The sequence below is a fragment of the Burkholderia sp. IO2 genome (genome assembly GCF_029522185.1).
Lineage (GTDB): Bacteria > Pseudomonadota > Gammaproteobacteria > Burkholderiales > Burkholderiaceae > Burkholderia > Burkholderia cenocepacia.
Genome location: NZ_JAKWFH010000035.1, coordinates 1 through 55,692, shown reverse-complemented (window position 1 = coordinate 55,692; position 55,692 = coordinate 1). Strand labels below are relative to the sequence as shown.

53 protein-coding genes (1 of these 53 only partly in view) are annotated in these 55,692 nt (G+C 68.2%); 36 read left to right on the top strand and 17 right to left on the bottom strand.

Features of this window, described 5'->3' with window-relative positions:
* The 10 genes from MMB92_RS22215 to MMB92_RS22170 all read left to right on the top strand — a co-directional run.
* Positions 1-14, top strand: the 3' end of a protein-coding gene (locus MMB92_RS22215; RefSeq protein ID WP_196432695.1) for a lysine 2,3-aminomutase. The gene continues 1,387 nt to the left of window position 1, outside the view; the window shows 14 of its 1,401 coding nt (coding positions 1,388-1,401); its start codon lies off the left edge, out of view; it ends in the stop codon at positions 12-14.
* Positions 11-1,156: an FAD-binding oxidoreductase gene (locus MMB92_RS22210; protein ID WP_059721486.1), complete on the top strand. Its 1,146-nt coding sequence runs from the start codon at positions 11-13 to the stop codon at positions 1,154-1,156. The genes MMB92_RS22215 and MMB92_RS22210 overlap by 4 nt, the downstream gene beginning before the upstream one ends.
* Positions 1,153-2,508 carry a SidA/IucD/PvdA family monooxygenase gene (locus tag MMB92_RS22205; protein ID WP_006493536.1) on the top strand — a complete coding sequence of 452 codons (1,356 nt, stop codon included), beginning with the start codon at positions 1,153-1,155 and terminating at the stop codon, positions 2,506-2,508. Before MMB92_RS22210 ends, MMB92_RS22205 begins: the two co-directional genes overlap by 4 nt.
* A gap of 15 nt (positions 2,509-2,523) precedes the next feature.
* Positions 2,524-3,789, top strand: coding sequence for an ATP-grasp domain-containing protein (locus tag MMB92_RS22200; protein ID WP_277562924.1), 1,266 nt, complete (start codon positions 2,524-2,526; stop codon positions 3,787-3,789).
* Positions 3,790-3,802: 13 nt separating this feature from the next.
* Positions 3,803-5,398, top strand: coding sequence for a methionine--tRNA ligase (locus tag MMB92_RS22195; RefSeq protein ID WP_006497873.1), 1,596 nt, complete (start codon positions 3,803-3,805; stop codon positions 5,396-5,398).
* Positions 5,395-6,576: a CoA transferase gene (locus MMB92_RS22190; RefSeq protein ID WP_006497874.1), complete on the top strand. Its 1,182-nt coding sequence runs from the start codon at positions 5,395-5,397 to the stop codon at positions 6,574-6,576. Before MMB92_RS22195 ends, MMB92_RS22190 begins: the two co-directional genes overlap by 4 nt.
* Positions 6,563-6,913, top strand: coding sequence for a cupin domain-containing protein (locus MMB92_RS22185; protein WP_006489684.1), 351 nt, complete (start codon positions 6,563-6,565; stop codon positions 6,911-6,913). The genes MMB92_RS22190 and MMB92_RS22185 overlap by 14 nt, the downstream gene beginning before the upstream one ends.
* Complete coding sequence (locus tag MMB92_RS22180) at positions 6,903-8,060, top strand: FAD-dependent oxidoreductase (RefSeq protein WP_062911543.1); 1,158 nt, start codon at positions 6,903-6,905, stop codon at positions 8,058-8,060. Before MMB92_RS22185 ends, MMB92_RS22180 begins: the two co-directional genes overlap by 11 nt.
* Complete coding sequence (locus tag MMB92_RS22175) at positions 8,012-8,935, top strand: AEC family transporter (RefSeq protein ID WP_006491300.1); 924 nt, start codon at positions 8,012-8,014, stop codon at positions 8,933-8,935. The genes MMB92_RS22180 and MMB92_RS22175 overlap by 49 nt, the downstream gene beginning before the upstream one ends.
* Before the next feature lie 70 nt (positions 8,936-9,005).
* Positions 9,006-9,917 carry an amidohydrolase family protein gene (locus MMB92_RS22170; RefSeq protein WP_048988472.1) on the top strand — a complete coding sequence of 304 codons (912 nt, stop codon included), beginning with the start codon at positions 9,006-9,008 and terminating at the stop codon, positions 9,915-9,917.
* Positions 9,918-10,108: 191 nt separating this feature from the next.
* Here the strand turns inward: MMB92_RS22170 and dhaL are convergent, their stop codons facing one another.
* Positions 10,109-11,809: a dihydroxyacetone kinase subunit DhaL gene (gene dhaL, locus MMB92_RS22165; RefSeq protein WP_059721484.1), complete on the bottom strand. Its 1,701-nt coding sequence runs from the start codon at positions 11,807-11,809 to the stop codon at positions 10,109-10,111.
* Between the two features lie 258 nt (positions 11,810-12,067).
* Positions 12,068-13,195 carry a sigma 54-interacting transcriptional regulator gene (locus tag MMB92_RS22160; protein WP_080403523.1) on the bottom strand — a complete coding sequence of 376 codons (1,128 nt, stop codon included), beginning with the start codon at positions 13,193-13,195 and terminating at the stop codon, positions 12,068-12,070.
* Between MMB92_RS22160 and MMB92_RS22155 the strand changes: the two genes are divergently transcribed.
* The 3 genes from MMB92_RS22155 (at position 13,194) to sfnG (ending at position 15,374) form a co-directional block, all read left to right on the top strand.
* Positions 13,194-13,487: a hypothetical protein gene (locus MMB92_RS22155; protein WP_077020532.1), complete on the top strand. Its 294-nt coding sequence runs from the start codon at positions 13,194-13,196 to the stop codon at positions 13,485-13,487. The two genes, MMB92_RS22160 and MMB92_RS22155, sit on opposite strands and share 2 nt — an antisense overlap.
* Before the next feature lie 185 nt (positions 13,488-13,672).
* Positions 13,673-14,233, top strand: a complete 561-nt coding sequence (gene msuE, locus MMB92_RS22150) for an FMN reductase (RefSeq protein WP_006490935.1) — start codon at positions 13,673-13,675, stop codon at positions 14,231-14,233.
* A gap of 37 nt (positions 14,234-14,270) precedes the next feature.
* Positions 14,271-15,374 carry a dimethylsulfone monooxygenase SfnG gene (sfnG, locus tag MMB92_RS22145; RefSeq protein WP_060213321.1) on the top strand — a complete coding sequence of 368 codons (1,104 nt, stop codon included), beginning with the start codon at positions 14,271-14,273 and terminating at the stop codon, positions 15,372-15,374.
* A gap of 68 nt (positions 15,375-15,442) precedes the next feature.
* On the opposite strand, the gene MMB92_RS22140 is transcribed toward sfnG, so the two are convergent.
* Positions 15,443-16,090, bottom strand: a complete 648-nt coding sequence (locus tag MMB92_RS22140) for a LysE family translocator (RefSeq protein ID WP_034203878.1) — start codon at positions 16,088-16,090, stop codon at positions 15,443-15,445.
* A gap of 111 nt (positions 16,091-16,201) precedes the next feature.
* Between MMB92_RS22140 and MMB92_RS22135 the strand changes: the two genes are divergently transcribed.
* A complete protein-coding gene (locus MMB92_RS22135; RefSeq protein ID WP_006490930.1) occupies positions 16,202-17,050 on the top strand; it encodes a LysR substrate-binding domain-containing protein in 849 nt (282 codons plus the stop codon).
* 20 nt (positions 17,051-17,070) lie between these two features.
* Here the strand turns inward: MMB92_RS22135 and MMB92_RS22130 are convergent, their stop codons facing one another.
* Complete coding sequence (locus MMB92_RS22130) at positions 17,071-17,961, bottom strand: LysR substrate-binding domain-containing protein (RefSeq protein ID WP_277562923.1); 891 nt, start codon at positions 17,959-17,961, stop codon at positions 17,071-17,073.
* Positions 17,962-18,114: 153 nt separating this feature from the next.
* Between MMB92_RS22130 and MMB92_RS22125 the strand changes: the two genes are divergently transcribed.
* Positions 18,115-21,162 (top strand): FAD-binding and (Fe-S)-binding domain-containing protein, encoded by a 3,048-nt coding sequence (locus MMB92_RS22125; protein WP_058903806.1) that lies wholly within the window; start codon positions 18,115-18,117, stop codon positions 21,160-21,162.
* An 86-nt stretch (positions 21,163-21,248) separates the two neighbouring features.
* Here the strand turns inward: MMB92_RS22125 and MMB92_RS22120 are convergent, their stop codons facing one another.
* The 3 genes from MMB92_RS22120 to MMB92_RS22110 form a co-directional block, all read right to left on the bottom strand.
* Positions 21,249-21,551, bottom strand: coding sequence for a hypothetical protein (locus MMB92_RS22120; protein ID WP_006490931.1), 303 nt, complete (start codon positions 21,549-21,551; stop codon positions 21,249-21,251).
* 87 nt (positions 21,552-21,638) lie between these two features.
* The gene (locus tag MMB92_RS22115) at positions 21,639-22,793 is read right to left on the bottom strand and encodes a branched-chain amino acid ABC transporter substrate-binding protein (RefSeq protein WP_059721482.1); all 1,155 of its coding nucleotides are present in this window, start codon (positions 22,791-22,793) and stop codon (positions 21,639-21,641) included.
* Between the two features lie 650 nt (positions 22,794-23,443).
* Positions 23,444-24,343 carry a DMT family transporter gene (locus MMB92_RS22110; RefSeq protein WP_277562922.1) on the bottom strand — a complete coding sequence of 300 codons (900 nt, stop codon included), beginning with the start codon at positions 24,341-24,343 and terminating at the stop codon, positions 23,444-23,446.
* Positions 24,344-24,400: 57 nt separating this feature from the next.
* Between MMB92_RS22110 and MMB92_RS22105 the strand changes: the two genes are divergently transcribed.
* The 3 genes from MMB92_RS22105 (at position 24,401) to MMB92_RS22095 (ending at position 26,768) form a co-directional block, all read left to right on the top strand.
* Positions 24,401-25,378: a LysR substrate-binding domain-containing protein gene (locus tag MMB92_RS22105; protein WP_034178557.1), complete on the top strand. Its 978-nt coding sequence runs from the start codon at positions 24,401-24,403 to the stop codon at positions 25,376-25,378.
* A 197-nt stretch (positions 25,379-25,575) separates the two neighbouring features.
* Positions 25,576-26,244 (top strand): hypothetical protein, encoded by a 669-nt coding sequence (locus MMB92_RS22100; protein ID WP_034203881.1) that lies wholly within the window; start codon positions 25,576-25,578, stop codon positions 26,242-26,244.
* A 56-nt stretch (positions 26,245-26,300) separates the two neighbouring features.
* Positions 26,301-26,768: a sodium:proline symporter gene (locus tag MMB92_RS22095; RefSeq protein WP_277562921.1), complete on the top strand. Its 468-nt coding sequence runs from the start codon at positions 26,301-26,303 to the stop codon at positions 26,766-26,768.
* A 117-nt stretch (positions 26,769-26,885) separates the two neighbouring features.
* Here the strand turns inward: MMB92_RS22095 and MMB92_RS22090 are convergent, their stop codons facing one another.
* The 5 genes from MMB92_RS22090 to MMB92_RS22070 form a co-directional block, all read right to left on the bottom strand.
* Positions 26,886-27,530 carry a glutathione S-transferase gene (locus MMB92_RS22090; RefSeq protein WP_006490953.1) on the bottom strand — a complete coding sequence of 215 codons (645 nt, stop codon included), beginning with the start codon at positions 27,528-27,530 and terminating at the stop codon, positions 26,886-26,888.
* A gap of 102 nt (positions 27,531-27,632) precedes the next feature.
* A complete protein-coding gene (locus tag MMB92_RS22085; protein WP_125333352.1) occupies positions 27,633-28,805 on the bottom strand; it encodes a porin in 1,173 nt (390 codons plus the stop codon).
* 192 nt (positions 28,806-28,997) lie between these two features.
* Positions 28,998-29,510 (bottom strand): DUF4262 domain-containing protein, encoded by a 513-nt coding sequence (locus MMB92_RS22080; RefSeq protein ID WP_143262247.1) that lies wholly within the window; start codon positions 29,508-29,510, stop codon positions 28,998-29,000.
* Positions 29,511-29,632: 122 nt separating this feature from the next.
* Positions 29,633-31,486 carry an ABC transporter ATP-binding protein gene (locus MMB92_RS22075; protein WP_034203892.1) on the bottom strand — a complete coding sequence of 618 codons (1,854 nt, stop codon included), beginning with the start codon at positions 31,484-31,486 and terminating at the stop codon, positions 29,633-29,635.
* A 93-nt stretch (positions 31,487-31,579) separates the two neighbouring features.
* The gene (locus MMB92_RS22070; protein ID WP_258258694.1) at positions 31,580-32,599 is read right to left on the bottom strand and encodes a lysophospholipase; all 1,020 of its coding nucleotides are present in this window, start codon (positions 32,597-32,599) and stop codon (positions 31,580-31,582) included.
* 148 nt (positions 32,600-32,747) lie between these two features.
* Between MMB92_RS22070 and MMB92_RS22065 the strand changes: the two genes are divergently transcribed.
* From MMB92_RS22065 to MMB92_RS22035, 7 genes are all read left to right on the top strand, one after another.
* Complete coding sequence (locus tag MMB92_RS22065; RefSeq protein WP_006490952.1) at positions 32,748-33,344, top strand: TetR/AcrR family transcriptional regulator; 597 nt, start codon at positions 32,748-32,750, stop codon at positions 33,342-33,344.
* A gap of 126 nt (positions 33,345-33,470) precedes the next feature.
* A complete protein-coding gene (locus MMB92_RS22060) occupies positions 33,471-34,037 on the top strand; it encodes a TetR/AcrR family transcriptional regulator (RefSeq protein WP_125333351.1) in 567 nt (188 codons plus the stop codon).
* A 224-nt stretch (positions 34,038-34,261) separates the two neighbouring features.
* Positions 34,262-34,687 carry an organic hydroperoxide resistance protein gene (locus MMB92_RS22055; RefSeq protein ID WP_006481042.1) on the top strand — a complete coding sequence of 142 codons (426 nt, stop codon included), beginning with the start codon at positions 34,262-34,264 and terminating at the stop codon, positions 34,685-34,687.
* A gap of 57 nt (positions 34,688-34,744) precedes the next feature.
* A complete protein-coding gene (locus tag MMB92_RS22050; protein ID WP_212203213.1) occupies positions 34,745-35,779 on the top strand; it encodes an alpha/beta hydrolase in 1,035 nt (344 codons plus the stop codon).
* Positions 35,780-36,034: 255 nt separating this feature from the next.
* Positions 36,035-36,406, top strand: coding sequence for a CidA/LrgA family protein (locus tag MMB92_RS22045; protein ID WP_006497900.1), 372 nt, complete (start codon positions 36,035-36,037; stop codon positions 36,404-36,406).
* On the top strand, positions 36,403-37,137 hold the full coding sequence (locus MMB92_RS22040; protein WP_006490940.1) for an LrgB family protein: 735 nt from the start codon (positions 36,403-36,405) through the stop codon (positions 37,135-37,137). The genes MMB92_RS22045 and MMB92_RS22040 overlap by 4 nt, the downstream gene beginning before the upstream one ends.
* Positions 37,138-37,366: 229 nt before the next feature.
* Positions 37,367-37,672, top strand: coding sequence for a hypothetical protein (locus MMB92_RS22035; protein ID WP_034203895.1), 306 nt, complete (start codon positions 37,367-37,369; stop codon positions 37,670-37,672).
* A 104-nt stretch (positions 37,673-37,776) separates the two neighbouring features.
* On the opposite strand, the gene wrbA is transcribed toward MMB92_RS22035, so the two are convergent.
* Positions 37,777-38,379 carry an NAD(P)H:quinone oxidoreductase gene (wrbA, locus tag MMB92_RS22030; RefSeq protein ID WP_006490964.1) on the bottom strand — a complete coding sequence of 201 codons (603 nt, stop codon included), beginning with the start codon at positions 38,377-38,379 and terminating at the stop codon, positions 37,777-37,779.
* Between the two features lie 61 nt (positions 38,380-38,440).
* Positions 38,441-39,166, bottom strand: coding sequence for a pirin family protein (locus tag MMB92_RS22025; protein WP_125333350.1), 726 nt, complete (start codon positions 39,164-39,166; stop codon positions 38,441-38,443).
* Between the two features lie 126 nt (positions 39,167-39,292).
* Here MMB92_RS22025 and MMB92_RS22020 point away from each other — a divergent pair, with 126 nt between their 5' ends.
* The 7 genes from MMB92_RS22020 to MMB92_RS21990 all read left to right on the top strand — a co-directional run bounded on the left by MMB92_RS22020 (position 39,293) and on the right by MMB92_RS21990 (position 47,248).
* Entirely contained in the window at positions 39,293-40,210 is a 918-nt protein-coding gene (locus tag MMB92_RS22020; protein WP_006497902.1) for a LysR family transcriptional regulator, read from the top strand.
* Between the two features lie 90 nt (positions 40,211-40,300).
* Positions 40,301-41,425, top strand: a complete 1,125-nt coding sequence (locus tag MMB92_RS22015) for a Fic family protein (RefSeq protein WP_043205861.1) — start codon at positions 40,301-40,303, stop codon at positions 41,423-41,425.
* A gap of 232 nt (positions 41,426-41,657) precedes the next feature.
* Positions 41,658-41,855: a DUF3311 domain-containing protein gene (locus MMB92_RS22010; protein ID WP_006490947.1), complete on the top strand. Its 198-nt coding sequence runs from the start codon at positions 41,658-41,660 to the stop codon at positions 41,853-41,855.
* Between the two features lie 82 nt (positions 41,856-41,937).
* On the top strand, positions 41,938-43,332 hold the full coding sequence (locus MMB92_RS22005) for a sodium:solute symporter family protein (RefSeq protein ID WP_212066770.1): 1,395 nt from the start codon (positions 41,938-41,940) through the stop codon (positions 43,330-43,332).
* A gap of 21 nt (positions 43,333-43,353) precedes the next feature.
* Positions 43,354-45,021, top strand: coding sequence for an amidohydrolase (locus tag MMB92_RS22000; protein WP_212066768.1), 1,668 nt, complete (start codon positions 43,354-43,356; stop codon positions 45,019-45,021).
* On the top strand, positions 45,018-46,046 hold the full coding sequence (locus MMB92_RS21995; protein ID WP_277562920.1) for a GTP-binding protein: 1,029 nt from the start codon (positions 45,018-45,020) through the stop codon (positions 46,044-46,046). The genes MMB92_RS22000 and MMB92_RS21995 overlap by 4 nt, the downstream gene beginning before the upstream one ends.
* A gap of 131 nt (positions 46,047-46,177) precedes the next feature.
* Positions 46,178-47,248 (top strand): lysozyme inhibitor LprI family protein, encoded by a 1,071-nt coding sequence (locus MMB92_RS21990; RefSeq protein ID WP_062911531.1) that lies wholly within the window; start codon positions 46,178-46,180, stop codon positions 47,246-47,248.
* Positions 47,249-47,263: 15 nt separating this feature from the next.
* Here MMB92_RS21990 and MMB92_RS21985 read toward each other — a convergent pair whose 3' ends face one another.
* On the bottom strand, positions 47,264-48,355 hold the full coding sequence (locus MMB92_RS21985; RefSeq protein ID WP_277562919.1) for a LacI family DNA-binding transcriptional regulator: 1,092 nt from the start codon (positions 48,353-48,355) through the stop codon (positions 47,264-47,266).
* 241 nt (positions 48,356-48,596) lie between these two features.
* Between MMB92_RS21985 and rbsK the strand changes: the two genes are divergently transcribed.
* From rbsK to MMB92_RS21970, 3 genes are read left to right on the top strand one after another with little or no spacing between them, the layout of a single operon-like run.
* Positions 48,597-49,523, top strand: coding sequence for a ribokinase (rbsK, locus tag MMB92_RS21980; RefSeq protein ID WP_048988509.1), 927 nt, complete (start codon positions 48,597-48,599; stop codon positions 49,521-49,523).
* Between the two features lie 60 nt (positions 49,524-49,583).
* On the top strand, positions 49,584-50,903 hold the full coding sequence (locus tag MMB92_RS21975; RefSeq protein ID WP_077057125.1) for an MFS transporter: 1,320 nt from the start codon (positions 49,584-49,586) through the stop codon (positions 50,901-50,903).
* A 43-nt stretch (positions 50,904-50,946) separates the two neighbouring features.
* Positions 50,947-51,894 carry a dihydrodipicolinate synthase family protein gene (locus MMB92_RS21970; protein ID WP_006497910.1) on the top strand — a complete coding sequence of 316 codons (948 nt, stop codon included), beginning with the start codon at positions 50,947-50,949 and terminating at the stop codon, positions 51,892-51,894.
* A 185-nt stretch (positions 51,895-52,079) separates the two neighbouring features.
* Here MMB92_RS21970 and MMB92_RS21965 read toward each other — a convergent pair whose 3' ends face one another.
* The gene (locus MMB92_RS21965) at positions 52,080-52,370 is read right to left on the bottom strand and encodes a hypothetical protein (protein ID WP_226245005.1); all 291 of its coding nucleotides are present in this window, start codon (positions 52,368-52,370) and stop codon (positions 52,080-52,082) included.
* Between MMB92_RS21965 and MMB92_RS21960 the strand changes: the two genes are divergently transcribed.
* Entirely contained in the window at positions 52,312-52,959 is a 648-nt protein-coding gene (locus MMB92_RS21960) for a hypothetical protein (protein WP_034204093.1), read from the top strand. The genes MMB92_RS21965 and MMB92_RS21960 overlap by 59 nt on opposite strands.
* A gap of 126 nt (positions 52,960-53,085) precedes the next feature.
* Here the strand turns inward: MMB92_RS21960 and fliD are convergent, their stop codons facing one another.
* Positions 53,086-54,600, bottom strand: a complete 1,515-nt coding sequence (fliD, locus tag MMB92_RS21955) for a flagellar filament capping protein FliD (RefSeq protein WP_048988512.1) — start codon at positions 54,598-54,600, stop codon at positions 53,086-53,088.
* Positions 54,601-55,692 lie beyond the last annotated feature (1,092 nt).

The following is a 55,692-nucleotide window of genomic DNA, read 5'->3' as shown; positions in this document are numbered from 1 at the left end:
TGGAGCACGCATGAGGACGCCCGGCACACGAACCGCCGACGTCGCGATCGTCGGCGGCGGCTACACGGGGCTGTCCGCCGCGATCCACCTGGCGGAGCAGGGCGCGACGGTCGACGTTTGCGACGCTGATCCGCCGGGCGACGTGCCGAGCGCATTCAACTTCGGCTCGGTCGCGAGCGTCGCGCCGGCACTGCCGCGCGGCCCGGTTTCGGCCGCGCACGCGCAGGCCGCCGAGCGCGCGGCGGCGCAGGCCATCGCCTACCTGAAGCGCTTCGTCGACAGCCGCAACCTCGCCTGCGGCTGGGCGCATCCCGGCCACATCACGCTCGCGTGCGACGACGCGTCGGCGGCGCAACTGGCGCACCGGTTCGCGTGCCATGCGGCGCAGCAGGAGGCGTGCGTCGCGTGGCTCGACGCGCGGGCGGTCACGCAGGAAACCGGCGCGGCGCACGCGATCGCCGGGTTGCTGAACCTGCGCTTCGCGCTGATCCGGCCGCGCGCGCTCCGCGATGCGATGCGGGTGCGGGCCGCGACGCTCGGCGTGCGGATCCGGCGCGGCGCGCGCGTGCATGCCGTGCGGCCCGCGCCCGGTGCGGCCGTGCTCGATCTCGGTGACGCGACGGTCGACGCCGGCGCCGTGCTGGTGTGCGCGGAGGACGCATGGTCGCTGCTGCCGGCCGACGTGCGCCCGCCGCTCGAACGCTACGGCACGCACCTGCTGGCGACCCGCATCCTCGACGACGCGACGCAGCGCCGCATTTCGCGGCAGCCGCGCGTGTACGGCACGCTGTCCGCCGACAAGGACTATTTCCGGCTGGACGAGCGCGGGCGGCTGCTGTTCGGCAGCCGGCTCGGCCTGTCGGCCGATGTGCCGCCCGCGGGCGTCGAGGCCGCGTTGCGCGCGCGGCTGGCCGCGTATTTCCCGGCGCTCGAACACGCGCACGTCGAGCACGTATGGTCCGCGCCGCTCGGCTTCACCGCGTCCGGCGTGCCGCACGTCGGCATGGCCGGGCGGCTGGGCTGGTGCGGCGGCTATTGCGGCAGCGGGATCGCCACGGCCGTTCACGGCGGCGCGGCGCTGGCCGCGCGCGTGCTCGGCCACGCCGACGACGTTGCCTTTCACGATTCGATCACCGGTGCCGGGGAGGCGCGATGAACCCTTTCGAAATCCAGACGCTCGACGGCGCGAAGCCGCGGGCATTCGCCGGCGAAGAAGTCGACGTGCTCGGCATCGGCGTCGGTCCGTTCAACCTGAGCCTGGCGGCGCTGCTGGCGCCGCTGAACGGCCTGCGTTCGCTGTTCGTCGAGCGCCGGCCCGAGTTCCGCTGGCATCCCGGGTTGATGCTCGCGGATTCGTCGCTGACGACCAGCTTCCTGAAGGATCTCGTGACGCTGGCCGATCCGTGCAGCCGCTACTCGTTCATTGCGTTCCTGCAACGCACCGAACGACTGTATTCGTTCGCGAACGCGCGCTTTCCGACCGTGCGCCGCCGCGAGTTCGAGCAGTACATGCGGTGGGTGTGCGCGTCGCTCGACAACCTGCGGTTCGACTGCGAAGTCGAAAGCGTCGTGCGCGACGGGCGCGCGCTGCGCGTCACGACCTCGCACGGCGTCGTGCGCACCGCGAACCTCGTGGTCGGCGTCGGCCTGCGCCCGACCGTGCCTGCCTGCGCGCGGCCGCACCTGGGCGCCGACGTGCTGCATTCGTCGCAGTTCTGCACCGTGCGGCCGGCGCTCGCCGGCCGGCGCGTCGCGATCGTCGGCGGCGGCCAGAGCGGCGCCGAGCTCGCGCTGCATCTGCTCGGCCTGACGGGCGACGCCGCGCCCGCGCACATCGCCTGGCTGACGCGGCGCGAGAACTTCCTGCCGATGGACGACTCGCCGTTCGTCAACGAATGGTTCGTGCCGCAATACAACGAACATTTCTCGCGGCTGTCGCCGCAGCGCAAGCGCGACGCGCTGGAGACGCAGCGCCTCGCGAGCGACGGCGTCACGTTGCCGCTGCTGACGGCAATCTACCAGCGGCTCTACGAGATCACGCACATCGAGGGGCGTCCCGGCCATTGCGCGCTGATGCCGGGCCGCAGCATGGCGAACCTGCACCGCGCGGACGGCGGTTTCGTGCTGAGCGTCGACGACGGCACCGGCGTGCATGCGCCGCTGCATGCGGACGTCGTGCTGCTCGCGACGGGCAGCGAATTCCAGATGCCCGGCGCGCTCGAATCGCTGCGCTTCGAGATGCACACGCGCGACGGCGCACCGGAACTCGACGACGACTACGCGGTGCGCTGGAACCGGCCGAGCGCCGCGCGAATTTTCTTCCAGAACGCCGCGCGCACGACGCGCGGCATCGCCGACCCGAACCTGAGCCTTGCCGCGTGGCGCAGCGGCCGGATCGCCAACGCGATCGCGGGCGCGTCCATCTACGAAGTCGGCACGCCGCCGGGATTCGTCGACTGGCCGCACGGCGAAGCGCCGCAGGCCGCCACCCAACAACTCGTGAACTGACAGGAGCACACCGCCATGACCCATGCACCGGCCATGCTGTATCTCGACACACGCGCGCTTCCGGGCGAGCGGATCGCCGAAATCGACGCGGCGCGCAGTCTCGGGCTCGACCTCTACGTGGCGACGCCGACGCCCGACGCATTCCGCTCGTTCGGCTGCGCGGGCATCATTCCGACGCGCCTCGGCGATTACGACGCGGCCGAACGGACGATTCTCGACTACCTGCGCGAACATCGCGTCGAGTTGTCCGGCGTCGTCGCGTGGAAGGATCTCGAAGTCGTGCTCGCGAGCCGGCTGTCGCATCGGCTCGGCTTGCGCGGCACGGCGCCGGATGCCGCGCTCAACGTGCGCGACAAGGCCGCGACCCGCCGCGTGCTCGACGCGGTGCCGAATGCGAACTCGCGCTATGCGGTGGTCAGCAGCGAAGCCGAATTCACCGCCGCGCTGAAGCGGATCGGCGCGCCCGCGCTGCTCAAGCCGGCCGGCAACTCGGGCAGCCGCGGCATCTTTCCGGTCGATGCGCTCGCCGATCCCGTCGAGGTCTATCGTGCGTTTCGTGCGTACAACTCGCCGGAGAAGGGCGAGATGTTCAGCCTGTACGGCGATCACGCGCTGCTCGAGGAACAGCTGACGGGCAGCGAGCATTCGGTGTCCGGCGTCGTCGCGCAAGGCCGCGTCGCGATCAACGCGATCATCGACAAGACCTTCGACCGGTCGATCCCGATCCAGTACGAGAACGTGACGCCGTCGCTGCTGCCGGCCGACACGCAGGCGGCGATCCGCGACATGGTGCGTGCGGGTGTCGCGGCGACCGGCATCGACTGGTGCGGCTTCCACGCCGACGTGATGGTGACGCGCGACGGCCCGAAGATTCTCGAGATCGGCGGGCGGCTCGGCGGCGAGTTCATCAACTCGCACCTGATCCCGTACAGCGTCGCGGGCTTCTCGCCGTACCGCACCGTGCTCGATCTCGCGCGCGGCGCGATCGACGGCCCGCTCGACGACCGGCTCGGCACCGCGTCGACGCGCGCGGGCCAGCGCATCGTGATGCCGCCGGGGCTCGGGCGCATCGCCCGCGTCGAGGGCTTCGAGCGGCTGTGGCGGCGGCCGGAACTGCGCTTTCTGCAGGTCGTCGCCGGCAAGGGCGCGCAGATGGCGTTGCCGAAGGACGTGTTCAAGGCGTACGAGATCGCGTACCTGATCGCGCAGTGCGAGCTCGATCGCGACATCGTGGCGCTGCTGCGCGAGCTCGCGGCCGACGTGACCGTCACGCTGGACTGACCCGGAGGCCATCATGCCGATCGACACGATCCGCGACCCGCGCCACTACCTGCTCGTCCCCGCGATGCCGGCGCCGAACGGGCGCCTGCACCTCGGTCATATCGCGGGCCCGTACCTGCGGCTCGACATGCTTGCGCGCCATCTGCGCAGCCGCGGCGAGGTCGCACGCATCGCATGCGCGAGCGACCCGTACGATTCCTACATCCCGCTGCGCGCCGGGCAGGCCGGCATCGACGCGGCGGCGCTCGCGCGGCAGAGCTGCGCGGGCATCGTCGACGATCTCGCCGCGATGAACATCGACGTCGATCTGTTCGTCGATCCGCTCGGCGATGCGCATCACGACGCGTACCTCGCCGCGCACGACGGGCTCGTCGCACGGCTGGCCGCGCAGCGGCGCGTGTCGACGGTGCGCGAACGCATGCCGTATTCGGCCGCGCGCGACGGTTACGTGACCGGCAGTTTTCTGCTGGGCCATTGCCCGCAGTGCGCGCGCGACGTGTCGGGATTCTTCTGCGAGGACTGCGGCGCGCATTTCCAGCCGGAAGACGTGCGCGAACCGTCGGCACGCTGGGGCGAGACGCTCGCGATGCGCGAGCAGGACAACCTGTTCTTCGACATCGCGGACCCGGCCGCGCTGGTCGCGCAACTGGTGGGCACCGAGACCGCGCCGGTGTTCGTCGATATCGCGCGCCGCCATCTGGCGCGCGACGGCGCGCGTTTCCGCCTGACGAGCCATGCCGGCTGGGGGTTGCCGTATGTGCTGGACGGCGAGCCGCGCACGCTGTTCGGGCACGGGCTGCTGTTCGGCGCGATCCGCTTCGTCGGCGATCTCTACGCGCGCAGGCACGGGCTGCGCGCCAACCCGTTCGATCGCGATTCGGACGTGATCACCGTCAACGGCTTCGGGATCGACAACTGCGTGTCGCATCTGGTCGGCATCCAGGCGATGGCGATGGCCGACGGCGTGTCGAAGCCGTTCGATCGTTTCGTGATCAATCATTTCTACACGCTGGAAGGGCGCAAGTTCTCGACGAGCCTGCGTTGGGCGATCTGGGTCGAGGATCTCGCGGCGCGCACGCGCGTGCCGGCCGATGCGGTGCGCGGCTTCGTCGCGTCGACCAATCCGGTTGCCGGACGCACGGACTTCGATCGCGATGCGTTCTGCCGGTTCGTGAACGGGCCGTACGCGACGGTACGCCGGCATGTGGCCGAGGCAATCGGCGGGCCGCTCGCCGCGCGCGTGCCGACCGACGAGACGGTGCGGGCAGCGGAGGCGGCGTGGCGCGACGCGCAGCGCGCGATGGATTTCGCGACGTTCGACCCGACGGCGATGGCCGGCATCGTCGAGCGCTGGAGCGCGCGCTTCGACGGCGCGCGCGCGGCCGGCGACCTGTACGGCTGGACCAAGGGTTTCGCGCTGCTCGCGTGGCCGTTGATGCCGGCGCTCGCGCAGACCGCGTGGCGGGCGCTCGGCTTGCGCGGCGAGCCGAACGCGGGCGACTTCGCACGGTTGTCGTCGCCGGTCGTCACGCCGCTGGCGAACTTCGACCCGGTTACGCCGGGAGATCTGGCGGCGGTCCTGCCGCCCGGCATGCGGGAGGTCGCATGATGGAAGGCGCACTCGAAGGATTGCTGATCGTCGACCTGACGCGCGTGCTGGCCGGCCCGTTCTGCACGATGCTGCTGGCCGATCACGGTGCGCGCGTGATCAAGGTCGAACGGCCGTCGACCGGCGATGATGCACGCGCGTACGGCCCGTGGTACGGCGGCAAGTCCGCGTATTTCGCGTCGCTCAACCGCGGCAAGGAGAGCATCGCGCTCGACCTGAAGGATCCGTCCGATCGTCGCGTGCTCGACGCGCTGCTCGAGAAGGCCGACGTCGTCACCGAGAATTTCCGGCCCGGTACGATGGCGCGCATCGGCTACGACTGGGACACGCTGCACGCGCGTTTCCCGCGCCTGATCTACGGCAGCGCGTCGGGGTTCGGCCATACCGGGCCATTTCGCGATCACCGTGCATACGACATGATCGTCCAGGGGCTCGGCGGGATCATGAGCGTGACGGGCGAGCCCGGGCGCATGCCCGTGCGGGTCGGGCCGTCGATCGGCGATCTGGCGGCCGGCCTGTTCCTGACGACCGGGCTGCTGATGGCGCTCGTGCGGCGCGGGCGCACCGGGCAGGGCTCGAAGGTCGACATCGGCATGTTCGACTGCCAGCTCGCGCTGATGGAATATTTCATCGGCCGTTACTTCGCGACCGGCGAGGTCACGGGGCCGGTCGGCAGCTATCGGCCGGCGATCGCGCCGCCGTTCGGCGTCTACCGCGCGGCGGACGGCCCGCTCATCATCGCGGCCGGCAACGACAAGCTGTTCCGGCTGCTGTGCGACGCGCTCGGCGTGCCGGCGCTCGCGGCCGATCCGCGCTTCGCGGGCGGCGAGGCGCGCAAGGATCACGAGGCCGAACTCGAACGCACGCTCAACGGGCTGCTGGCGGCGCACGGCGTCGCGGCCTGGTGCGAGCGGTTCGCGCGCGCGGGCCTGCCTGCCGGCCCGATCAACCGGGTCGACCAGGCCGTCGTCCATCCGCAGACGGCCGCGCGCAACATGCTGATCGACGTCGACGATCCCGACGTCGGTCCGTACCGGCTGGTCGGGACGCCGATCAAGATTTCGGGCTGCCCCGACCCGGCCACGCGCCGGGCCGCGCCGGCGCTCGATCGCGACCGCGACGCGATTCTCGCGGAACTGGGCCTCGTCGGCGAGGAGGTGCACGATGAACGCGCGTAAGTTTCCGCACGTCGGCGCGCTGCCGCCGGAGTCCCATGTGCCGGGCGTCGTGTTGCGCCAGGCCGATTTCGCCGGGCTCGGCGACGGCGAGATTCCGTTTCGCGGCGGCCTGTTTACGGTCGAGCCGAACTGCACGTCGCGGCTGGACGTTCACGCGGTCCGCGAATGCTGGATGATCGCGCAGGGCAGCGGCCGGCTGACCTACGACGGCGAACCCGTGCGCGTGCGGGCCGGCGACGTGCTGTATTTCGAATCGCACCGCTCGCACCAGGTGCAGAACGACGGCGCGACGCCGCTCGTGATCAGCACCGTCTGGTGGCAGGCCGATGCGGTTTGATCTCGCGATCATCGGCGCAGGCGTGACGGGGGCGACGATCGCGCACGTCGCGGCTCGGCATGCGGGCGCGCTGCGCATCGCCGTGTTCGATGCGCGGCCGGCCGTGCAGACGGCCACGGCGCTGTCGGCCGGCGTCGTCACGCCGTTCTGCGGCAGCGGCGCGCGGCGCGCGCGATCGCTGGTCGCGCACGCGTACTACGGTGCGTGGGCACGGGCCGGATGCTGCGTGCGCGCCGCGCCGTTCACCTTCGTTGCGGACGCACCCGATGCGGGCGGTCCGTTGCTCGCGCCGCCGGTGACCGACGATCCGCCGGACCCCGGCGCCACACCACTCGTTGCGCTGCCGGCCGGCGCGCGCCTGTGGCGCGGCGGCCGCGCGTGGCTGGTCGACGTGCCGCGGCTGGTCGCGCACTACCTGACGGGCGCGCGCACCGTCGAGCGCTTCGATGCGCCGGTCACGCACGTGACGCGCGATGCCGGCGGCTGGACCGTCGTCGCCCCCGGCGTGACGCTGCGCGCCGACCGGCTCATCCGTGCCAGCGGCCCGTGGCCGGCCATCGACGGCGAAGCCGGCGTCGACGCGGGAACCGACATCGTCACGAAGAAGATCGTCGCGTTCGATGTCGACGGCCGCGGCTTGCCGCCCCCGGCGGATGCGCCGGTCGTCTACCTGCCCGACGCGCAGGCCTTTCTCGCCCCGGTGCATGCGCGGCGCGGCTGGCTGCTGAGCATCACGTCGCACGCGTGGGGCTGCGCCGCCGGCGCACGCGTCGCGCCGAGCGCCGACGAGCGCGCGCTCGCGCACGCGTTGCTCGATCGTCATTTCCCCGGCTTGCGCGATGCCCATCTCGCCGCGCGTACGGCGGTCGACGGGTACACGGCCGACCGCAATCCGCGGGTCGCGCCGATCGGTCGCGACGGCTGCGCGGTGGCCGGCGCGTCGGGCTCCGGCGTGCGCTTCGCGCCGGCCCTCGCGTACGAGGCGCTCGCCGCCGTCGGGTTGCCGTTCGAACCCGATGCCGCGACGACCGCACCCGAGCCACCGCTTTGCCACCGGGCAGACAAATCCGCTGCTTCCCTCACCGAATCCGTCCAACCATGCATACCGAACTCGCCTGGGTCGCCGTCGCACCCGCCTTCGCCCTGATCTGCATCGGCATCGCCGTGCGCCGCCTCGCGCTGGTCGATGCGGCGTTCTGGCCGTCCGCCGAAAAGCTCACCCACTACGTGCTGTTTCCCGCCTTCCTCGTGCATTCGATCGGTCTGGCCGGCCCGCTCGACGCGTCGTCGAAGTCGACGATCGTGCTGCTGACGGGGCTCACGCTCGCGGTGCTGGCCGCTGTCGTGCTCGGCTGCCGATGGTGCGCGGTGCCGCACGCATCGTTCACGTCGATCGTCCAGGGCTCGATCCGCTTCAACAGCTACATCTTCCTGTCGGTCGCGTCGGGGCTGCTGAGCCGCGCGGATTACGGGATCGCGGCGGTCGTCGTCGCGTACATGGTCGCGATCTCGAATACGCTCGTGCTGTTGTCGTTCGAACATGGCCAGGCCGGCGGCCGCGGGCTCGTGCGGATCGTCGGCAAGGTGGCGGCGAATCCGCTGATTGTCGCGAGCGCGTTCGGGATCGTGCTGAACCTGACCGGCTGGCGTCTGCCCGCCGCCGTGGACCAGACCGTCGACGTGCTCGGCGGCGCCGCGCTGCCGTTGAGCCTGATCTGCGTGGGCGCCGCGCTGCGGCTGCCGCTGCCGCGCAAGGAGGCGGCACTGGTGCGCGCGGGGCTCGTGACCACCGCGATCCGGCTGGTCGGCTTTCCGCTGCTCGCGCTGACCGCGACCAAGGCATTCGCCGTGACGCCGTTGTCCGGGAACCTGATCCTGCTCTATTCGGTGCTGCCGTGCGCGAGCAACTCGTACGTGCTGTCCACGCAGTACGGCGGCAACCATCGGCTGATGGCGTTCGTCGTCGCGCTGTCGACGGTGCTGTCGTTCGTCCCGATATTCCTCGTCGCGCGCACGATGTAGGCTGATGCGCCGCCTCGCGGCCGGCGGGGCCGCGCCGTTCACCCTCAATCGAAAAAAACAGGAGACACCCATGATTTCGAGGCGGTCGTTCAACCGCGCACTCGCCGGCATCGCGATGGCCGAGGTGCTGGGCGGATGCGCCGGCGCGACGCCGGATCGGCGGACGGTTACCGGCGTCGACGCGCACGCGCACGTGTTCCTGAAGTCGCTGCCGCTCGTGCCGGGCCATCGCTACACGATCGCGTACGACGCGTCGCTCGACCAGTACCTCGCGATGCTCGACCGGCACGGCATGTCGAATGGCGTGCTGATCCAGCCGAGCTTTCTGGGCACCGACAACCGCTATCTGCTTGCCGCGCTGCGCGCGCAACCCGCGCGTTTGCGCGGCATCGTCGTGATCGATCCCGCGCGCGATGCGGAGCAGGTTGCCGCATGGACGCCGCTCGGCGTGCGCGGCATCCGGCTGAACCTGATCGGCGAACGCGATCCGGATTTCGCGGACGCGGCGTGGCGCACGCTGTTTCCGCTGCTGCGCGCGCATGGCTGGCAAGTCGAGCTGCATGCGGAGGCCGCCCGGTTGCCGGCGCTGATGCCGCCGCTGCTCGACGCGGGCGTCGACGTCTCGCTCGACCATTTCGGCCGGCCCGATCCGCGGCTCGGGATCGACGATCCCGGCTTCCGCTATCTGTTGACGACGGCGACGAGCAAGCGCGTGTGGGTCAAGGTGTCGGGCGCCTACCGGAACGACCGCGCCGATCGCTGGCAGGCGTCCGGGCTGGCGGCGATGCGCGCGCTGCGCGATGCGTTCGGTACGCAGCGGCTCGTGTGGGGTAGCGACTGGCCGCATGTCGGATACGAGAAGGCCGTCGACGATGCGCTCGCGTACCGGTATCTGGCGACGCTGCTGCCGGACGAGGCCGGACGCAGACAGGTACTGGTCGATACGCCGGCGGCGCTGTACCGGTTCGACGGGAACGGGTGAGCGGGTAGGCGGCACGCATGTGCATGGCGAAAGCGCGGCCATCCGCCGTGCGCGACGCGACCATGAACCTGACGACGGCTTCCGCCATGCCGGTCCGGCCGCCGATGGGCCGCGCGGCCCGCGTGCCGTTCTCTCTCGTGTCGGGGCGGAAGAACGCGCGCACGCCAGGCTGACGCGCGCGCCGCCACCGTTCAGCGCACGTGCGGCAGCAACGCCCGCAACCAGTACGACACGGCCACCGCCCCGCCATCCGGCGTGCCGATCGCGCGCTCGCCGAGATAGCTGGCCCGTCCCGCGCGCGGCGTCATGCGCGCCGTATCCTCCGCGCCTCGCTCGGCCGCTTCCACGGCCGCCGTCCAGGCACTCGCGGGATCGCGATCGCCGTCGAGCGCACGGCTGAATGCATCGACGGCCGGCACCAGCGCATCGAGCATCGTCCGGTCGCCTGCCTGCGCGCCGCCGAGTTCGCCGATCGCATCGACCGCCGCGCGGAATGCCGCGGCCCAGTCGCGCGGCGACGGCTCGGCGAGATCGGCCAGCCGGCGCGACGCGCGCAGCAGCGCGGTCGCATAGAACGGCCCGGAGCTGCCGGCGATCGCGCGGCGCAACGCGGCGCCGAGCGCCGCGAGCGCACCGGACGGCGTGCCGTACGCGGTGTCGGGTAGTTCGAGAATCGCGTGCGCGGCGCGCCGCATGCTCGCGCCGAGATCGCCGTCACCGGCTGCCGCATCGAGATCCGTCAGCATCTGCTCGTGATCGATCAGCGTCTGCGCCACGGCGTGCAGCGCCGGTTGCAGGCGCGCGGCCCATGCGCGGCCGGCCGCATCGAGCGGCGGCGGCGGCGCGTCCTGCGACGCGGCCGCGGCCACGCGAATCCGCGTGTTCACGAGGCCGCCGCCCGGCCAGGCGCGCGCCTGCGTCGGCGCGTCGAGCAGCGCTGCGCGTTCGTCGTTCAGCCGCAGCACCGAGATCGAGCAGCCCGGCATGTTCAGCGCGGACAGGAACGTGCCGGCCCACGCGCGCGCGACGACGATGCCGCGCCGGCTCAGGTTGTCGAACGCGGCGCGCAGCACGATCGCGAGTTCCATGTCCGGCGTCGCGCCGAGACCGTTGACGAACAGCGCGACGCGTTCGTCGCGGTCGAGCACGAGATCGGCGACGATGCTCGACAGCAGCGTATCGGCCAGCGCATCGGCCGGCAGCGGCGCGCGGCGCTCGACGCCTTTCTCGCCGTGGATGCCGAGGCCCAGCTCGATCTCGTGATCGGCGAGGCTGAAGCCCGATTTGTCGGCGCCCGGGATCGTGCAGCCGTCGAGCGCGACGCCCATCGTGCCGAGCTCGGCCGCCGCGTCGCGCGCGATGCTCGCGACGCGGGCCAGCGGCAGCCCGCGCGCGGCGGCGGCGCCCGCGAGCTTGTGGATCAGCACGGTGCCGGCGATCCCGCGTCGCTGGCCGCGCTCGACGCGGCCGCGCAGCGACACGTCGTCGGCGACGATGACGGTTTCGACCGGAATGCCTTCCGCACGCGCAAGCTCGGCGGCGAGCCCGAAATTGAGCCGGTCGCCGGTGTAGTTCTTCACGATCAGCAGCGCGCCGTTCGGGCCGGCGCTCGCGCGGATCGCGGCGAGCACGGCGTCGGTCGACGGCGACGTGAACACTTCGCCGCACACGGCCGCGCTCAGCATCCCTTCGCCGACATAGCCGCCGTGCGCGGGTTCGTGGCCGCTGCCGCCGCCGGACAGGACCGCGACCGGCCGCTGCGACGGCTCGGGCAGCGGCTGGCGGACGAGCACGTGCTCGTCGCCGAGGATCGCGAGATGCGGCGATTGTCGCGCGATGCCTTCCAGCATTTCTCGCACGACGTCGGACGGGCGGTTCACAAGCTTTTTCATGGCGAAGGATTCCGGACGGGTGAACGGGGCTCGGCCGGGCGCGCACGGGCGCCGGACGGCTTTCGTGTTGCGGAGCATCGTGCGCGAGCCGTTGCCTGTCGCAGCCGATCGCATGACCGACGACCGGTGCGGGGCGGGCAACGAAGCGTACGCTTCGCGCCACGATACATCAGGTTCGGACGTTGCGGCGCGGATCGCGGCGCGATGGCGTCATGGCGCCGGGGCGGAACGGCGGCGTGCGCCGGGAGCCGGGCGCCGCTACTTCAGCGCGGTGATCGCCTTCGCGCGAATCAGCCGCGCGCGCAGCACGTTGCGGCTGATGCCGAGCAACTGCGCGGCCCGGATCTGGTTGCGATGGCTGAATTCGAACGCGACGCGCATGACCGTGTCCTCGATGTGCTCGAAGAGATTGCCGTGCCCGTCGTCGAACAGGTCGCGCAGCGCGTGTTCGAGCGCCGCCTGTGCGTCGGCGGACGAATGGGCCGCGGGCGCGGCGATGGCCGGCGGACACGGCGGCGCGATGTGCAGGTCGGTGTCCTGCAGCGTGTCGTGGCGGCTCACGAGCAGCGCGTGATGGATCACGTTCTCCAGTTCGCGGATATTGCCGGGCCAGTCGTGTGCGTGGAGCCGGCGCTCGGCGCGCGGATCGAGGCGGTGCGGCCCGCCGCCGAGCCGGTCGCGGTAAACGTCGAAGAAGTGCCGCGCGAGCGGCAGGATGTCGCCCGGCCGCTCGCGCAGCGGCGGAACCGCGAGCTGGACGACGTTGAGCCGGTAGAACAGGTCGCCGCGAAACTGTCCGGCCGCGACCGCCTGCTGCAAGTCGACGTTGGTCGCCGCGACCACACGCACGTCGACCGGAATGCCCGTGCGCGAACCGAGCCGCACGACCTCGCGTTCCTGCAGCACGCGCAGCAGCTTGACCTGCATCGCGAGCGGCAAGTCGCCGATTTCGTCGAGAAACAGCGTGCCGCCGTGCGCGGCTTCGAACCAGCCGGGCTTCGTGCTCAACGCGCCCGTAAACGCGCCTTTCTCGTGGCCGAACAGTTCGCTGTCGACGAGCGTTTCGGAGAATGCGCCGCAGTTCACCGCGACGAACGGTCCGTCGCGACGGGCGCCGAGCGCGTGCACGCGGCGGGCGATCAGTTCCTTGCCGGTGCCCGTCTCGCCGACGATCAGCACGTTCGCGTCGCTCGGCGCGACGCGGCGAACCTGTTCGAGCAGCGCGAGCGAACGCGGGTCGGCGAACACCTGCGCCTGCGCGCGGGACGGTGCGTGACGTTCGGGCAGCGCGAGCACCGGCGCCGCGGCCTGCCGTGCAGCCGGGTCGCGCGATGCGGCGACGATACGAAGATTGAGCGGGCGTGGCGATGCGGAAATCGAAGTCATGGCGATGAACCGTTGGATGGCCGGGCCGAGCGCGCCCGTGCCGGCGGGCGCCGCGGTCCGGCTGCTGCGTGGTCAGCAGAGTGTTGAACGTTTCGCCGCGCGCGAAAAGCATCGATTTCTGATAACCAAAGTGCGATTGCTGCGGAACCCGCAATGGCGCGGCAGAGCGGCGGTGCCGCGACGTCGAGACGTCGAATTCGACGCTATCGCGCGTGATGCGTTGCTGCCTGATCAGCAGCGCATCAGCAGACCCGCTGCATCCCGTTCATCGCGTCGCGGAATATCGATGTGACACGCGCATCGCAACGCTTGCCAGCATCGCGCATTTGGCGGCGCGCCAGTGCCGGCGGGCGATGACAAGAAATTTCGTTATCCGGACGAGATTTCTTTCGCGCATCCATGCCGATGGCACGCTCCTTGCTGACCCGAACCGGTATCGCCGCATCGACACGCGGCTTCACCACGGGAACGCATTGCATGAGCCACACCCTCAACGTCGTCGCGATATCGGGCAGCCTGCAGCGGCCGTCGCGCACGCTGGCGCTGACCGACGCGATCGTCACGGCGCTGGGCGCCGCGCTGCCGATCGAGACGCGGCTGATCGAACTCGGTGAGATCGGCAGCCGGCTGGCCGGCGCGCTGACGCGTGCGCAGGTACCGGCCGATCTCGACGCGCTGATCCGCACGATCGAGACGGCCGATGCGCTGGTCGTCGCGAGCCCGGTGTATCGCGCGTCGTACACGGGCCTCTTCAAGCACCTGTTCGATCTCGTGCGCCACGACGCACTCGTCGACGTGCCGGTGCTGCTCGCGGCTACCGGCGGCAGCGAGCGGCATGCGCTCGTGATCGACCATCAACTGCGCCCGCTGTTCAGCTTCTTCCAGGCGCGCACGCTGCCGATCGGCGTGTACGCGTCCGAAAGCGATTTCGACCAGTACCAGATCGCCAGTGCGGCGTTGCGCGAGCGCATCGCGCTCGCCGTGGACCGCGCGGTGCCGCAACTGCGCGCGCCCGCGCCTTCCGTCGCGGCCGCGTAAGCCGCTTTTTCGTTTCCCCTTCGACCAGGACACCTTCATGAGCCTTCCCGACCCTTCCGCCGACGGCGTCAAATTCGCGTACTGGGTGCCGAACGTCAGCGGCGGCCTCGTCGTCAGCACGATCGAGCAGCGCACCGACTGGAGCCTCGAGTACAACCAGACACTCGCGCGCACGGCCGAGGCGGCCGGCTTCGACTACGCGCTGAGCCAGATCCGCTTCACGGCCGGCTACGGCGCCGAATACCAGCACGAGTCGGTGTCGTTCAGCCAGGCGCTGCTGCATGCGACGACGAAGCTCAAGGTGCTCGCCGCGATCCTGCCGGGGCCGTGGCATCCGGCCGTGGTCGCGAAACAGCTCGCGACGATCGACCACATTTCGAACGGGCGTATCGCGATCAACGTCGTGAGCGGCTGGTTCAAGGGCGAATTCACCGCGATCGGCGAGCCGTGGCTCGAGCACGACGAACGCTATCGGCGCTCGAAGGAATTCATCCAGGCGCTCAAGGGTATCTGGACCCAGGACAACTTCACGTTCAAGGGCGACTTCTATCGCTTCAACGATTACACGCTGAGCCCGAAGCCGGTGCAGAAGCCGCATCCGGAAATCTTCCAGGGCGGCAGCTCGCGCGCGGCGCGCGACAACGCGGCGAGCGTGTCCGACTGGTATTTCACGAACGGCAATACGCCGGAGAACCTGAAGGCGCAGATCGACGACATCCGCGCGAAGGCGGCCGCGAACAACCATCGCGTGCGGATCGGCGTCAACGCGTTCGTGATCGCGCGCGACACCGAGGAAGAAGCGCAGGCCGTGCTCGACGACATCATCCGGCATGCGCACGTCGAGGCCGTGCACGCGTTCGGCGATGCGGCGAAGCAGGCCGGCAAGGCGTCGCCCGAAGGCGAGGGCAACTGGGCGAAGTCGACGTTCGAGGATCTGGTGCAGTACAACGACGGCTTCCGCACGAACCTGATCGGCACGCCGCAGCAGATCGCCGAGCGGATCGTCGCCCTGAAGGCGATCGGCGTCGATCTCGTGCTGGCCGGGTTCCTGCACTTCATCGAGGAAGTCGAATACTTCGGCAAGCGCGTGCTGCCGCTCGTGCGCGAACTGGAGGCGCAGCGGCAGGCCATCGCCGCGTGACGCTTACGCTCTTGTCCGCCGCACGCGCGCGGCCCGCGACCGTGCGGGAGCGTGCGGCGGCGTGACGCTCACGCGACGCCCGCGAGCTTCGATGCTTCGATCACCATCTGCACGCCGAGGCTGCCGAGGATGATGCCCATCACCCAGCGCTGCGCGAGCAGCAGCGCCGGGCGGCCGTGCAGGAACGTCGCGAGGCGGCTCGAGCAGATCGCCACCAGCCCGTTGGCCGACGCGAACGCGGCGATCAGCAGCGAGCCGAGAAACAGCGACTGGCCGAACACGCTGCCTTGGCCGTAGTCGATGAACTGCGGCAGCAGCGACACGAACAGCATCGCGAGCTTCGGATTCAGCACGCTGGTCGTCGCGCCCATCGCGAGCAGCCGCAGCGGCTGCTCGTTCGGCAGCGTCTTCACCTCGAACGGCGAGCGGCCGCCGGGCCGCACCGCCTGCCATGCGAGGTACAGCAGATAGGTCGCCCCGACCGCGCCCAGCACGCTGCCCGCATAGGGCACGCTCATGAACAGCGTCGTGATGCCGAACGCCGCGGCGAACATGTAGAACAGGTAGCCGATCATCACGCCGGCGAGCGAAATGAGTCCGGCCGCCCGCCCTTGCGCGATCGAGCGCGACATCACGTAGACCATGTTCGGCCCCGGCGTCACCGCGAGCATGCCGCCGATGACGAGAAACCCGTAGAGCGATCCGGACGTATGCATGTTTTCTGCTTCCTGCATCGAGTGAGTGCCGACGGAATGCATTGTCCGGCGATGGAGGTGAACAGTAAAACGGGATAAACTGAATCGATTGATCAGTTTTTCTGAATCGACATGAAGAAGCTCGACCTCGATGTGCTCGCGATGGTGGTCGCCGTCGCGGATTCCGGATCGTTCGCGCAGGGCGCGCAGGCCGTGCATCGGTCGCCGTCGGCGGTGAGCATGCAGATCAGGACGCTGGAAGACGCGCTCGGCAAGCCGCTGTTCATCCGCGACACGCGCAACGTGACGGCGACCGACGACGGCAGGATGCTCGCCGACTACGGCCGCCGGATGCTCGCGATGCGCGACGAGGCGTGGGCGTCGGTCGTGCGCCCGGAGATCCGCGGCCGTGTGACGATCGGCGTGCCCGACGACTACATCTCGTCGCTGCTGCCGCAGGTGCTCGGCAAGTTCGCCGCGATGCATCCGCGCGTGGAAGTGCGCGTGATCGGCCAGCCGAGCAGTGCGCTCGTGCCGATGCTGAAGGACAACACGGTCGACCTCGCGTGCCTGACCCGCGTCAAGGGCGTGTCCGGCGAGCTGATCCGGCTCGAACCGATCGTCTGGACCGGATCGGCGAAGCGCAACGTGTGGGAAGAGCGGCCGCTGCCGGTTGCGCTGTTCTCGCACGGCAGCATGGCGCGCGATCATGCGATCAAGGCGCTGAACCGGCGGAAGATTCCGTACCGGATGTCATACGAAAGCCCGAGCTTTCTCGGGCTGCTCAGCATGGTCGAGGCCGGCCTCGCCATCGCGCCGCTCGCGCGCTGCTGCGTGCCCGATCACCTGTTGCAGCTGTCGGAGAGCCACGGGCTGCCGTCACTCGGCGAACTCGAGGTCGTGCTCGCGCGCAGCGCGCAGTCTGCGCGCCCGCCGTGCGATTACCTGGCCGAGCAGATCCTCGGCGAGTGGCGTGCCTGAAGCCCGCTACGGGCGGCACGTCAGCACGACGTCAGCAGCCATTCGCGGAACGCGACGAGCGACGGCAGCGTCTCGTTGCCCGGCGGATAGACGAGGTAATAGCTGCGCTGGCTGGTGATCGCGTCGCCGATCGAGTCGAGTTCGCCGCGGCTCAATTCATCCTCCACCAGCACCTTCGGCACCAGCCCGATCCCCATTCCGGCGCGCACGGCCTGGATCAGGTGCGACGTCAGCTCGAAACTCGGACCGATCCGCATCTGGCGATGATCGAGCCGATAGTGCGAGAACCACTCGGCCCAGGCCTGCTGATTGCTCGTCACGCCCAGCAGCGTCTGCTTCGCCGCCCATGCCGGCGCGCGCGCGTCGGCCTTGCGGCGGCCGCCGGCGTCGGGCGGCGCGATTGCGATCAGGAACTCGTTGTACAGCCGGTGCGCGTGCAGGCCCGGCCAGTCGCCCGCGCCGACGGTGATCGCCGCGTCGAGGTCGTCGTTGAGGAAATCGAGCGCGCCGATCCGCGAATGAAGGTGCACGGTCACGCCCGGATGCGCGGCGTAGAAGCCGTGCAGGTGCGGCAGCAGCCATTTCGACCCGAACGTCGGCAGGGTGGCCAGCCGCAGCGTGCCGGCGCCGGCCTGATGCGACATCGCCTGCAGCGTCGCGCCGCGAATGCGCCCGAGCGCGCCGCTCAGCTCGGCGAAGTAGCGGCGGCCGACTTCGGTCAGCTTGACCGAACGGCCTTCACGCCGGAACAGCGGCACGCCGAGCTGATCCTCGAGCGTCTGGACCTGCCGGCTGATCGCGCTCTGGCTCAGTGACAGCTCGTCGGCCGCGCGCGTATAGCTTTCATGCCGGGCGGCGGCCTCGAACACGAGCAGCAGCGACATCGACGGGGTGAGACGGCGGTAATTCATGAGTTTTATGCAAGCTTCGCCGGATAAGAATTCGTTTGTTTCTGACGGAATATCCAAAGATACTGGAATTCCCGGTTGAGCGGAAACTTGCCAAAAAATCATGTTTTGGCGTGCGCGAACCGGCCGGCTCCACCCCCATTGCGCCTTTGCCCCATGTCGATCGTCCCGTTGCCCCGTCCCGCCAGCCCGTCCACGACCGTTTACCGAGATTTTCTCGTCGCGCTGCAGGCCGCCGGCTTCGCCGGGGAAATCCGCGCGGACCACGCGAACCGGACCGTGCAGGCCACCGACAACTCGATCTACCAGCGCCTGCCGCAGGCGGTGATCTGCCCCGCGCACGCGGATGACGTCCAGTTGCTGGCCCGGCTGCTGGCCGAGCCCGCGCACCGCGACGTCGCGGTGGCCGCGCGTGGCGGCGGCACTGGCACCAACGGGCAGTCGCTGACCGACGGCATCGTCGTCGACCTGTCGCGCAACATGAACCGGATCCTCGAAATCAACGCGCAAGCGCGCTGGGTGCGCGTGGAGGCGGGCGTCGTCAAGGATCAGCTCAATGCGGCGCTGAAGCCGCACGGGCTGTTCTTCGCGCCGGAGCTGTCCACGTCGAACCGCGCGACCGTCGGCGGGATGATCAACACCGACGCGAGCGGGCAGGGCAGCTGCACGTACGGCAAGACGCGCGACCACGTGCTCGAACTCGATTTCGTGCTGATGGGCGGCGAGCGGCTGCACAGCGACGCGCTCGACGAAGCAGAACTGGAGCGCCGCTGCGCGCGGCAGGACCGCGTCGGCAAGGTATATCGCACCGCGCGGCGCATCCGCGACGACAAGGCCGCGTTGATCGACGCGAAGTTTCCGAAACTCAACCGCTGCCTGACCGGCTACGACCTCGCGCACCTGCGCGAAGCGGACGGCCGCTTCAACCTGAACAGCGTACTGTGCGGCGCGGAAGGGTCGCTCGGCTTCGTCGTCGAGGCGAAGCTCAACGTGCTGCCGATCCCGAAGTTTTCGGTGCTGGTCAACGTGCGTTACGCGGGCTTCATGGACGCGCTGCGCGACGCGCGCGCGCTGCTCGAACACCGGCCGCTGTCGATCGAGACGGTCGACTCGAAGGTGCTGATGCTCGCGATGAAGGACTTCGTGTGGAGCAGCGTGGCCGAGTATTTCCCGCAGGACGACGCGCGTCCGACGCTCGGCATCAACCTGATCGAATTCAGCGGCGACGACGAACACGACGTCGATGCGCAGGTGCGCGCGTTCGTCGAGCATCTGCGCACCGATACGAGCGTGGAGCGTCTCGGCCATACGCTGGCGGCCGGCGACGATGCGGTGAAGCGCGTGTATGCGATGCGCAAGCGCGCGGTCGGCCTGCTCGGCAACGTGCAGGGCGAAGCGCGTCCGCAACCGTTCGTCGAGGACACCGCGGTGCCGCCGGAGAACCTCGCCGCGTACATCGCCGAATTTCGCGCGCTGCTCGACGGCCACGGGCTGCAGTACGGGATGTTCGGCCACGTCGACGCGGGCGTGCTGCACGTGCGCCCGGCGCTCGACATGAAGGACCCGAAGCAGGCGGCGCTGGTGCGGCCGGTGTCGGATGCGGTGGCCGAACTCACGCAGCGTCACGGCGGCCTGCTGTGGGGCGAGCACGGCAAGGGCGTGCGCTCCGAATATGCGCCGGCGTTTTTCGGCGAGCTGTATCCGTCGCTGCAGCAGTTGAAGGCCGCGTTCGATCCGCACAACCAGTTCAACCCGGGCAAGATCGCGACGCCGCCGGACCCCACGCTGCGGCTGCTGAAGATCGACGAGGTGCCGACGCGCGGCGACCACGACCGGCAGATCGACGAGCGCGTGTGGCAGAGCTACGGCACCGCGATGCATTGCAACGGCAACGGTGCGTGCTACAACTTCGATCCCGACGACGCGATGTGCCCGTCGTGGAAGGCGACGCGCGAACGCGTGCAGTCGCCGAAGGGGCGCGCGTCGCTGATGCGCGAATGGTTGCGCCTGCAAGGGCAGGCCGGCGTCGACGTCGTCGCGGCGGCGCGCACGCGGCAGCCGTTGCTGCGCGGTCTGGCCGAGCGCTGGCGCAACAGCCGCAACGCGCGTCGTCGCGACGCGGATTTCTCGCACGAGGTGTACGACGCGATGGCCGGATGTCTCGCATGCAAATCGTGCGCGGGGCAGTGCCCGGTCAAGGTGAACGTACCCGAGTTTCGCTCGCGCTTTCTCGAGCTGTATCACCAGCGCTACCTGCGACCGCTGCGCGATTACCTGATCGGCTCGCTCGAATTCACGATGCCGTGGATGGCGCGCGTGCCCGCGCTGTACAACGGGTTGATGGGCGCCAACTGGGTAAGGACGCTGCTCGAGCGCCAGGTCGGCATGGTCGACAGCCCGCTGCTGAGCCGCTTCGATCTCGCGGCCGTGATCCGCGCATGGAACGTGAAGCCGGCCGATCCGCATGCGCTCGCCGCACTGAGCGAGGCGCAGCGCGCGCGCAGCGTCGTCATCGTGCAGGACACGTTCACGCGCTATTTCGATACCGAGCAACTGGCGACGCTGATCGAGCTGGCGGCGCGCGTCGGTTTCCAGGTGTGGCTCGCGCCGCTCGCGCCGAACGGCAAGGCGCTGCACGTGCAGGGCTTTCTTCACGCATTCGCGAAGGCGGCGATCCGCAACGCGACACAACTGGCCGCACTGGCGCGCTCGGGCGTCGCGCTGGTCGGTCTCGATCCGGCGATGACGCTGACGTATCGGCAGGAATACCTGAAGGTGACGGGACTCACCGATGTGCCGACCGTCGCGCTGCCGCAGGAGTGGCTGCTGGGCGCGTTGCCGGAAGCCGGTGCGGGCAGGGCGACGGTTTCATATCGGTTGCTGCCGCACTGCACCGAGAAGACCAATGCGCCGGACAGCGGCAAGCAATGGGCGCAGGTGTTCGCGCGTCGCGGGTTGCGCTTGCAGGTTCAGGCGACCGGGTGTTGCGGGATGTCGGGCACGTACGGGCACGAGGCGCGTAATCTCGCGACGTCGAAGACGATCTATGCGCAGTCGTGGGCCGTGCACGTCGACGGGCCGGAGCAGGAGGGCGAGGCGCTGGCGACCGGGTATTCGTGTCGCAGCCAGGTGAAACGCCTGTCGTCGAAGCAGGTGCGCCATCCGTTGCAGGCGCTGCTCGATCATGTGCGCGCGGTAGGGTGATGTTGTAGCGGTGCGGCCCGTCAGGGCGCGTCGATCGTTCGTAGAGCGGCCATCCCCGTGCCGCTTTCGACCTGGGCCGGCGCGGGTCAGGCGTCGGCTTTCGCCGCTTTCCGCGGACGCGGTTTTTCCGCGGCGGGAAACACGCCGACGCCGCGCGGCCGTTTCGGCTCGATCCGCATTTGCCGGATCACGCGCCGGAAGTCGATCTCGTGCGCGGCCAGCGTGCCGATCAGTTTCGCGATGACCGCGAGGTGGGAAGGAACGGTGCCCTTGCTCGAATAGTTGGTGATCGAACTTTCGTTCATCCGGATCAGGCGGGCGAACTCGCGCGCCGTCAACTGCGCCTTCTTCAACTCCTGTTGGAATTCCGCATACGCCATTGCACACATGATGCTTCGTCTCCGTGAATCAGAATCCGGCCCGCGCGGCGCCGGCGCCGACGGGTGGCGTTCCCGTCGTGCCGACGCCGCGTCGGGTTACATCTTCACCTGGTCGAGGAAGGTCTTCTTGCCGCTCTTGTAGCCGTAGATCGAGATGATCCCGTGCGTCAGGTCGCCCTTCGCGTCGAACGTCGTCGTGCCGATCACGCCGTCGTACTTGGTCGCCGGCATCGCCGCGAGGATCTTCGCCGGGTCCGTCGAATTCGCGCGCTTCATCGCGTCGACCGCGATGTAGACCGCGTCATACGCGAACGGCGCATCGAACTTGATGCCCTGGTTGAAGCGCTTCTGGTACTTCGCGAGGAAGTCCGCGCCGCCCGGCATCTTCTCGAGCGCAGCGCCTGCCTGCGAGCACAGCACGTTGTCGGCCGCCGGGCCGGCCAACTCGGCCAGCGAGTCGGTGCACACGCCGTCGCCGGACAGGATCTTCGCGCGCAGGCCGAGCTGCTTCGCCTGCTTCGCGAGCGGGCCGCCGGTGGCGTCCATGCCGCCGTACATGATCGCGTCGGGGTTCTCGCCCTTGATCTTCGTCAGGATCGCGCGGAAGTCGACCGCCTTGTCGTTGGTCGCGTCGTGCGACAGCACCTTCAGGCCGAGCGCCTTCGCCTTCTTCTCGAATTCGTTCGCGAGGCCCTGGCCGTACGCGGTCGAATCGTCGATCACCGCGACGCTCTTCACGCCCTTCGACTGCGCATAGCTCGCGAGCGCCGGGCCCTGCTGCGCGTCGGTCGCGACGACGCGGTAGGTCGTCTTGAAGCCTTGCTGCGTGTAGGTCGGGTTCGTGGCCGACGGCGAGATCTGCACGATGCCCGCGTCGCTGTAGATCTTCGACGCCGGGATCGACGTGCCCGAGTTCAGGTGGCCGATCACGGCGACGACCTTGTCGTCGACCAGCTTCTGCGCCACCTGCGTGGCCTGGCGCGGGTCGGCCGCGTCATCCTGCGCGTCGAGTTGCAGCGTGACCTTCTTGCCGCCGATCGTCAGGCCCTTCGCATTGATTTCCTCGACCGCGAGGCGCGCGCCGTTCTCGTTGTCCTTGCCGAGGTGCGAGATGCCACCCGTCGTCGGTTCGACGCTGCCGATCTTCACGACCTGGTCGGCCAGCGCGGTCGACGCGGCCGCGAACGCGGCGGCCGCCAGTGCAACGGTGATCAGGGGTTTGCAGCGCATGCCGACAGTGCTTCGTTCCATCTGCCATCTCCGAATTGAATGTCTTTCTATTGACGTCTCGACCGGCCGGCTGCGGGGCCGGGGCGATCGGACGAGTCTCCATACCCTCACGGGCTTCACTTGCATCGCGCCGGGCCGCATGACGTGCCGCCCGGGCGAGCGGGCAGGCCGGTACCCGACGCGGTGCAATTCATATGAATATATCTGAAGCCGGTTTTGCGCGCTGCGGCGAATCCCGTAGCGGGCCGGCGCGACACGGGTCGGCGCCGGAGATCGAAGATGCCGGATGCCGGAAATCGTGCGCTGCGGCGGCCCGAAGGCTGCGATTCGCTGTCGTCGGCCTTACGGCCGCATCCATTATTCGGCCGGTCGCCGGGGCGAAGCCATGGACACTGACGCGCGGTCAATCGGGAACTGTTCGGTCGATTTGTCTGCACAGTTTGGTCACGCGAGAATCGTGTATCCCGTTTCATCCGTCGTGCCGCATCGAGCGCGATGTCCGTCTTTATGCAACTAACGGTCAAGTTCGGCACGCGCCCACGAGTGGGTGCCGATTCCACGGGCCGAACCGTTCATCCGGATCGGCAGAAGCGGAGGCGTTTTGGGACCGGCTCGCTTCTGCCGTCGGATCGTCGCGTCAGCCGCGCAATTCGCTGCCGGCTCGACTTCAGCTAGGCACGTCCGCGCAACGCGACGACGATCACTCCCGCAATCGCGAGCAGGCCGCCGCACGCCGTCGCGATGCCCGGCCGCTCGCCCGTCAGCACCACCGACAGGAGCGTCGCGACCGCCGGCGTCAGGTAGAGAAGGCTGGCCGCGCGCGCCGCGCCGAAGTAGCCGAGCGCGAAGGTCCAGGTGGCGTAACCGAGCGCGGCGGGAAAGACGCCGAGTACGACGACGGCCAGCGCCGTATCGCGCGATCCGCCGTCGAGCGACACGAGCGCGCCGGGCAGCCAGGGCGCGAGCAGGACCGCGCCGGCCAGCAGCGTGTACGCGGTGCACGGCAGCGCGCCGTACACGGGGATCAGCCGCCGCTGCAGCACGAAATAGCTGGCCGAACACAGCGCCGCGCCGAGGATCAGCGTGCTTCCCGAGCCGAGGACGAGGCCGCCGGGCTGCCCTTGCGCGATCACCGCGATGCCGGCCAGGCTGACCAGCGAACCGAGCCAGCCCCAGCGATTGAAGTGCTCGCGCAGGAACACGGCGGCCAGCAGCGCAGTGAAGATCGGCAGCGTGTTCACGATGAAACTCGCGGCGCCGGCCGACACGGTCTGTTCGCCGGTATTGAGCAGCGCGTTGTAGAGTGCGATGCCGAGCAGGCCGCACGCGAGAAAGCGCCACGCATCGGCTTTCGTCGGCCGCGGTGGCCGTCGCCACGCGAGCCATGCGATCACGAGCAACGCGGCGGTCGCGAAGCGCGCCGCCGCGAGCTGCAGCGGTGCGAGGCCGTGCAGGCCGATGCGGATGAACGGGAACGCGGACGCCCACGAGACGATCGTGAACGCAACCGCGGTTGCCGCGACGAGCGGTTGTCGCGCGCTGCGCGACGTCGGTGACGAAACGGTATTCATGCGGCAATGGTGCGGTGTGCCGAGATGCTAAGCTAGCGCACAGATCAACACCCGGATATGAATATGGCTCACAGCTCGGGCGCGCGGCGCGCCGGCGGTCCGGCGCGGGTGCGCCAGATGGCCGGCGGGTTGGCGGCCGCCGCGTCGATGCCGGTCCCGCGGCCGCCGCTCGCGAGCCTGGAGACGGTCTGCACGGTGGCGCGCGAAGGGTCGTTTCTCGCGGCTGCCGACGTCTCCGGCGTCACGCACGGTGCGATCAGCCGACGGGTGGCCGCCGTCGAAAACTGGCTCGGGATGGCGCTGTTCGAGCGGCATGCGCGCGGCGTGCGCCTGACGCCGGACGGGCAGCGCTTCGTCGGCCGGATCGAGCAGGCGTTCGCGATCATCGACAGCGCGGCCGATCAGTGGCGTTCGCCGCGCACGCCGCGACTGGTGCGGATGAGTGTGGTGCCCGCATTCGCGCAGCTGTGGCTGTTCGAGCGGCAACCCGCGCTCGAAAGCGAAGCGCCCGCGCTGCGCATCGAACTCGGCATCGAGCTGCGCAATGTGGATATCGCCGGCGGCGAAGCGGATCTGTCGATCCGTTACGGTCGCGGCAACTGGCGTCAGCTCGAAACCCGCCCGTTCATGCCGGAACGGCTGTATCCGGTCGCGCATCCGCGGCTCGCCGCGCAACTGGCAAGGATGCGCCGAGGAACAGGCGACGCGGCGCTGCTCGACATGCCGTTGCTGCACGATTCCGACGTGACCGGCTGGCGTACGTGGTTCGATGCGCTCGGCATTCCGTTCAAGCCGCGTGCGCAGGATCGCCGGTTCGAGGATTACAACCTCGTGCTGGCGGCGGCCGAAGCCGGGCTCGGCGTGGCGCTCGCGCGCACGCCGCTTGCTGATGCGTATCTGCAGCGCAGCGCACTCGTGCGCGTGAGCCGTCACGAGGTCGATTCGTTGCTCAGCTATCACTTCGTGCATGCGAAGGGCGAGAATCGGCCGGAGGTCCTCGCGTTGATGGAGCGCATGGTGAAGGCGCTGCGCTAGCGCGTCCGTTGCGGTTCGCGCAGGCGGGCGCCGCGGCCCGCGTGTCCCGTTCGTTCGGCCGCGGCCGCCAAATCGTTACAATGCAGCCGCGGAAAACGGCGAGATGACCGCAGCGAAGCGGAATCGAGCCTTTGCCCGACGGCAGGCCAATCACCAACCATTGCAGTACGGGTTCAAATTTGCACAAAAGGGAACCGATGAATAGACCAGACAAATCGTCGAAGGCGCGTGCGGCGCTGGATCAGCTTTTTTCCGGCCTGGCGCCTGCGGACGCGAAGCGCGAATCGCCGCGTCCGGGCAATCCGTTCGAAGCGGACGACGAGGTGTCGAGCGCATCCGGCGGTCGCGGCGGGGTGGAAGTCACGCTGTCGACCCGCATCCAGCTGCGCGGTTATCCGAGCGCCGACGCGTTCATGAAGCGCATGGCCGAAGCGTGGGGCCTCGAGTGGGGCACCTACGACAGCGTCCGTGCGGTGGCGACGCTACCCGCCGGATGGCGCTCGCGCCGGCTTCCGGAAGTCACGCAGATCGTCGACGAGCGCGACGTGCTGCGCGCGGAGAGCAGCCTGCAGGGCGGCGAGATGTCGTATCTGAAGGTGCATCCGCGCTACTACATCGATGCGCGCAAGCGTTTCGGCTGGAGCAAGTCGTCGAAGGCATCCGACGATCCGGATCTCGACGGCCCGGACTGGAACTGCTTCGTGATGGACCGGGAAAAGTCCATCGAACTGCACGAACTGACGACGTCGTCGTTGAAGGCCGACATCGACAATGCGCGGGCGACGCTGCTGAAATGGCTCGACGAGCACTATCCGAAACATCGCGATCCGTTCGCGTACTGGTCGGACTGCGAAGGGGCGTCGTAAACCGCGTTGCACGGCGGTTCGTTCCGCGCATCAACCGGCCGCCACGAGGACGACCAGTGAAACGAGCGAGTGTGGTCCCGATGCTCTGGGCGGCGTTCGGCGCGGCGGTCGGATCGACCGTCATCGAGTTGCTGCTCTGGGCGATCGCCGGCGATGACGCCATCCGGAACCTGTTGCGCGACGCGCGCCTCACGGCCGCGATCGTGATGGGGCCGCGCGTGCTCGGTGCGCCGGGCGGGTTCGATCCGCTGGTCATGGGCGTGGCGACGCTCGTGCATGCGGTGCTTTCGCTGGCCTATGCGGCCGTGCTGGTACGTGTCATCCGGCACCTGTCGCTCGGGCCCGCGTTACTCGCCGGCGGCGTGTTCGGGCTCCTTCTGTACGGCGTGAACCTGTACGGGTTCACGACGATCTTTCCGTGGTTCACCGCAGTTCGCGACACGATCACGCTGATCGCTCATCTGATGTTCGGGATCACGGCGGCGGCCGTTTATTGCGTTGCCCAGCGCCACGCTACGCGCTGATCCCGGCATCGACCGCCGCGGGCGTCAGCCATCTTCATCGGTGTCCCGACCTGCCGAAGCGAGAGGCGGGAAATCAGGCAGTACGCGACATGCCGATGCGACCGGCCTCGCACCCGCTCAGTCGAGCTTGCCGCGCAGCTCGTCGAACGGGATCATCACGTGCGCGCGATACGCAGGCCGCGCCTTCAATCGTTCATACCACGCCGTGACGTGCGGCACGTCGGGCCGCGCGATATCGAGCTCGAAATACCGGTAGAGGTGCGTGCCGACCGCGATGTCGGCGAGCGTGATCGCGTCGCCCGCGAGAAACGGCTGCCCGGCCAGCACGGTGTCGAGCAGCCGGAAATACTGCGCGCATTGCGCGATGCTCTGTTCGACGCGCACGGTGTCGCGTTGCTCGGGCGGCGTGCGGTAGTAGCCGCGGAACACGCCGTTGAGGAACGCCGGCTGCAGGGTCGTCTGCGCCCAGTCCATCCAGCGGTCGGCGCGCGACTGTTCGGCGGGATCGTCGCGCCAGAAGCCCGGGCGCCCGTGACGCGCGGCGAGGTAGCGCAGGATGCTGTGCGATTCCCAGACGACGGTTCCGTCGTCGTCGATCACCGGGATGCGCCCGTGCGGGTTCATCGCGAGGAAGTCGGGCGTATCGAGCACGCCGAACCCGCCGCCGGCCGGTACGTGCCGATGCGGGAGCGCGAGCTCGTCGACGAGCCACATCACCTTCTGGACATTGAACGCGTTGCGTCGTCCCCATACCGTCAGCATCGCGGGCTCCCTGTGTCGTGACGAACGTGAAGATGGACAGTGTAAACGCCGCAGGCGCGCCTCGTGGTGCGCGCCTGCGGCGATCGTCGTGCGCCGGGACGATCAGAACTTGTGGCGGATGCCGACGATCGCGAGCTCCTGCGTATCGGTGCCGGAGTTCACGCCGTACGCGCCGACCGATGCGGCGGCCTTCACGGTCGCGCCGCTCGCGTCGAGCGTGTTGCCGCTCGCCTTCTGGTAGCCGAACAGCGCATACAGGTCGGTGCGCTTCGACAGCGCGTAGTCCGCGCCGAGGTTGACCTGGTTGTAGTGCGCGGAAGCCGGGCCCGTCAGCGACGTGTAGTTGTAGCCGACGCCCGCGCGCAGGGCCGGCGTGAACTGCCAGTTGAAGAACGCCGAGCCGTTGTTGAACTTCGCGTTCCGGTTGAACGCCGACAGCGTGTCCGCGCCGTATTGCGTGTTCGAGTACGCGAGGCCGAAGGTCGCCGGCCCGGCCACGTACTGCCCAGCCACGCGCACGATCTGGATCGACTTCGCGCTCGAGAAGCCCTGGTTGATCACGGTGTTGAACAGCGTGTCGGAGCTGCTCGACCACGTCCGCACGCCACCCGCGACCGTCGTGCCGCCGTTCGCGTAGAAGTAGCCGGCGCCGAGCGACAGCGGGCCGTTCGCGTAGCTCGCGCCGAAGCTGTAGGTGCGGCCGCTGCCGGTCGCGCCCGCGACGCCGCCGAAGCCGTACAGCGCGGCGAACTGGAAGCCGGAGATCAGCGGGCTCGTGTATTTCACCGAGTTGCTGACGCGCAGGCTGTTGTCGTAGTTGTCGAGGTCGCCCGGCGTCGCGAACACGCCGCCGAAGTAGTTGTCTTCGGTGAGGCCCTGTACGAGATCGACGATCGGATCGTACTGGCGGCCGAGCGTCACGGTGCCGTAGGTGCTGCTCGCGAGGCCGACGACGGCCTTGCGGCCGAATTCGCGCTGGCCCTGGCCGAGCGCGCCGGTGCCGATGTTGAAGCCGTTCTCGAGCTGGAACAGCGCGGACAGGCCGCTGCCGAGATCCTCGATGCCGCGCAGTCCCCAGCGGCTGCCCGACAGGTTGCCGCTGCCGAACTTGACGAGGTTCGACGCGTTGCTGCCGTTCGCGTTCTGCGCGTTGTGGACGTACGCGATGCCCGCGTCGGCGATGCCGTACAACGTGACGCTGCTTTGTGCGTGGGCGCCCGCGACGAAGAGCGCGGCCGGCAGCGCGAGCAACGCGAATGACCGGATCTGTTTCATTGTTGAATTCCCCCGTTGGTCGATTGGTCTGACGAATCGGTGAACGATACGGACGGCGCATCGTCAAGGGAACCAATAAATTGTCGGATCGTTATGAGGCGGCGCGGCGATGGGTGTGCGCGCAACGGATTGACGAGCGGCGCGCGGATGGCTCGTGCATCGCGGCCGTGCGGTGCGATCCGGCGCCGCGGGTCAGTGGCGCTCGTCGCCCGATGCGAACAGGCGCGGCTGCGCCGCGTTCAATGCATCGTCCGCTTCCGGTTGCCACGGAAAAATCCCGTTGCGGTCGGGCCACAGCAACTGGACGCACGGGAACGCGTCGTTGCCGTAGAACCAGCGGTTCCAGCCGAGATGGGCTTCGTAATGCGCTGGCTTGACCCGCATCAGCAGCGCGTTCGCGTTGCCGTAGACGGCGGACGTGACTTCCCCGACCGGCGGCGGCGTGCCGGCCGCGACTTTTCGGTAGATGCCCCACAGCACGTCATGGACGAGGCGCGCCGGCAGAGAGAACACGATGATTTCCGGAAAGCCGTGGTTGACCCACAGCCCGGTCGTGAACGAGAAGCCCGGTTGGTCGTCTTCCGCGAACACTTCCGTGCGGAACCACCCGTGCTGGCGGATTTGATGCACGAAGCGCTGCTCGTCTTCGTCGAGCACCGAATCGGGCGCGTCGAGCGCAGTGGCGATATCCGGCCGTGTGTTCACGGAGGTTCCTAGATTCCGGGTCGGGCGGCGGCAAGCAGCGATGGCGTCCTGCCGGCGGGTAGGCGATCGCGGTGAAGCCCACCCGCGATCGCCGTGCCGCCATGTTGCCACAGCGGTTCCGGCTACTGCTCGACGCTTTCCGCTTCCGCCGTCTCCCCGAGGAACCCACCGCTCTGGTGCGCCCACAGCGCGGCGTAAATGCCACCCGCCTGCAGCAACTGCTGGTGCGTGCCTTCCTCGACGATGCGCCCTTCGTCGAGCACGATCAGCCGGTCCATCGCGGCGATCGTCGACAGCCGGTGCGCGATCGCGATCACCGTCTTGCCGCTCATCAGGCTGTCGAGGCTGCGCTGGATCGCGACTTCGACCTCGGAATCGAGCGCGCTGGTCGCTTCGTCGAGCACGAGGATCGGCGCGTCCTTGAGCATCACGCGCGCGATCGCGACGCGTTGCCGCTGGCCGCCCGACAGCTTCACGCCGCGCTCGCCGACCTCGACGTCGTAGCCGCTGCGGCCGTGGCGGTCGCGCAGCCGGTCGATGAACTCGGACGCTTCCGCGCGCACGGCCGCGTCCCGCATCTCGCGCTCGGTCGCGTCGGGGCGGCCGTACAGCAGGTTCTCGCGCATCGTCCGGTGCAGCAGCGACGTATCCTGCGTGACCATCCCGATCGCGCCGCGCAGGCTGTCCTGCGTCACGTGCGCGATGTCCTGCCCGTCGATCCGGATCGCGCCGCCGCCGACGTCGTAGAAACGCAGCAGCAGGTTCACGAGCGTCGACTTGCCGGCGCCCGAGCGGCCGATCAGGCCGATGCGCTCGCCCGGCCGGATCGTCAGGTTCAGCCCGTCGAATACCGCGCGATCGTTGTCCTCGTGCGCGAACTGCACGTTGTCGAACACGATTTCGCCGCGCTGCACCACGAGCGGCTTCGCATCGGGCGCGTCGACCACGCTGCGCACCTTCGTCAGCGTGTTGATGCCGTCCTGGATCGTGCCGACGTTCTCGAACAGTTCGGTCATTTCCCACATGATCCAGTGCGAATAGCTCGACAGGCGCAGCGCCATCGCGATCACGGCCGCGACCACGCCCGCGCTCGCCTCGCCGTGCATCCACAGCACGAGGGCGAGGCCGGCCGAGCCGATCAGCAGCAGCGTCGACAGCAGGTGGTTGACGATCTCGAACGCGCTGACGAGCCGCATCTGCGCGTCGCCGGTCGCCTTGAACGCTTCCATCGCGCGCCGCGCGTGGTCGGCTTCGCGCCGCGTATGCGAGAACAGCTTCACGGTCGTGATGTTCGAATACGCGTCGGTGATGCGGCCCGTCATCAGCGCGCGCGCGTCGGCCTGCCGGCTGCCGACCGCACCGAGACGCGGCACGAAATACGCGCACGCCGCGCCGTAGCCGAGCGCCCACAGCGCGAGCGGAATCATCAGCCGCCAGTCGAAGCTGGCGGCGAGCACGAGGATGCCGATCAGGTAGGCGGTGACGCCGATCACGACGTCGACCGACATGAACAGCGCGTCGCGCACCGCGAGCGCGGTCTGCATGATCTTGGTCGTCACGCGGCCCGCGAACTCGTTCGCATAGAACGACAGGCTCTGGTCGAGCATCAGCCGGTGAAACAGCCAGCGCAACCGCATCGGGAAGTTGATCGCGAGCACCTGGTGCTTGACCATCGTGTGCAGTGCGATCAACAGCGCGCTGCCGGCGAGGATCGCCGCGAAGCCCGCGAGCGCGCCGAAGTGGCGACCGCCGAATTCGGCCGGCGTCGACGACGACAACCAGTCGACCACGTGCCCCATCATCGCGAACAGCGCGGCTTCGTACGCGGCCAGCGCGGCCGACGTCAGCGCGATCAGCAGGAGCCAGCCGCGCGCGCCTTTCGTGCACGCCCAGACGAACGAGAAGAATCCCTTCGGCGGCGTGACGGGATCTTCGAGCGGGAAAGTCGGCAGGCGCCGTTCAAACCACGAATACATTGAAAACCTCTCCTTGATGCGATCGCGCGAGCGGGCGCGACCGATATTGCCTGATGCCTGTTCCATGTGCGGCGGCGCGCGCGGCGCACGCGTTCACTGCGACCGGATCCACGCTTCGATCGGACCGAGCGTGTCCGGCGCGTACGCGTGGCGCCCGAGCGCCATGTACAGCCACGTCTTCCATTTCGGCCAGTCGGACTCGAGCTGATAGTCGAACCAGCGGCCGCGCAGCAACGCATGCGTCGCGCCCGGCACCACGACGACGCGCCGGTCGGGCCGGTTCCCGAATGCGTGCGCATAGGCATTCGCCTCGTCGGCCGGATCGACGTTGCGGTCCAGTGCGCCCCACACGGCCAGCACCGGCCCTTGCATCGTCGCCAGCGCCTGCGATGCGTCTTCCAGGTAGTTGAGCGCGATGAAACCGAAGCGGCGCGGCTCGATGTCCGGGCGCCGGGCCGGATCGGCCGGCGCGTCCGCCCGGCCGAAGATGGCGTCGTTCTCGCGTCGCTCGGCGGCCAGTGTCGCATCGATTCGATCCGGCTGCAGGCCCGTTGCCGCGAGTTGCTGGCGCGTCAGGTAGGTGCCTTGGCGGCGCCAGTTGACGGCGCCGCCGACGATCACCGAGAACGCGGGCCGCACCGCGTTCGCCACGCGCGGAATCACCCAGCCGCCCTGCGAGAAGCCGAGCAGGCCGATCTTGTGCGGGGGGCCGGCCGCGGCGCGCACGCGCGCCATCGCGGCGACCGTTTCGTTCGCGCGGTCCTGCATCGATTGCGCGAGCCAGTCGCCGCTGCTGCGGCCGGTACCCTGCTTGTCCCACGCGAATACGCCGATGCCGGCGTCGAGCAGGCTGTTGACGAGCGGCAGCATCGCGTCGTCCGCGAAGCGCGTGCGCGGCCCGTCGCCGTGCACGAGCAGCGCGATCGGCGCGTCGGGGGCGTGCGCCGGCAGCGCAAGCGTGCCGACGAGGTGGGCGTCGCCCGCATGGAATGTCAGCGTCGACACGGTCGCGCCCTTCAGCTCGAAGTCGGACAGGCCGCGCAGCGCAAGCGCGCCCGCCGCGACGCAAGCGAACGCGACGAGCGCGATACCGACGATGACGATGCGTTTCATGGGCCCTCTGATTGTTCGTGTGAGCGGATGTCGTGAGCGACGCATGCGAAGCGCACGCTGCCTTGACGGTTCCGAGATCTCGCAGAGATAATAGATCGACTGATCAGTCTAATAAATATTTGAGCCATCGTCGAGCACGGAGTTCCCGTTGAGAAAGATCGATCCTGAAAGAGTGGAAGCGAAGCGGCGCCAGATCCTGGATGCCGCGATCGACTGTTTTGCGCGCGACGGCTTCCATGCGACGTCCACGGCCGCGATCTGCAAGGCGGCCGGGATGAGCCCGGGCAACCTGTTTCACTATTTCCCGACCAAGGCGGCGATCATCGAGGCGATCGCGCAGGACGACCAGCGCGAGATGGCCGAGCTGTTCGCGAAGCATGCGGACGCCGACGATGCGCTGGCCGCGATCGAGGAGATCGCACTGACGTTGATGGAACTGTCGAGCGATCCCGTCTATGCGCGCATCTGCGTCGAGACCGCGGCGGAGGCGACGCGCAATCCCGACGTCGCCGCGTTGTTCGCGGCGAACGAGGCGCAGGTGAAGGGGCGCATGGTCGCGCTGATCAAGCGGGGTGTCGCGCAAGGGCGGATCGACGGGAGCCTGAAGCCGGATCTCGTCGCGACCTGGCTACTCGCGCTGGCGGAAGGGGCGGTCGGGCGCGTCGTGTTCGAGCCGGGATTCAAGCCGCGCGCGCATCGCGCGATGCTGCGGACGATCATTCGGCGGATGTTGAAGCCGCAGTGAGCGGAAGGGCGCGGCCCGGACCCGATTTGCGCGGGACACGGCCCACCGGCAGCCATCGACACGCATTCCGCCGGGGCCGTACAAAAGTGCTTGACTATCTATCTATGAGTAGATAAAGTTCGACCCATGGAAACGAAACCGACCGTCCGCGAACAGATTCTCGACCACGCGATCACGCTGATGATGCAGCGGGGTTACAACGGCTTCAGCTATCGAGACCTGTCCGACCTGGTGGGCGTGAAGACGTCGAGCATCCACTACTACTTCCCGTCGAAGGACGATCTCGTGCTGGAAGCGGTGGCGGCTTATAGCGACGAAGTCCTCGCGGCCATGCGGGCGATCGATCCGGCGTTGCCGGCCGACGTGAAGCTGAGCCTGTACACGAAGATGTTCGGCCGCACGCTCGGCGACGGCCACCTGATCTGCCTGTGCGGGATGCTCGCGGCCGACATCGAGACGTTGCCGGACAACGTGCGGCAGGCCGTGCAGGCGTTCTTCAGCGCCAACGAGCGCTGGCTCGCGGAATTGCTGACGCAAGGCGCGAAGGAAGGCACGCTGCAGTTCAGCGGCGAGCCCGACACGGCGGCGCGCACGTTGTACGCGGCGTTCCAGGGCAGCGTGCTGGCCAGCCGGCTGTTTCACACGCGGGCGCGTCTCGAGGATGTCGAGGCCGTCTGGAAAACGCGGTCCTGACGGACGGCGCCAGCAGTCAGGCGGTTCGCCGCCTTTTATTGGATCTCGTTATCTATCATGTAGTAGATAGATGGCTGGCGCAGGTGGATCGACCATCTGCATTTTTTTGGGGATATTTGCCTATCTATTGGTAGATAAGTAAGCGTAATGTCGGCGAGAACCCGCCGGCACGCGGTCCCCGGTTCGAAGGCTGTTTCATTCATTTGCTGAAAAAGGAGTCTGTCATGTCGATCGAAAAAGTGCTGTACCGCGCCCATGCAAAAGCCACCGGCGGCCGTGACGGCCGTGCGACGGTGCCCGAAAGCGGGCTCGACCTGAAGCTGACCACGCCGCGCGAACTCGGCGGCGCGGGCGGGGCGGGCGCGAACCCCGAGCAACTGTTCGCCGCCGGCTATAGCGCGTGCTTCATCGGCGCGATGAAGTTCGTCGCGGCGCGCGACAAGATCGCGATCCCCGCGGACGCGGCCATCGAGGGCAGCGTCGGCATCGGCGCGATCCCGAACGGGTTCGGTATCGAAGTCGAACTGAAGATCTCGCTGCCCGGCCTCGATCGCGATATCGCGCAAACGCTGATCGACCGCGCGCACGTCGTCTGCCCGTACTCGAACGCGACGCGCGGCAACATCGACGTCACGCTCACGCTCGTCTGATCGATCGCAGTACCAAACATTCATCGCCATTCGAAGCATCAACCAAGGAGTTGCACCATGAAGATCGTCAAACCGCTGCTGATCGCCGCCGCCGTTGCAGCCGCGTTGTCCACCGCACCTGCCGCGTTCGCCGTGGGCGCCGACGCCGTCCGTCCCGATACGAAGACGAGCGCGTTCCTCGCCGCGCTGAACGGCCAGAAGGGCCCGGGCCTCGAAACGCTGAGCCCCGCGAAGGCGCGCCAGGTGCTGGTCGACGCGCAAAACGGCGTGAAGGTCGATCTGTCCGGCATCGACGTGTCGAACCGCACGATCGAGCAGGACGGCCTGTCGGTGCCGGTCACGATCGTGCGCCCGCAAGGCGTGACGGGTACGCCGCCGGTATTCGTGTTCATCCACGGCGGCGGCTGGGTGCTCGGCGATTTCCCGACGCACGAGCGGCTCGTGCGCGATCTCGTCGTGCAGTCGGGCGCCGTCGCGGTGTTCGTGAACTACACGCCGTCGCCGGAAGCGCGTTACCCGGTCGCGATCAACCAGGCGTATGCGGCGACCAAGTGGGTGGCCGCGCACGGCGCGGAGATCGGCGTCGACGGCAGCCGCCTCGCGGTGGTCGGCAACAGCGTCGGCGGGAACATGTCGGCTGTCGTCGCGCTGATGGCGAAGGACAAGGGCGGTCCCGCGATCCGCTTCCAGGGGCTGATGTGGCCGGTCACGGACCACGACTTCAACACCGGTTCGTACAACGCGTATCAGCAGGGCCACTTCCTGACGCGGCCGATGATGAAGTGGTTCTGGGACGCCTATACGAAGAACGAAGCGCAACGCAACGAGATCTATGCGTCGCCGCTGCGCGCGAGCATCGCGCAGTTGAAGGGCTTGCCGCCCGCGCTGATCCAGGTCGCGCAGTTCGACGTGCTGCGTGACGAAGGCGAAGCGTACGGCCGCAAGCTCGACGCGGCCGGCGTGGAGGCGACGACCACGCGCTACGACGGCACGATCCACGATTTCGGCTTGCTGAACGCGCTGGCCGACGATGCGCCGACGAAGGCCGCGACGAAGGCGATGGCCAACGAAATCGCGACGCGGTTGAAGTAACGCGACCGGTGGTCGTTCGAACCTGAACGGCGGGACGGCGGGCATGTGCCCGCCGTTTTTCTGTATGTGGGCGTTTCATCCCTGCCCGCAGCGTGTCGCGCGCAACGGTGGAATGGCGATCGGGAAATCGGGCGACAGCGAAGGCCCGCGCCGCCGTCATTATTGGTACGATCGCGCGTATCGTTCACGCCGGCGTCGCACGCCGCCGGCTCATCGGCCGCACGGTCGCGCGGCCACGTTCGGGAGAAGCGGTTCATGTTGCAGGCGTTCGCGGTCTTGCTGATCTTCCAGTGTCTCGGGGAAGGCGCGTCCTATCTGTTCGGCCTGCCGGTGCCGGGCCCGGTGATCGGCATGCTGTTGCTGTTCGGCTTCGTGATGCTGCGCCCGCAGGTGGCCGATGCGATCGAGCCGACCGCGCTCGAGCTGCTGCGTCACCTGTCGCTGCTGTTCGTGCCGGCCGGCGTCGGCATCATGGTGTCGGCCGACCGCGTGCGCGGCGACGCGGTCGCGGTCGTCGTCGCGCTGGCCGTCAGCACCACGCTCGCGATCGCGGTGACGGCGCTCGTCACGCGCGCGCTGCTGCGGCGCCAGCGCCGCGCGGGCGACACCGCGGAGGGCGCGCAATGACGGCCTTCCCGAAGCTCGGCGCGATCTGGGTCTATCTCGCCGCGAGCCCGCTGCTCGGCCTGACGATCACGCTGGTCGCGTATCTGTTCGCACAGGCCGTCTATGCGCGGGCACGTTTCAATCCGCTGGCGAATCCGGTGCTGATCGCGGTCGCGGTGATCGTCGTGCTGCTGACGCTCACGCATACGCCGTATCCGACGTATTTCGAAGGCGCGCAGTTCGTCCACTTCCTGCTCGGCCCGGCGACCGTCGCGCTCGCGCTGCCGCTGTACCGCCAGTGGTCGAAGCTGCGGCGTACCGCGCTGCCGCTGCTCGTCGGCCTGCTCGCGGGCTCGCTGACCGCGATCGTGTCGGCGGTCGGCATCGCCGCGCTGTTCGGAGCGTCGCACCAGACGATCGCGTCGCTCGCGCCGAAATCGGCGACGACGCCGATCGCGATGGCCGTCGCCGCCGAGATCGGCGGCATTCCGTCGCTCACGGCCGTGCTGGTGATCTCGACCGGGATCTTCGGCGCGGTGTGCGCACGCGGGATTCTCAATCTGCTGCGGATCGACGAGCCGGCCGTGCGCGGTTTCGCACTCGGCGTCGCGTCGCACGGGATCGGCACCGCGCGCGCGTTCCAGGTCAGCGAGGAAGCCGGCGCGTTCGCGGGGCTCGGGATGGGCTTGAACGGCGTGCTGACGGCATTCGTCGTGCCGATCCTGCTGCCGGTGCTGTCGCGCTGGATCTGAGGGCGCCGGCCGGCCGCGGGGTATCGGTTTCCCTGATGGCGCGCACGACAGGCCGAAAGGACGGCGCATACGGCGCGCATGTATCGTAGGCGTTATCAGGAGAATTCAGGAATCCGCGGGGACATTTGCGTAGCGATCGGCTAACGTTGCATCGGCGCCGTTTGTCGCAAGCCGTCGCGTGCGCACTGGTGTCCGATCCACATTCAACAATCGACAAGGAGATCCGGCCATGAAGCAGTCTCGCGTGGTTTCGGTGGCAGTAGCAGTAGCGGTGTCGTTCGGTCTGTCGTTGACCGCCGCGCCGGCGGCTTATGCGCAGGACCCGGCGTCCGCGCCGGCGCAGAAGCAGCTCGACAAGGCGCAGAAGAAAGCGGCGCGCAAGGCGGCCCGCGCGCGGCACGCGTCGGACCTGAAGGCGATCGGCACCGGCAGCGGTTACCGGCTGACCAACGACCAGAGCAACTATCCGCAGAACGCCGTGCAGCAGGCGCCCGCGACGAAGGCGGCGCCGGCCGTGCCGGCTTCGGGCCAGTAACGGCTGAACGCGTTGCACAGGACGAACGGCGCCGGTCGAACCGGCGCCGTTCGTTCATCTGCGAACTGCAGCGCGACGGAAAGGGGCGCCGCGAGGCCGCCGCGTTACGACGCGAGCTTGTTCGCGAGTTCCGCCACGTGCTTGCCCTGGTAGCGCGCGATGTCGAGCTCGTTCGCGCTCGGCTGGCGGCTGCCGTCCGCGCCGGCGAGCGTGGTCGCGCCGTACGGCGTGCCGCCGGTGATTTCGTTCATGTTGACGAGGCCGCTGCACGCATACGGCACGCCCACGATCACCATCCCGTGATGCAGCAGCGTCGTATGGAACGACGTGATCGTCGTTTCCTGGCCGCCGTGCTGCGTGCCGGTCGACGCGAACACGCTGCCGATCTTGCCGACGAGCGCGCCTTTCATCCACAGGCCGCCGGTCTGGTCGAGGAACGTGCGCATCTGGCCGGCCATGTTGCCGAAGCGGGTCGGCGTGCCGAAGATGATCGCATCGTAGTCGGCGAGTTCGTCCACCGTGGCGACCGGCGCGGCCTGGTCGACCTTCACGCCGATCGCGCGGGCCTGGTCGACGGGGATCGTTTCCGGCACGCGCTTGAGCGTGACCTCGACGCCGGGCACCGATTTCGCGCCCTCCACGATGTGCTGCGCCATCGTTTCGACGTGCCCGTAGGACGAGTAGTAAAGAACGAGAACCTTGGCCATGTTGCGAATCTCCGATTAAAAGGGCCCCGCACTCAGCGGGGCCCGGTTTCCCGAACGGGCGTCACGCCCATTCGGCCGTCACTTCGACCGGACGCAGGTCGAACACCAGCACTTCGGCATCCTTGCCGTCGGCGATCGTCAGCGCCTGTTCGCCGCGGATGCGCGCGCCGTCGCCTTCGTCGAGCGTCACGCCGTTGACCGTCACGCTGCCGCGTGCCACGTGCACGTAAGCAAAACGGCTCGGATCCAGTTCCAGCGTAGTGCTTTCGTCGCCATCGAACAGGCCCGCGTAAATCCGGGTGTCCTGCCGGATCTTCAGCGAACCGGCGTCACCGTTCGGCGATACCACGAGCGCGAGCTTGCCGCGCTTGTCGTCGGCCGCGACATTCGTCTGCTGATAACGCGGCTCGGCACCCTTTTCGGCCGGCCCGACCCAGATCTGCAGGAAGTGGACCGGCGCGTCCGGCGAGTGGTTGAACTCGCTGTGGCGCACGCCCGTGCCCGCGCTCATCAGTTGCACGTCGCCCGGCACGATCACCGAACCGGTGCCCATCGAGTCCTTGTGTTCGAGCGCGCCGTCCAGCACGTACGACAGGATTTCCATGTCGCGGTGCGGGTGCGTGCCGAAGCCGCGGCCCGGAGCGACCCGGTCGTCGTTGATCACGAGCAGGTCGGAGAAGCCGACTTGCTTCGGATCGTAGTAATTCGCGAACGAAAACGTATGACGGGAACTGAGCCAGCCATGCTCCGCACGGCCACGTTGGTTTGCTGCACGGATTTCGATCATGATTTTTTCCTTAAGTCGCCGGACCTCGGAAGTGGGCCCGGCCGTTCGTTGAGATGAATCTTAGGTCAATCGATTTGACAAATAAATCGCCGTGAAGATAATGACTGTCGCTATGGAGTGGACAATATGGAACTCAACGACCTGAGGATCTTCGTCGCGACCGTCGACGCGGGCAGCTTCACGGCGGCGGCCGACCAGCTGATGCTGTCCAAGCAGTTCGTCAGCCGGCGCACGATGGCGCTGGAGGCGTCGCTCGGTGTGCGGCTGCTGCACCGGAATACGCGCAATCTCGCGGTGACCGAATCGGGGCAGGAGTTTTACGTGCGCGCGCAGCGCATCCTCGCGGAGATCGCCGACGCCGAGCAGGCGATGTCGGTACGCAGCACCGAGCTGCATGGTTCGCTGAAGATCAGCGCGCCGCTGTCGTTCGGGATCACGCACGTGTCGCCGCTGATCGCCGAATTCCTGTCCGCGCACCCGGCCGTGCGGCTGAACCTCGATCTGACCGATCGGCGCGTCGACCTGATCGGCGAGGGCTTCGACCTCGTGCTGCGGATCGGCTCGCTCGAGGATTCGACGCTGATCGCGCGTCCGCTGGGTGCATGGCGGATGATCGCGTGCGCGAGCCCCGCGTACCTGAAGCGGCACGGCACGCCGCAGACGCCGGCCGATCTCGCTGGCCACACGTGCGTGCTGTACGGGCGCGAGCGGCGGGTCGGCTGGGAATTCCGCGTCGACGGCGCGGTGCGGACGTTCGACGTGCAGGGGCCGCTCGTCGCGAACAACGGCGAAGTGGTGCGCGATGCGGCGATCGCGGGGCTCGGCATCGCGCTGCTGCCGCACTTCATCGTCGGCGCGGCGCTCGACAGCGGTGCGCTCGTGCCGGTGCTCGACGCCTACGTGCCGCCGCCCATCACGCTCAATGCGGTGTTTCCGCAGCATCGGGAAGGGTTCGTCACGCTGCGCACGTTCATCGGCTTTCTCGCGGAGCGGCTCGCGGAGCCGGCGCCGACGGGGGCGAGCGGGGCAGGCCGGGCACGGTAGCGGGCCGCGTTGCGGTGAATAGGGTGGTTAATCGCCGCGAAATATGCGGAGATTGTTGAGTCATGCGGTGAATGCGCGGATAATCTCCGCATGATGAGCGGAGATTACACCTTTATCTGGGAATCGGCCGACTGGCCGGCATGGCGCTTCGACCTCGCGGCCCTCGCCACGCCGCTCGCCGACGTCAGCCGTGCGCAAGGCATGCTGGCCGGGCGACTGGCGGATATCGGCCTGGCGCTGCGCGACGAAGCGAGCCTCGCCGCGCTGACGGATGACGTCGTCAAGACCAGCGCGATTGAGGGCGAGAACCTGAATGTCGCCTCGGTCCGGTCGTCGATCGCGCGCCGGCTCGGCGTCGACATCGGCGCGCTGGCGCCGGTCGATCGGCACGTCGAAGGCGTCGTCGACATGGTGCTGGATGCGACGACCCATTCGGCCGCGCCGGTCACCGAGGCGCGGCTGTTCGGATGGCATGCCGCGCTGTTCCCGACCGGCTATTCGGGGCTGTCGCGGATCACGGTCGGCGGCTGGCGCTCGGACGCGAGCGGGCCGATGCAGGTGGTTTCCGGGCCGATCGGCCGGCAGCGCGTGCATTTCGAGGCGCCGCCGGCCGCGCGGTTGACGTACGAGATCGGGCGCTTTCTCGCGTGGCTCAATGCGCCGCCGGCCGAGCCGTTGCTGATCCGGGCCGGGCTCGCCCATCTGTGGTTCGTCACGCTTCACCCGTTCGACGACGGCAACGGTCGTATCGCGCGTGCGCTCGGCGATCTGGTCCTGGCGCGCGCCGATCGGAGTCCGCAGCGTTTCTACAGCCTGTCCGCGCAGATCCAGCGCGAGCGCAATGCGTATTACGACGTGCTGGAGCGTACCCAGCGCGGCTCGCTCGACGTCACCGAGTGGCTCGCGTGGTTTCTGAATACGCTGGGCCGGGCCATCGATCACGCGCACACGACGCTCGACGCGGTGCTGATCAAGGCGCGTTTCTGGCAGCGATACGCCGGCGTCGCGATGAACGAACGCCAGATCAAGGTCATGAATCGCCTGCTCGACGGCTTCGAAGGGAAGCTGACGACCACCAAGTGGGCCGCCCTCGCGAAATGTTCGCAAGACACGGCGCTGCGCGACATCACGGAGCTCGTCGAGCGCGGCATGCTGCGTCGCTCGTCGTCCGGCGGCCGGAGCACGAGCTACGAACGGGTGCCGTTCGACGGCTGACGTCGTCGCGGCGGCTCGCACCGGACGAGGTGGCCTGCCGTGGCGGTGTGCCGCCGATCGCTCCCGCGCCGCGCCGGCGGCCCGTCGCTGGCCCAAGCGATTGCCCGCGTCTGGCACTATCGCCCGCCTTTTTGTCTTCGAATACTGGGTTCGCCGCCGGATGTCGCGCAGGCGCCGCCTGCCGCGTCCGCGCACCGGCTTTCCGTACGAACCCGCATTCGAGGAGACACGCATGCTCAGGTATCTGATCGGCATCGGTATTCCGTATCTCGGCGTGATGGGCGTGCTGCCGTGGGTGGCCGCGCAGGATCGCTACGTGCTGGGCGTGCCGTTCATCTTCATGTGGATCTTCGCGTGGTTCGTGCTGACGTCCGGCTGCCTGTTCGCATGCTGGATGCTGTTCGACCGCCGCGCGGGCGGCGCAGCGTAGCGCTCGTCGTGTCGCGGTCCGCCGGCCGCTCCCCGCGCTTTCCGGCGAACCCCGTGCTTTCCGTCCTTTCGCAGAGGTGCGCATGTCAACGGTCGTCTTCGCCGCGCTGATCGCGCTGTCGCTCTATCTCGCCGTTCGATCCGGCCGCGGCCGCGGCCAGCAGAGCGTGCATGACTTCTTCGTCGCGTCGCGCCAGTTCGGCACGGCGCTCGTGTTCTTCCTGACCGCCGGCGAGATCTACAGCATCGGCACGATGGTCGGCTTCCCCGGCGGCATCTACGCGAAAGGCCCGACCTACGGCGTGTGGTTCCTCGGCTACATCCTGCTGGCCTACCCGATCGGGTATTTCGTCGGCCCGAAGATCTGGGAGGCCGGCAAGCGCCACAACGCGATCACGCTGCCCGATCTGTTCAAGGGCCACTATCGCAGCCACGGGCTCGAACTAGTGGTTGCGTGCGCATCGATCCTGTTCCTGATTCCGTGGGGGCAACTGCAGTTCACGGGGCTCGTCGCGGCGCTCAAGGGGCTCGGCTGGCACGTCGAGCCGCTGTACCTGATCCTCGTGTGCGCGGCGCTCGCGTTCACGTACATCGCGATTTCCGGCGTGCGCGCGTCGGCCTATATCGCGATCCTGAAGGACATCCTGATGCTGCTCGCGATCGTCGTGACGGGCATCGCCGTCGCGTGGCAGGTCGGCGGCGTGCATCCGGTGTTCGACGCCGCGAGCCGGCAGGTCAGCAACACGATGAGCGGCTCGCAGCTGCGCTTCTCGATGAGCACGATGCTGTTCCAGTCGCTCGGTTTCTACCTGATGCCGTTCGCCGCGCAGAATTTCTTCACCGCGCGCGGGCCGAACGCGATCCGGCGCACGCAGGTCGTGATGCCGCTGTACATGCTGATGTATCCGTTCCTCGTGATCGCGTCGTACTACGCGATCACCGCGAACCTGACGCTCGCATCGCCGAACGACGCGTTCTTCGCGGCCGTCACGCACCTGTTGCCCGGCTGGCTGATCGGCCTCGTCGCGGCCGGCGCCGCGCTGTCGGGATTGCTGGTGCTGGCCGGCATCTGCCTCGCGATCGGGCCGATCGTCACGCGCAACCTGATGCCGAACCTGCCCGAGTCGCGCCAGAAGCGCGCGGCGAAATACGTGATCGTCGGCTACCTGCTGCTGTCGATCGCGACCACGCTGCTCACGCCGAACCTGATGCTCACGCTGATCAACACCACGTACTACGGCGTCACGCAGTTCCTGCCGGGCGTGCTGATCCTGCTCGCGCGGCGCCAGATGCGGCCGGTCGCGGTGGGCGCCGGGATGATCTGCAGCCAGGTGCTCGCGATGGTGTTCTACGTGTTCCATGTCGATTTCGGCGGCATCAACCTCGGGCTCGTGTGTCTCGTCGTCAACGTGCTCGTCGTCGTGGCCGTGCATGCGATGCTGCATGGCCGCCCCGTCAAGCAATACGCCGTATCCTGACGCAAAGGAGAAACGCGCCCCATGCACGCATTCGCAACTTCGGCCGCGCCCGTGACGATCTTCACGGCGCGCCGCATCCTGACGATGAACCCGGCGCAACCGTCGGCCACGCACGTCGCCGTGCGCGACGGTCGCATTCTCGCGGTCGGCGACGCCGCCGACGCGGCTGCATGGCCCACGCGCTTCGGCGCCTGCGCGGCGGACGACACGCTGCGCGACAAGGTGCTGATGCCGGGGCTCGTCGAAGGGCACTGTCATTTGATGGAAGGCGCGATGTGGGACGCCGTGTACGTCGGCTACTACGACCGGCGCGGCCCCGACGGCACGCTGTGGCCGGGCCTGCGCTCGCTCGACGCGGTGCTCGACCGGCTCATGGAAGCCGAACGCGCGATCACCGACGACGGTCCGCTGCTCGCATGGGGTTTCGATCCGATCTTCTTCGGTACCGCGCGGCTGACGGTGCGCGAACTCGATCGCGTGTCGGCGGCACGGCCGATCGCGATCCTGCATGCGAGTGTGCACCTGATGAACGTGAACGGCGCGATGCTCGCGCGTGCGGGCATCGACGAGGATACCGACATCGATGGCGTGTCGCGCGACGCCGACGGTCGCCCGACCGGCGAGCTGCAGGAGTTCGCGGCGATGCTGCCGGTGTATCAGACGATCGGCGGCAAGCTCGCGATTTCCGCGAGCGAGAAGCCGCACGCGGTCTGGAATTTCGGGCGCGTCGCGCAGCTCGCGGGCGTGACGACGGCCACGGATCTCGTCAACGACCTGTCGCCCGACGGCAATCGCACGCTGCACGAGGTGACCGCCGATCCCGACTACCCGGTGCGGATCGTGCCGGCGTTCGCGCCGCAGCGCAATCCGGCGCGCTCCGTCGACAGCGTGCTCGCGGAGATCGAACGCAACACCGACAAGCTGCATGTCGGGCCGGTGAAGTTCATCGTCGACGGCTCGATCCAGGGCTTCACCGCGCGCGTGCGCTGGCCCGGCTACGCGGGCGGGCAACCGAACGGGCTGTGGCTGATCCCGCCCGCGCAGCTCGTCGACGTGTTCGAGCCGTTTCATCGCGCCGGGCTGCAACTGCACGTGCACACCAACGGCGACGAGGCGACCGACGTCGTGCTCGATGCGATGACGACGCTGCTCGCCCGCCATCCGCGCCCCGACCATCGCCATACGCTGCAGCATTGCCAGATGGCGGACGCCGCGCAGCTCAAGCGCGTGCGTGCACTCGGGATGTGCGTGAACTTCTTCGCGAATCACCTGTACTACTGGGGCGACGCGCACTACAGCCAGACCATCGGCCCCGATCGCGCGAACCGGATGGACGCGGCCGGCTCCGCGCGGCGGCTCGGCATTCCGTTCGCGCTGCACTCGGATGCGCCGATCACGCCGCTGAACCCGCTGTTCACCGCGTGGTGCGCGGTGCAGCGCGAGACGGCGTCCGGGCGCGTGCTCGGAGAAGGCGAACGGCTGTCGGTGGACGACGCGCTGCATGCGATCACGCTCGGCGCGGCTTATACGTTGCGGATGGATCATCTCGTCGGCAGCATCGAGGTCGGCAAGTTCGCGGATTTCGCGGTGCTCGACGACGATCCGTCGGTGTGCGCGCCCGCCCGCCTCAAGGAACTCGCGGTGTGGGGCACCGTGCTCGGCGGACGCGTGTTCCGGTCGCCGCGATGAGTGCGCACGCCGATGCAGCCGGGGTGACTGCACGTACGCCGATCGACCTCGCGGTGATCGGCGGTTATCTCGGCGCGGGCAAGACGACGGTCGTCAACGCGATCCTGCAGGCGCCGCACGGCCGGCGCATCGCGGTGCTCGTCAACGATTTCGGTGCGGTGAACATCGACGCGCGTCTCGTGCGAGCCCGCGGCGACGACGTGATCGAACTCGACAACGGCTGCATCTGCTGCACGATCGGCGGCGCGCTCGTCGATGCGCTGACGCGCGTCGCGACGCGCGACGTGCAGCCCGACCTGCTGCTCGTCGAAGCGAGCGGCGTGGCGGATCCCGCGAAGATCGCACAGATCGGACTGCTGAACGGTGCGTTCCGGCTGACGTCGGTGCTCGTCGTCGCCGACGCGCTCGCGTGGCGCGACACGCTGGCCGACCCGCTGGTCGGCGCGATGGCGCAGCGCCAGCTCGACGGCGCGGGCGCGATCATCGTGACCAAGCTCGATCTCGTGGCGCCCGAGCGGCGCGATGCGGTGCTCGACGACGTGCGCGCCCATGCGTCGACCGACATCGTCGTTGCGGCACGACATGGCGAGATTCCGCTCGCGTTGCTGTTCGATGGGGCCGTGCCCGATCGTCGCGCGACGACCGACCTCGCGCGTTCGCACCGGGCGATCGGGCATCACGCGATGCCGGCGTTCGCGAGTCTCACCGTCACCGTGCGGGCCGTGCTCGACAAGGCGCGACTGCGCGCATGGCTGAAGGCGTTGCCACGCACGATCCTGCGCGCGAAGGGCATCGTGCGCGTGGCCGATGCAGACGGGGCGATCGCCACGCGCGCGTGTCAGGTCGCCGCGCGGCGCATCCGGTTTTCGTCGCTGGAAGACGAAGGCTTGACCGCACGCGACGGCGACGGCGTGATGGTGTTCATCGGGTTCATCGACTCCGCGACGGAAGCGGCGTTGCGCGACGGCATCGCGCACTGCGGCGTGGCTGACGAAGCGGTTGCGACGGCATCGAACGTCGATTGATCGGCGTCGCGCATTCGGGTTACGCTTCGGCGGGGCGGCCGCATGCGCTGCATGCCGGGCCGGGTGTTTTTACCTCGAATGTCGCGCACCGGTAGCTTCTACGGGCGCGCGACCCAGCGACGATCAAGCCGATGACCATCCACAACCGATCGAATGTGCGCGGGCAAGTCGCGATTCCCGCATGTGAAACGCAGCGTCCGCACTGGCCATCCGCCGCGGCGGCCGCACTGCTGATGCTGCTGCCGGTCGCCGCGCATGCGGCCGGCTTCGACTGCGCGAAGGCCGCGTCGCCCACCGAGAAGACGATCTGTGCGAACCCCGCGCTGTCGAAGCTCGACGGCGAGCTGTCGACGGCGTGGAAGCGGGCGCTCGCGCAGGGCGGCGATACGGCCGCGCTGAAGCAGGCGCAATTGAAGTGGCTCAAGCAGCGCGACCAGTGCGGCGGTGATGCGCCGTGCCTGCGCGACCGTTATCGCGAACGGCTTGCGAGCCTGAACGGCACGCCGCTCGCGGCCGATCGCTGGCAGCAGACGTGGTATCTCGACAGCGACAACCCATCGTTCGGCGGTGTGCTGACGTTCACCGGCACAGCGCCGCGCCTGCATTTCGCGTTGAGCGCCAACAACGGCGCGCACGATGGCGGGCTCGACGGTGACATCGTGCTTCACGGCGACAGCGGCACCTATCGCCGGGACAAGTGCCGGCTCGATTTCGACCGGAAGGGCGGACGCATCCGCGTCACGCAGCAGGGTGCCGATATCGATTGCGGCGCAGGCATGGGCGTCATGTACGCAGGCGACTACGTGACCGCCGCGCAGTCGCAGTCAAAGCCGCCTGCCGACCTGCTGAGCCTCAAGGTCGTCGCCGATGCACAGCAGAACGCGACCGCGCACAAGCTGCTCGGCGCCGACTATCAGACGCTCGTCGACGTGGTCAATCTCAGCGCGGACGAAAAGGATCTCGACGGCCTCAACGCACAGGTGACGTCGTACTGGGTGCGCGGCATCGCGACGACGAACGCGGCGATCGTGATGCGCCGCGGCACCGATCTGTGGATCGGGCTGCTGGTGTTCGATGCGAAGAACAACGTCCGGATGCGTTATTACTCGAACGTGCCGGCGTGGAAGAAAACCGTGCCGAAGACGATCAACGCGTGGCACGACCGTCTCGACAAGACACTGCCGATCGACGTGATGCAGTAAGCACGCGCTGCTTCGCTATTTCTTGCGTGCCGCACGCGTGCGGGTCTGCGCCGGCGCCGCCGCGGATGCCCGGATGCGCAACTCGGGCTGGACCGCATGGCCGGGCCCCGTAGCGCCGTTCTCGAGCGCATCGAGCAACGCATGCGCGGCCTGGCGCCCGATCGCGTCGGTGTCGACCCACATCGTCGTCAGCGGCGGCTGGATCTCGCGCGCGAGCGCGATGTCGTCGAATCCGGTGATCGACAACTGCGCAGGCACGTCGATGCCGAGCGCCTGTGCTTCGAGCAACGCGCCGAGCGCGAGCGCGTCGTTGCCGCAGATCGCCGCGGTCGGCCGCGTCGCCGCGTCGCAGCCGACGATCGCACGCAGGCTCGCCCGCCCGAACGCGATCGTGGCCGCGCCTTCGTGCTGATGCACGGGGCGCACCGCGAGCCCATGCGCGGCAAGCGTGTCGTGAATGCCGCGCAGGCGAGCCTGGACGCGGTCGTTGTCCGTCGACGGCTGCATGATGATCGCGAAATCGCGGTGGCCGAGGTCGAGCAGATGGGCGGTGAGCCGCGCGAATGCCGCGCGGTTGTCGAAGCCGATGCAGCAGTGCGGGCTGTCGTCGCGATACGCATACGTGACGACGTACGGTACGCGATGCATCGCCAGGAGTTCGAACAGTTCCGGCGGATACGCTTCGCCGACCAGCGACACGGCCTCCACGCCGCGCGACAGCATCGCGCGCACCTGCGAGAGCGCCTGCGCGGGGTCGTAGTTCGAGCAACCGAGGAACAGCGTGATGCCGTGCTCGGCCATGACCGTCTGCATGCCGGCGACCTGCGATGCGAACACCTGGTCGTCCAGCGTCGGGATGATCGCGCCGGTGATGTGGGTGCGCGTGGACGCCAGCGCGCGGCCGGCCGCATTCGGAATCCAGTTCAGCGCGAGCGCCGCGTCGCGCACGCGCTGTTGCACGTCGGCCGAGACCTTGCCGGGATCGTTGTACACGCGCGAGACGGTCGCGGTCGACACGCCGGCCAGTTTCGCGACGTCGCCGAGTACCGAGCGGCCGCTGCCGCGGCGTGCCCGCGACGCGCCACCGCGGGACGGGGGCGAGCTCATCGGCGGTCTCCCGGCGGCATGGGCCTGCCGGCGCGGTGCGTTGCCAGTCGCGTCATTGTTTACCCTCGATTCATGGTGGTCCCGCTTGCATCTCCATTCGATCCTGTGAGAATGTAAGCGCTATCTTGTTGCTGCTCCATATTATGTCAGACATGGATTTCACCCGCATCGCGGAATTTTCAGAGGCGATGGCCTGTCCGGCCATTTTGTCGGCTTTAAATGTAAGCGATTACATTCGAGTATGAGCGACACCACGTCACCGCGTATCGCCGTCGTCGGCAGCGTCAACATCGACCTCGTCACGCGCGCGCCGCGCCTGCCGGTGCCGGGCGAAACGCTGCTCGGCACGACGTTCGAGACTGTCCACGGCGGCAAGGGCGCGAACCAGGCGGTCGCGGCCGCGCGCCTCGGTGCATCGGTCACGATGATCGGTTGCGTCGGCGACGACGCGTTCGGTGCGCGCCTGCACGGCGCGCTGGCGGCAGAGCGCATCGACGTGACGCACCTGCACCGGATCGGCGGCACGGCGACCGGGGTCGCGACGATCACGGTCGACGACGACGGCGCGAACAGCATCGTCGTCGTGCCCGGCGCGAATGCATGCGTCGATGCCGACCGGATCGATGCGGCGCGCGACGCGATCGCCGGGGCCGCGCTGCTCGTGTGTCAGCTCGAGGTGCCGGTCGCCACCGTGGCGTGCGCGATTGCCTGTGCAAGCGCGCACCACACGCAGGTGCTGCTGAATCCCGCCCCCGCACGGCCGCTCTTCGATGCGTTGCTGGCGCGGGTCGACTATCTGGTCGTCAACGAAACCGAGGCCGAGTCGCTGACCGGCATCGCGGTCGGCGACGACGCGTCGGCCGCGCGCGCCGCCGAGGCGCTGTGCGCGAAGGGCGTCGGCAACGTGCTCGTCACGCTCGGCGCGCGCGGCGTCTGCTGGCGCGGCAGCGCAGGCAGCGGCCGCCATCCGGCGATCGCGGTGGCGGCCGTCGATACGACCGCGGCCGGCGACACGTTCGTCGGCGGGTTCGCGGCCGCGCGAGCCGGCGGCGCGTCGATGGACGACGCGATCGGCTTCGGCCAGCGTGCGGCCGCGATCAGCGTCACGCGCCACGGCGCGCAGACGTCGATTCCGACGCGCGACGAAGTCGACCGTATGGAGAGCTGAATTCCGCATGCGACGGAACGGCCGAACCCGGCCGAAACCAGTGACATGGAGACAATCGACATGAACGACAACCCACCTGTTCCGCACGCGCCGCCACGGATTCGGCGCGGTCAACGCATCGCGCTCGCGCTGTTGATGGCGAGCGGGATCGTCAACTATCTCGATCGCGGCACGCTGGCCGTCGCGAGTTCGGCGATCCGCGGCGATCTCGGCCTGTCGCTCGCGCAGATGGGGCTGCTGCTGTCGGCCTTCTCGTGGAGCTATGCGCTGTGCCAGTTTCCGGTCGGCGGGCTGGTCGACCGCATCGGCCCGCGCCGGCTGCTCGGCGTCGGGCTGATCGTCTGGTCGTTCGCGCAGGCGGCGGGCGGCATCGTGTCCACCTTCGGCTGGTTCATCGTCGCGCGCATCGTGCTCGGCATCGGCGAGGCGCCGCAATTCCCGTCGGCCGCGCGCGTGGTGAGCAACTGGTTTCCGCTGCGCGCGCGCGGCACGCCGACCGGCATTTTCAATGCCGCGTCGCCGCTCGGTACCGCGCTTGCGCCGCTGCTGCTGTCGGTTCTCGTCGCCTCGTTCGACTGGCGCTGGGCGTTCATCGTGACCGGTGCGCTCGGTCTCGTCGTCGCCGTCGTGTGGTTCGCGCTGTATCGCGACCCGGTGCGCGCGGAACTGTCCGTCGCCGAACGCGGTTATCTCGATGCCGATGCGCAAAGCGTCGTCGCCGCGCCGAAACTGACCTTCGTCGAATGGCGCAGCCTGTTCTCGCACGGCACGACCTGGGGCATGCTGATCGGCTTCTTCGGCTCCGTGTACCTGAACTGGGTCTACCTGACCTGGCTGCCGGGCTACCTGACGATGGAGCGGCACATGAGCCTGGTTCGCACGGGGTTTGCCGCATCGGTGCCGTTCCTGTGCGGGTTCGTCGGTTCGCTGGTCGCGGGCTGGCTGTCGGATTTCGTCACGCGCCGCAGCCGGTCGCCGGTGGCGAGCCGGCGCAATGCGGTCGTAGCCGCGATGCTCGGGATGGTCGCGTTCACGATTCCGGCCGCGCTCGTGCAGAGCAATACGGTTGCGCTCGCATGCATTTCGGTCGTGATCTTTCTCGCCAACGCGGCGTCGGCGTGCTCGTGGGCGCTCGCGACGGCGGCCGCGCCGCCGAGCCGCATCGCGTCGCTCGGCGCGATCCAGAATTTCGGCGGCTTCATCGGCGGTGCGCTGGCACCGATCCTGACCGGCATCATCGCGCAGAGGTGGTCGTTCGTGCCCGCGTTGCTCACCGCGGCCGCGATCGCGTTCACCGGTGCGATGGCGTACCTGCTGCTCGTGCGCAAGCCGATTCCCGAACAGGCCGCGAACGCCGCGCCCGGGCCGTTGCCGGCTTGAGCATGCCGCCTGCATCCGCATTCATTGAAGCAAGGAGAAACAGATGCAACACCCGCAGCAATCGAACGTGACCATCGAAGGGATCGTGCCGGTGATGCTGACGCCGTTCGACGACGCCGGTGCGATCGACTACGCCGGACTCGAGCGGCTCATCGAATGGTATCTGGCGCACGGATCCGACGCATTGTTCGCGGTCGCGCAGTCGAGCGAGATGCAGTTCCTGAGCCTGGCCGAACGCGCGGCACTCGCGCGCTTCGTGGTCGAACGGGTGGGCGGGCGTGTGCCGGTCGTCGCGTCCGGGCACATCAGCGACGATCTCGATGCGCAGGTCGCCGAACTGTGCGCGGCGGCCGAATCGGGCGCGCAGGGCGTCGTGCTCGTGACCAACCGGCTCGATCCGCAACGCAAGGGCAGCGCCGCATTGCTCGACCATCTGCACCGGCTGCTTGCGCGGTTACCGTCGGATCTCCCGCTCGGTCTGTACGAATGTCCGGCGCCGTACCGGCGGCTTCTGTCGGATGACGAACTGCGCGCGTGCATCGACACGGGCCGGTTCGTGATGCTCAAGGACGTGAGTTGCGATCTCGCGACGGTGAAGCGCCGCGTCGCGCTCGCCGCAGGATCGCCGCTGAAGATCCTGAACGCGAACGCCGCGATTGCCTGGGACGCGATGAAGGCCGGGTCGGCCGGTTTCAACGGCGTGTTCACCAATTTCCATCCCGATCTCTACCAGTGGCTGCGCACGCGGGGCGAGTCGAATCCGGCGCTGGCCGACGAACTGTCGACGTTCCTGGTCGTCTCGGCGGTATCGGAGGCGCTGGGCTACCCGGCGCTCGCGAAGCTCTATCACCAGCGGATTGGTACGTTCGGGTCGATCAAATGCCGTGCGATCGACTACGACGTGCGCGAACGCTTCTGGGCGCTCGACGCGGTGCTCGACAAGATCGTGGCCGGCACCGAACATTTCCGCCGGCGGATTGCCGCGTCATAACGGAGGGCGCGTGCCGCGCCAGCCGCGCGGCGCGTGATCGCATCGCGTGCCGTGCATGCGGCGGCACGCTCGGTGCCTGCAAGCACGAGCCGCTTTGCGCGATGCGCCGCAATCGCGGCGCACTCGTTGCGATCCCCTTCCGTCGATGGCGGCAACGCCTGCCGCCGCGCCCCTCCCGCCGTCAGTCACGACATCACGAACTCGAACCGCCCGCGGTCCGCGAGCGCGCTGTCGACGTTCGTCTCGTCCATCCGCCACGCCGCGCATTTGCCGTGTCCGACGAACTGTCGACATGTCTTGCGCGAGGCGACGAAAGCACACAAATCTGCGCAATTCCGCGGCCGTGCGTTGTAACGGTTCGTCATACCATGCTCCGGAGTGATTTTTGCCGATGAACCGCTGAAGCCGCATTCGCCCATGCAACACGTGACGACGACAAGCCAGCCGCCGATCCTGGCGGCGCCGGTTGATCCCATGCTGCACGCCGTGATCGATGAAGTCGTCCACCGGAGCGTGTCGGAAGCGACGACGCGTAGCGGCTACATGCGCTGCGCCGACTATGCGATCGTCGGCGCGCGGGTGCTGACGCTGTTGACCGGCCAGTCTTATCGGCCGTTCGCCGGCGGTGAAGTGATGGATTTCGGCGGCGGCAACCTGTACGCGCTGTGCACGACGCGCGAGCGGCGCCGCACCGCGCGGCATCTGTCGCAACTCGCGCGGTATCACTGCTGGATCGAGGCGCGCCACGACGGCGTGAGCGGCCGCACGCGCAAGGAGATCGTCGACTTCACGCTGCGCCATGACGAGACCGTCGCGCAACAGCTGGGCATGCCGTTCGCCCGTGCCTACCAGGCCTATTTCTGGGGCTGGGAGGATGAGCACGCGGTACCTGCCGAGTTGCGCGACCATCCGGTATTTGCGAAGCAGGGCCCGGTGTGGCGCTGGGCCGAGCGCGAATGCACGTCGCTGCTGCGTGCGTACGAGCACGAACGGCCCGGCTATTTCGGGCGTCAGGTGTCGCGCGCAATCGATTGGTTCGCCGATCGCGTCGAAGGTCTCGGCTGACGCGCGCCTGCGTCGAGGACAATTGCGGGCCGGCTGCCGGCCGCGGTGACGTCGATCCGGCGGGCGCTGGCGCGCTGCCGGGCATGGGCGACGTCTGCGGGGCCGCGCGTACCGCGACCCGGCCGTTCACCTCTTGGACAGCGTACCGTTACTGTTCGCACCACCAAACAATCGCGTCAGGTATTGCGAGTTGGTATTCATCCGGGTCATCAGCGTATTGAGCGCGGTGAACTGGGCCTGATACTGCTTGGTCAATTGCGCTGCATAGTCGGACAGATCCGACTGCTGCTGCGCGACACGTTTCAGATCGGCGTTCAGCGCGGTCGTGCGCACGTCGATCATTCCGTTCTTCTTCGTGAACTGCGTGATCTGGTCGGCCAGGCGCGTGCCGATCCCGTTCTCCGGATTGAACAGGCGCGCGACGCCCGACGGATTGGCGGATAGCGCGCTATCGAGCTTTGCGCTGTCGACGTTCAGCGTGCCGTCCCGCTCGAGCTTGATGCCGATCGACAACAGGTTCACGTGTCCGTTGCCCTTTTCGGTGGCGCCGCCGCCGTCGACGCCGCGCGCGACGATCGACGCCAGCGCGTTGCGGATCGTGTTCAGCGTCGAATCGCCGATCAGCGCGCCTTGCGAGCTGGCGCCGGCCGTGTAGCTCGACAGTGCGCCCATCGTCTTGACGACCGTGTTGTACAGGCTCACGAAATTCGTGATCGTGGCGGCCTGCGATTTCGTGTCGGTGCTGACCGTCAGCGTCTGCGTATCGGTCGCGCTGACCGCGGCCGCCGACAGGTTCAGCGTGATGCCGGTCAGCACGCCCGACACCGTGTTGCTCGCGCTGGTCGATGCGATCCCGTTGAGCGTGAATTTCGCATCCTGCGCGACCGCGCTCTGCCGCCAGGCGGCCGCGCCGTTTGCCGAATCGATCTTCGACGCGCCACCCGACGGATCGGCCGTCGACGTGACGCCGAGGTTCGACAGGCCGCTGTCGTTGGCAACGTTGGCCACGGCGACGCTGATCGCGTTCGCCGAGCCCGTCTTCGACGACGCGAGCACGAGGTGCGCGCCGTCCGTGCCGTTGATGACCGTCGCGCTGATTCCCGGGTTGCCCGACGCGCCGTTGATCGCCGCCGCGATGCCCGCCAGCGTGTTGTTGGTGCTGCCGACCTCGACCTTGAACGACTGGCTGCCGAGCGACAGCGTCAGCGTGCCGGTGCCGAGCGCCTTGCTGCCGTTGAAGCCCGCGGACGACAGCGCCTGCGCGGTCGCGATCTGCGTGACGCCGACCGTGTAGGTGCCGGCCACCGCGCCCGCGCCCGCCGTCGCGGTCAACCCCTTGCCGCTCGCGACGGCATTGAACGTCGACTGCAGTGCGCCGTTCTTCAGCGACGTCAGGCCCGCCTCGAGCGCGCCGAGCGCCGACGACAACGCGCCGAACGCGGAAATCCGCGTGTTGCCGCTCGCTTGCGAAGCGGCCAGCGTCGCGACCCGGCCAGCTGTTTTCGCGTTCACCAGCGTCTTGACGAGCGCGCCGACGTCCATCGCCGGATTGCCGGTCGAGCCGTTGATGATCGACTGCGCTGCCTGTTGCATCAGGCTGTTCGCGTTCGCGCTGCTGTTGACGGGCGTGTTCGTTGGCATGGGTGGGCTCCGGGTTGAAAGGCGATCCAGTCGCGAACGGCGGTCCAGCCGGCCGGCGGCGATCCGGGCGGGTGCGTGGCGATCCGCGTGCATGCCGCTTCTCGCGCGCCGCGGATGGCTGGGGTGTCGGGAAAACGTAAGAATTAATCGGTGCGCTATCGTATTCTTAAATCGGTATTGGTTGGTAATTTTTTGTAATGATTCTTGCGGAAAGTGTGGCCGGGGGAAGGGTTGGTGCAGGTTCGGTGAAAACGAGCGGCGTTTCAGTCCAAGTGCATGATTATGTTTGTATTTATCAAGGAATTTCGCCGGATTTTAAAACCTGCCGGAAACATGAGTGTTCGATGACATGTTTTTCGTCGATTTTGCTAAACAGCACGCGGATGGGCGGTGTGCTGAAGGGGAGTCATTTCTTGCGAGTATCCGATACGCTCTCGGATTCGAGGTATCCGTCGTCTTTGAATCATATGGATTTTTTATCAAAAATATTTCATCGTGGTTCGACCCACTGGGATACTTCTTCTTCGCTGGCGTCGATTGACCGAGTGTGACCCTTAGGACAAGGAGCGTAAAGAATGCGATACGAGGTGTTGAGTGGCGGTCCGACCAAAACCGCGGGTGAAACGGTGGTGGCTCTCCAACGCAAGGTCAACGAAGCGGTGAGCATCGGAGCGGTATTAGTGGGTGGGATTAGCGTTGTTTTTGGGCGTGCACCGGGATTCATCGCCAAGGACGCACATGAAGCATTTCAGGCTGTCACATATCCGGACCAATAGGGGAAAAGTGGCAGTTGGCCCTACCGAAGGGGCAGGCCGGGGCTGTTACAGTGGATACGCCTCAGGCGAAGACGAAACCATTCCGGATCGAGCGTTGACGTTGGCGGTCGCGACGCCGCTGGACACCTCGTTCGGACCTATCCGTGATTTCGTGGGCGAGGCATATCATGAGGTGTAAAAGTCATGGAAATGCCAATGAAGAAGAAAAGGCAAACTGTAGCGCGTCAGGCCGCGGCCCGCGGGCCGCTGCCTGAACTGCCCAAGGAACTGCTGGACCAACTGGTCAAGGGGCCGATGACGCCGACCGAGGTCCAGG

Excerpts from the sequence above, each read along its gene's own strand:
- MMB92_RS22060 (WP_125333351.1), top strand. The coding sequence starts at position 33,471 with ATGGAAACGAAACCGACCGTCCGCGAACAGATTCTCGACCACGCGATC.
- MMB92_RS21965 (WP_226245005.1), bottom strand. The coding sequence starts at position 52,370 with ATGGGATCAACCGGCGCCGCCAGGATCGGCGGCTGGCTTGTCGTCGTC.
- MMB92_RS22070 (WP_258258694.1), bottom strand. The coding sequence starts at position 32,599 with ATGAAACGCATCGTCATCGTCGGTATCGCGCTCGTCGCGTTCGCTTGC.
- wrbA (WP_006490964.1), bottom strand. The coding sequence starts at position 38,379 with ATGGCCAAGGTTCTCGTTCTTTACTACTCGTCCTACGGGCACGTCGAA.
- MMB92_RS22200 (WP_277562924.1), top strand. The coding sequence starts at position 2,524 with ATGACCCATGCACCGGCCATGCTGTATCTCGACACACGCGCGCTTCCG.
- MMB92_RS22045 (WP_006497900.1), top strand. The coding sequence starts at position 36,035 with ATGTTGCAGGCGTTCGCGGTCTTGCTGATCTTCCAGTGTCTCGGGGAA.
- MMB92_RS22015 (WP_043205861.1), top strand. The coding sequence starts at position 40,301 with ATGATGAGCGGAGATTACACCTTTATCTGGGAATCGGCCGACTGGCCG.
- MMB92_RS22170 (WP_048988472.1), top strand. The coding sequence starts at position 9,006 with ATGATTTCGAGGCGGTCGTTCAACCGCGCACTCGCCGGCATCGCGATG.
- MMB92_RS22205 (WP_006493536.1), top strand. The coding sequence starts at position 1,153 with ATGAACCCTTTCGAAATCCAGACGCTCGACGGCGCGAAGCCGCGGGCA.
- MMB92_RS22195 (WP_006497873.1), top strand. The coding sequence starts at position 3,803 with ATGCCGATCGACACGATCCGCGACCCGCGCCACTACCTGCTCGTCCCC.
- MMB92_RS22050 (WP_212203213.1), top strand. The coding sequence starts at position 34,745 with ATGAAGATCGTCAAACCGCTGCTGATCGCCGCCGCCGTTGCAGCCGCG.
- MMB92_RS22140 (WP_034203878.1), bottom strand. The coding sequence starts at position 16,090 with ATGCATACGTCCGGATCGCTCTACGGGTTTCTCGTCATCGGCGGCATG.
- MMB92_RS22135 (WP_006490930.1), top strand. The coding sequence starts at position 16,202 with ATGAAGAAGCTCGACCTCGATGTGCTCGCGATGGTGGTCGCCGTCGCG.
- MMB92_RS22020 (WP_006497902.1), top strand. The coding sequence starts at position 39,293 with ATGGAACTCAACGACCTGAGGATCTTCGTCGCGACCGTCGACGCGGGC.
- MMB92_RS21970 (WP_006497910.1), top strand. The coding sequence starts at position 50,947 with ATGCAACACCCGCAGCAATCGAACGTGACCATCGAAGGGATCGTGCCG.
- MMB92_RS22115 (WP_059721482.1), bottom strand. The coding sequence starts at position 22,793 with ATGGAACGAAGCACTGTCGGCATGCGCTGCAAACCCCTGATCACCGTT.
- fliD (WP_048988512.1), bottom strand. The coding sequence starts at position 54,600 with ATGCCAACGAACACGCCCGTCAACAGCAGCGCGAACGCGAACAGCCTG.
- MMB92_RS22040 (WP_006490940.1), top strand. The coding sequence starts at position 36,403 with ATGACGGCCTTCCCGAAGCTCGGCGCGATCTGGGTCTATCTCGCCGCG.
- MMB92_RS22175 (WP_006491300.1), top strand. The coding sequence starts at position 8,012 with ATGCATACCGAACTCGCCTGGGTCGCCGTCGCACCCGCCTTCGCCCTG.
- MMB92_RS21960 (WP_034204093.1), top strand. The coding sequence starts at position 52,312 with ATGCAACACGTGACGACGACAAGCCAGCCGCCGATCCTGGCGGCGCCG.
- MMB92_RS22090 (WP_006490953.1), bottom strand. The coding sequence starts at position 27,530 with ATGCTGACGGTATGGGGACGACGCAACGCGTTCAATGTCCAGAAGGTG.
- MMB92_RS22160 (WP_080403523.1), bottom strand. The coding sequence starts at position 13,195 with ATGACTTCGATTTCCGCATCGCCACGCCCGCTCAATCTTCGTATCGTC.
- sfnG (WP_060213321.1), top strand. The coding sequence starts at position 14,271 with ATGAGCCTTCCCGACCCTTCCGCCGACGGCGTCAAATTCGCGTACTGG.
- MMB92_RS22130 (WP_277562923.1), bottom strand. The coding sequence starts at position 17,961 with ATGAATTACCGCCGTCTCACCCCGTCGATGTCGCTGCTGCTCGTGTTC.
- MMB92_RS21995 (WP_277562920.1), top strand. The coding sequence starts at position 45,018 with ATGAGTGCGCACGCCGATGCAGCCGGGGTGACTGCACGTACGCCGATC.
- MMB92_RS21990 (WP_062911531.1), top strand. The coding sequence starts at position 46,178 with ATGACCATCCACAACCGATCGAATGTGCGCGGGCAAGTCGCGATTCCC.
- MMB92_RS22110 (WP_277562922.1), bottom strand. The coding sequence starts at position 24,343 with ATGAATACCGTTTCGTCACCGACGTCGCGCAGCGCGCGACAACCGCTC.
- MMB92_RS22010 (WP_006490947.1), top strand. The coding sequence starts at position 41,658 with ATGCTCAGGTATCTGATCGGCATCGGTATTCCGTATCTCGGCGTGATG.
- MMB92_RS21985 (WP_277562919.1), bottom strand. The coding sequence starts at position 48,355 with ATGAGCTCGCCCCCGTCCCGCGGTGGCGCGTCGCGGGCACGCCGCGGC.
- rbsK (WP_048988509.1), top strand. The coding sequence starts at position 48,597 with ATGAGCGACACCACGTCACCGCGTATCGCCGTCGTCGGCAGCGTCAAC.
- MMB92_RS22085 (WP_125333352.1), bottom strand. The coding sequence starts at position 28,805 with ATGAAACAGATCCGGTCATTCGCGTTGCTCGCGCTGCCGGCCGCGCTC.
- MMB92_RS22005 (WP_212066770.1), top strand. The coding sequence starts at position 41,938 with ATGTCAACGGTCGTCTTCGCCGCGCTGATCGCGCTGTCGCTCTATCTC.
- MMB92_RS22035 (WP_034203895.1), top strand. The coding sequence starts at position 37,367 with ATGAAGCAGTCTCGCGTGGTTTCGGTGGCAGTAGCAGTAGCGGTGTCG.
- MMB92_RS22105 (WP_034178557.1), top strand. The coding sequence starts at position 24,401 with ATGAATATGGCTCACAGCTCGGGCGCGCGGCGCGCCGGCGGTCCGGCG.
- msuE (WP_006490935.1), top strand. The coding sequence starts at position 13,673 with ATGAGCCACACCCTCAACGTCGTCGCGATATCGGGCAGCCTGCAGCGG.
- MMB92_RS22000 (WP_212066768.1), top strand. The coding sequence starts at position 43,354 with ATGCACGCATTCGCAACTTCGGCCGCGCCCGTGACGATCTTCACGGCG.
- MMB92_RS22185 (WP_006489684.1), top strand. The coding sequence starts at position 6,563 with ATGAACGCGCGTAAGTTTCCGCACGTCGGCGCGCTGCCGCCGGAGTCC.
- MMB92_RS22120 (WP_006490931.1), bottom strand. The coding sequence starts at position 21,551 with ATGTGTGCAATGGCGTATGCGGAATTCCAACAGGAGTTGAAGAAGGCG.
- MMB92_RS22180 (WP_062911543.1), top strand. The coding sequence starts at position 6,903 with ATGCGGTTTGATCTCGCGATCATCGGCGCAGGCGTGACGGGGGCGACG.
- MMB92_RS22025 (WP_125333350.1), bottom strand. The coding sequence starts at position 39,166 with ATGATCGAAATCCGTGCAGCAAACCAACGTGGCCGTGCGGAGCATGGC.
- MMB92_RS22125 (WP_058903806.1), top strand. The coding sequence starts at position 18,115 with ATGTCGATCGTCCCGTTGCCCCGTCCCGCCAGCCCGTCCACGACCGTT.
- MMB92_RS22190 (WP_006497874.1), top strand. The coding sequence starts at position 5,395 with ATGATGGAAGGCGCACTCGAAGGATTGCTGATCGTCGACCTGACGCGC.
- dhaL (WP_059721484.1), bottom strand. The coding sequence starts at position 11,809 with ATGAAAAAGCTTGTGAACCGCCCGTCCGACGTCGTGCGAGAAATGCTG.
- MMB92_RS22100 (WP_034203881.1), top strand. The coding sequence starts at position 25,576 with ATGAATAGACCAGACAAATCGTCGAAGGCGCGTGCGGCGCTGGATCAG.
- MMB92_RS21975 (WP_077057125.1), top strand. The coding sequence starts at position 49,584 with ATGAACGACAACCCACCTGTTCCGCACGCGCCGCCACGGATTCGGCGC.
- MMB92_RS22075 (WP_034203892.1), bottom strand. The coding sequence starts at position 31,486 with ATGTATTCGTGGTTTGAACGGCGCCTGCCGACTTTCCCGCTCGAAGAT.
- MMB92_RS22155 (WP_077020532.1), top strand. The coding sequence starts at position 13,194 with ATGGCGATGAACCGTTGGATGGCCGGGCCGAGCGCGCCCGTGCCGGCG.
- MMB92_RS22210 (WP_059721486.1), top strand. The coding sequence starts at position 11 with ATGAGGACGCCCGGCACACGAACCGCCGACGTCGCGATCGTCGGCGGC.
- MMB92_RS22055 (WP_006481042.1), top strand. The coding sequence starts at position 34,262 with ATGTCGATCGAAAAAGTGCTGTACCGCGCCCATGCAAAAGCCACCGGC.